We start from the raw sequence: 56,482 nt of genomic DNA, 5'->3' as shown, positions 1-56,482 counted from the left end.
CCAGGCGAACACCAGAATGGACAGGATGAGGAGCGTCGGGATCGCTTGTAGCAGCCGACGCACGAGAAAACGGAGCACGAGTAGTCCTTTGTGTACAGCCCGGGAACGAGGCCAAGGGCAGGCGCGGTAGCACCTGCCCTTGGCCTGGCTGCTCAGTGGAGCACGTCAGCCGATCGTGACGTTGTCGAAGCGTTCGTCGGTGAGCGGGCTGGCCACCACGCCCTTGATCTTCGGGCCGACCACGATCGCCGGCGTCGGGTAGGCGATCGGGATGGCTGGCAGGTATTCCATGATCTTCTTGTTGGCTTCCTGGTACGCCTTGGTGTGCGCGGCGCCGGCCGGCGCCGCGTCCGCGTCCGCGAGCGCCTTGAAGATGCCCTGGTTGTTCTGGTCGGTCAGGCCGAATTCCGGCTTCGGGCGGCCGAAGAAGGTGCCGACGAAGTTGCCCGCGTCGTTGTAGTCACCGGTCCAGCCGAGCAGGTGGATGTCCTGCTTGCCGTTCTGCTGCACGTCGTCCTTGTACCCGCCGTTCCACGACTCGGCGACCGGCTGCACGTTGATGCCGATGGCCTTCAGGTCCTCGGAGATCGCGGTGTAGGTGTCGGCCGGGTTCGGCATGTAGGGCCGGGTGACCTCGGTCGGGTAGTAGAACTTGAGGGTCATGCCCTCGGCGCCGGCTTCCTTCAGGAGCTGCTTGGCGCGCTCCTTGTCGTACGGGTACTTGGTGACGTCGTCGGTGTACCCGTTGATCGCCTTCGGCACGAACTCGGTCGCGACCTCGGAACCCTCGGCCAGCTTGGAGCGCACGAACTGCTCGCGGTTGATGCCGTAGGCCAGCGCCTGGCGGACCTTGGGGTTCTGCAGCTTCGCGCCGTTGGGGCCTGCCTGGTTGATGCCGAGGTAGAGCACGTTGAACGACGGGCGGATCAGCACCTGCTCGCCGTCGTTGCGCAGCAGGCCGTAGTCGGCGGGGGCCGGGAAGTCGTAGCCGTTGATGTCGCCGGCCTTGAGCGCCTGCTTGCGGGCGTTCTCGTCCGGGATCACCTTGAACACGAGCTTGTCCAGCTTGGCAGGCTGCGGCATCGTGCTGGTCTCGTTGCGCACCAAGGTGATCTGGCCGTTGCCCTGGTCCCAGCTCTCGAACTTGAACGGGCCGGTGCCGGTCGGGTGCTTGTAGCCGTACTCCGGATACGTGATCGACGTGCCGGAGCCGGTGACCTTGTCCGCGTTGTACTTCTGCAGCGCGGTGGGGCTCTGGATCGCGAACGACGGCAGGGTGAACGCGGCCGGGAAGGCGCCCTTCGCGCGGGTCAGGTTCAGGACCGCGGTGTGGTCGTCCTTCGCCTCGCAGCTCTGGTAGACCGGCTGGCCCTTGGTCGTGCCCTCGTTGTTCTTGAAGCCCTCGAAGACGTCGCCGTAGTAGATCATCTGGCTCTGGGCGGTGGCGCCCTTCATGTTGTACCAGCGATCGAAGTTGAAGCAGACGGCCTTCGCGTCGAACGCGGTGCCGTCGCTGAACTTCACGCCCTGCTTGAGGTCGAACGTCCAGGTCTTGCCGTCGTTGCTCGGCGTCCACTTCGTGGCGAGCGACGGGGCCAGGTCCGCGGTGCCCGGCTTGTTCTGGATCAGCGTGTCCAGCATCTGCCGGGTGATCCGGAACGTCTCGCCCTCGTCGTTGAAGATCGGGTCGAACATCTTCGGGTTGCCGGTGTTGCCGAAGACCATGGTGCCCCCGGACCCACCGCCTCCGGACTCGTCGCGCTTCGATTCCGCGCACGCGGACAGCGAGACTGCGAGCGCGCCCGCGAGCCCGATCAGAGCTGCCCGGCGTGTTCGGGTCAGCCGCAATTGCTGCATCTGGCACCCCTTGGGAATGTTCGGTGTCTCGAAAGCACCGTCGGCGGTCAGTTCGGGAAGACCAATGCGATCGGTGTGTTCGGTGACACTAGCGGGAACTCGGCCCCCGCTTAAGCACGTGAGGTTACGATCGCGCTACGTAAGGCCCAAATTGAGCGCAACGTGTCGGCAATTGTGTGCACAGCGTAGCGAAAACTGCCGGTTTGGTACGTTGAGTGGCGGTTTGCTCACCCGGTTGGCCTAGCGGTCCGGGTTGTCCGTTCCGGGTGCCGTGGATGTTCCGGAATCTCTCCGGCGGGCCTGGAGAGTTGCCCGCGAAGGCCGCCGAATCGGCCCGAATGCACTCGTGTCCGCCGTGCTCGCGCATTCCGCGCAATAGCCATTTCGCCTGCCGCAAACCGATGTCGAGCCGGGATTCCGGTTGTTCAGACCAGCTGGTCGGCGGCCTCCCGGGTGCCGTCGACGGCGAACCAGCCGCGCTCGAACAACTGCCAGCGGCGCAGTTCGGCCCGCGCGGGCTCGCCGTCCCGGGCGACTGCCCTGGACAACCGTTCAGCCTCGGTGCCGCCCTCGACCCAGCAGAGCCACGACAACCGGGACCGCACCGCGCGGCGTCCGCTCGACACGCCTTCCAGCACCAGCACCTCGGGAACCTCGACGCGCACCAGCTCGCCGGGCCGCGGAGTGCCGGAGGTCCAGTCCATCCGCCGGTACTCGCCGGGCAGGCCCTGTGCGAGCGGCGTCAGCACTCCGTCTTCCAGCTGCGGCCACCACGCGACGGGATCGTCCCAGGTGGCGAAGGCGTCCGTGCTGACCAACGCGGCACGCGAACCGAGAGCCTCGACCGTCTCGGCGGCGAGAGTGGACTTCCCGGCTCCGGACGGACCGTCGACGGCGAGCATCCGAACACCGCCGAGCCGGGGCGGGGCAGCGCGGAGATCAGGGAACGCGTGCCGGCCTCGCTTCGGGCAGGCCGTCCACGGTGTCCGGCGCGGTCGTGCGCTTCTCCAGTTCGGCGATGCGTGCTTCGAGCTCGCGCTGGGTGTCTTCCAGCTCGCAGCGCAGCAAAGCGGTCTCCTCGACTGAGGTCCGCACCTCTTCCTCCAGGTGCCCGACCTCGGTCGAAAGCTGCAGCGAAACCATCGCGAGGACCACTCCGGACAGGAAGAAGACGAAGTTCGACGGGGTCTCCACGCCCGTCAGGTGCGCCACGAAGTTCGCCACCGCGGGCACCACGGCGAGGATCACGACCCCGATGGCCACCACGAGCCAGATGCCAGCGTACTTCTCGCGCAGTTTGCGCCGCCGCATCATCTCGATGACGACGAACAGCACGAGACACGCGATGACGATGCTCAGCACCCGCCAGCCTGCCACGGAGGGCCTCCTTACACGGCGTCGGAAGAATCGACGGAGGGACGGCGACGGACCAGGGCCAGCAGCAGCGCCAGCCCCGCGCGGCCCAGGTACACGGCGGATTTCACCGGCGAATGGCTCGGCGTGCCGCCCGCCCGCTCCCGCATCAGGACCGGGGTTTCCGCGATCGCGAGCTTCGCCCGGATCGCCAGCATGAGCGCCTCGACCGTGTCACCGAGGTATTCGGCCGGGTAGCCGGCGGCGAACAGCCGGATCGCGCGCGGTCCCATCGCCTTGAACCCGGACGTGACGTCGGTGAGCCTGGTCCCGGCCAGCTTGCTGAACACCAGCGACAGCACGGCCATCGCGTACCTGCGCGGACCGACGGCCCGGTACGAACCCTTGCCCGCGAACCGGGAGCCGATCGCGAGGTCGGCTCCCTCGTCGAGCAGCCGCAGCAGCGCGCCGACCTCGGCCGGATCGTGCTGTCCGTCGGCGTCGACCTGGACCACGGTGTCGTACCCGCGCGAGACGGCGTAACGGAATCCGGTGCGCATCGCGCCGCCGACGCCGAGGTTCACCGACAGCCGGACCACCCTGGCTCCCGCCTCTCGGGCGAGTTCGGCGGTGCGGTCGAGCGAACCGTCGTCGACGACCAGCACGTCCATGCCGGGCAGCGACCGTTTGATCTGGGCGAGCACCGACGAGACGCTGTCCTGCTCGTTGAAGGCCGGGATCACGATGAGCACGCGGCGGGTGTGCACGAGCGTGCCGGACAAGTCAGCCATGAGCGCTCACTCCCCGTGCGAAGTGCTCAGCGCGGGTGCCACCGCGACGCCGGACTGTCCCGCGATCTCGTAAATCGTCGCGTCGGAATTGCGGAAGACGACGTGGAACATCGGGCCCTCGGCGATCCGGGCGACGCCCGCCGACTGGATCGCGGTAGCGGTGGCCAGCCCCTTGCCCTGGATGACATAGCGCACGCGCAGGTCCGTGAGGTCCCTGCGGACCCGCGGCGACGTGCCGACCTGGTCGACCTGGTCGCTGAGGTACGCGGCCGTCGTGCCCGGACCGGCTCCGTAGAAGTTCCACTCGACCGGCGTCACGCCGGACAGCGCGTACATCCACGCGGAACCGTCGGCCTTGTTGTTCATCACGCGTTCGCCGGGCACCGTGTGCTGCGAGAGCCAGGCGTACGCGGCTTCCTCCGCTTTAGACACGGTGGGCCCGTCCTGGTACCTGGCCGCCAGCCGCACCGCGTTGCGGCCGACGTAACCGCCCCCGCTCAGCCCGCCGAGCACCACAACCAGCAGCAGCACGGCGACGCCGGTGAGCGCGACCGGCTTGAGCTTCACCCGCGGCTGCGTTTTGCGGACCAGCCAGGCGACGAAGGTGTGCGCGAACTCGCCGAACGCCACCGCGCCGGCGAGCGGAACGAGCGCGGCGATCCGCCAGTGGTCGTTGTAGAAGACGCTCGTGACCGACCGCACGAGGTTCGATTCGAGCGACACGGAAACCATGAACAGGCCGCCGAACACGACGTACGCGCCGACCAGCCACAGCATCCGCCGGTGCCGCACCATCAGCACGATGCCGATGAACGCGGGCACGCCGACCCACCACTGCGGGAACTCCGACATCGGAGAGAACGTCAGCGTTTCGCCGAGGCCGCCGGCGAGTGTCGCCTCCGTCGGCCAGTGCGCGCTCGTCACGCCGCTCGCGTTGTACAGCGACGGCAGCACGAGCGGCACGCCGAGCGCGATCGCCAGGCCGGTGGTCGCGATCAGCGTGGGAGCGCTGCGCCGCCAATCGATCTGCTCGTAGCGCAGCAGCACCGCGAGCAGGATGAGCAGGAAGTACGCGCCGAGCACGAACACGAGGCTGGTGTGCAGGCCGCACAGTCCGGCGACACCGACCCCGAGCGCCACCGGGCCCGTCGCGCCGTCCGGCTTCAGCAGGTACCGCGCGAGCACCAGCATCGCCGGGATCAGCGCGACACCCGCGACGTACGGCCACAGCGGACCGCGCCACAGCGAGTCGTACGGGAACGCGCTGAACCAGGTGGTGACCGCGGCGGCCGCGGCGGTGCCCAGCGCGGGCATCCCCCACACCCGGCACAGCGCCGCGACGCCGACCGGCACGGTGAAAACCACTGCCAGCGCGGCCAGGTTCAGCGTGGGCATCATGGTCAGCCCGCCCTTGCCGAAGACCAGCGAGAGCAGTGCGTGGTAGGTGTCCGGGTAGAAGTAGTTCGTCTGGTGGGGCAGGTTCGCGATCGTGCCCACGGTGGACGGCCGGGCGTCGCCGTGTTCGGCGATCCAGCGGATCAGGTTGCCGTGGAACGGCGCGTCCCAGCCCTGCTGGACCGTGTTGATCCCGTTGGTGCCGCGCAGAAACGCGACCGCGCCCACGACGAGGCCCGCGGCGACGCCCGCCGCCATCACGACGTGGTCGCGCAGCGGGAGCTTCGGAAGTTCTTCGACCGTCCAGTCCGGATGACGGCGCGCGCGCAGCCGTCGCGCGGCGAACGCCAGCCCGAAGGCGACGATCGCGAGCACGAGCGTCCAGAGCGCGACCGCGAGCATCGTCCAGCGGATGCCGAGACCGCCGAGCACCGGGACGCCGAGCGCGACAACTCCGAAAGTGAGCAGCGGCGCGGTGGCGGCGAGCGTCCACCCGCGCAGCCGGACGGCGGCCCCGAAGACGAGCCCGGGCACCCAGAACGCGAGCAGCACCAGAAGAACGTTCATCGATTTCGCGGTCCAACCGTGAGCACCATTTTGCCTTCGCCGCACACCGATGCCGGAGGCTGCGAAGTCACACTACTGCGGCGCTATTCCGCCGTTTCATCGGAGTGGTTCGTTGCCATGATCGACGAATTGACGAGAACGAATGCGAGCACAACCGCGAGGCCGGTCATTGGCGCGGCGGCGAGTGCGATCACGGCACGGAAAACGGTGTCCCCGGGTACCGCCAGCAGCAGCACCGAAGCCGTGGCCGCGACCACTGTCCACGTGATCAACACGCGCCTGGCCTGGGCGCGCGCGACGAGCACGGCGGTGAGCAACTGCATTGGCACCAGCAGCACCGAGGACCAGGCGAGCCCGGCGACCGCCCAGCCATCGACCTGGTAGCCGGCGCCGTAGACGAAACCCACCGCCCACGGGCCGATCAGCAGGCCGACCAGCGCGCCGAGCGCGGCCAGCGCGAGCGAGGCGAACGTGCCGAGCAGCAGCACGCGACGCAACCGGTGCCAGCCGGCCTCGCTCGTGGAAAGCCGCACGACGAACGGCACCGCAAGCGATTGCACCGGCCCTACCAGCGTCAATGGCAACCGCGCGATGACCAGCGCGGCGAAGACCGCACCGAGCCGGCCGCGGTCGCCGCCCGGTGCGAGCAGGCCGACGAGCGCGGGATATCCGGTGATAACGCTGGCGGTGAGCGCGGCACCGAGCAGCAGCATCAGCATCCGGCGGATAGTCACTGGCCAGCCGTCGCCCTCGGCGCGGACGTCGAGCAGCCGCCAGCCTTGGCGGACGAACAGCAGCCAGGCGAACGAACCCGCCGCGACTGCCAGCGCCAACGGGACCAGCCGGTAGGCCGTCGCGAGGACCAGCAGGCCCAGGACCAGCGCGCGAACCGCCGGTTCGGCGACCACCAGCCAGGCGAAATGCTTCACCTGGTGCTGCCCGATCAGCAGCCCGCGAATGCCGAACTGGCAGGCGAACGCGACGCCGCCGGCCAGCACGACGAGGGCGAGTTCCCCGTAGCCGGGGAAAAGCCGGTCGCGGACCGGCGGGACGAGCAGCGCGAGCCCGAACGCGGCGGCCACCGCGGCGGCGGTGGCGACGGCCCGGAGCGCACCCCGGCCGGCGAGCCCGCCGGTGAGCGCGGCCACCGCGGACTGCCGGGAAAGCTCCTGCTCAAGCGGGGAAAGCGCGCTGCCGAGGCCCATCAGCAGGCCCCAGAAGGTGACGAACGTGGCGTACTGGTCCGGCGGCAGAAGCCGCGCGCAAGCGACGGTGAGGACGTAGCCGAGGACGATCGACGCGAGCAGCGAACCGCCGAGTTTCCCCGCGGTGCGGTGGGTGTCGCGGACGACTCCGCCTGCCGTCTCTTCGGTCACGCTCATCGACGCCGCAGCCGTGCGCGTAATGCCAGGTAGAGCCCCCGGAACACCCCCGAGCCGAAGCCGGCCGCGAAGACCGGCAGCAGGGTGCTGACCGCGCGCGCCTCGGCGTTGGTGGCCCCGCACTTCTTCACCACGGCGGCCGCCGCGACGCTTCCGGTCACCCCGAGCGCGGCCGTTGTCTTCGGCATTTTCACCGCAAGTCCGGCCCCAATCACGCCTACAGCGAGCGAGCAAAATAACGCGTTTCTCGCTGGACCGGGTGAATTTAGGTAGGAATCCACATAGGTCGTCCCCCGAAAGAATGACTGAGCGTAGAACTTTCTGAAGGAATCACGCCCGTGGTAGATCGCGGAGAACTGCGGGGCCAGAAAAATCCGCGCGCGTTCGGCGATCCAGCGCAGCATCCGGGTGTCGTCGCTGGCGAGCCGGACGTCGTCGAACAGCGACTCGAACGCGGCCGCCGCGCCCTCCAGCAGGTCGCGGCGGGCGCAGAAGAACGTGGTGCCCTTGGGGTAGACGTCGAACTCCTCGATGCCGAACGACGTCAGCTTCGGGTCCGCGAAGTACCGCCGCCAGCCGACGGCGACGAGGCCCGCCATGAACCCGGCGTAGGGATTGTGCTCGGAGGCGACGTGGATGTGGCCGTTCCAGACCGCGCGCTCCGGGTGTTCGACGAGCTGCTCCCGCAGGAAGGCGAGGCTGCCCGCGTCGACGATGACCCGGCTGTCCAGCAGCAGCAGCCAGTCGCCGGAGGCCTTCGCCATGCCAGCTCGGCGGGCCTCGAACCGGCCGCCGTTGGGCTGGGTCAGCACCGTGATGCCGTGTTCCTCGCGCAGCCGGGCCAGCTTCCCGGGCGTGCCGTCCGTGCTCCCGTCGTCCACGACGAGCACCTCGACCGGCCACCGGGCCGCCTCGGCGGAGGCGATCAGCGCGCCCACGCTGCGGTCGATCCAGTCCTGTTCGTTGTGGACCGGGATCACGACGCTGAGCGACGGAAGGAGCGGGTGAGCACTCACGCGGCGAGGCTACCCTGCACTTGACCGGCGGGAATGCGCAGTATCCTTGCCGCCGTCGCTAACCCTCTGTTGATTGGGCATCCACGGTGATCTCCTTCGTCGCAGGCACCACCGCGGAACTGATCAAGATCGCGCCGGTCTTCCACCGCGTCGCCGAGCGCGGAACGGCCCCGAAGCTCTGGTTCACCGCGCAGCACGTGGACGAGGTCGCCGACGTCCTGTCCGATCTGCGGCTGCCCGAACCGAATCTGTGGTTCGTGCCTCGCGCGCGGGCACGCGACCTCGAATCCCCGGCGCAGGTGCCGGGTTGGGCCGCGCAGGTCATTCGCACCGCGTGGAGCCGCCGCGCCGAACTCCGCGCCCAGTTGACCGAGGACGGCCGTCCCCCCCTCGTGCTGGTGCACGGCGACACGTTCACCACGCCGTACGGGGCGTTGATCGGCAAGAAGATCCTGAAGGCCCGCGTCGGGCACATCGAGGCGGGCACGCGGTCGGGCAGCATCCTGTCGCCGCTGCCGGAGGAACTGAACCGCAAGATCGCCGGGAAGTTCGTGGACATCCACTTCTCGCCGAGCGAGCGCGAGGTGCACAACCTGCGGGGCGCCCGCGGCGTCGTGGTGAACACCGAGGCGAACACGGCGATCGACTCGATGCGTCAGGTCGTCGACCAGCCGCTGGACGTGCCGGGTCTGCCGGAGAAGTTCGGCCTGGCGACGCTGCACCGGTTCGAACTGGTGTCGCGGGCGGACAAGTACCGTGAGGCACTGGAAATCCTGCGCGCGCAGAGCCGCGAGATGCCGGTCCTGTACCTGGCGGGTGCGCCGGAGCGGGAGAAGATCCGCGCACTGGGCTTGGACGAGCTGTTCGACGACAAGTTCATCGCGCAGCCGAAGATGCGGTACCTGAAGTTCCTGCCGCTAGTCGCGCGAGCCGAGTACGTGGTCACAGACTCCGGTGGGTTGCAGGAGGAATGCGGTTACCTCGGCGTCCCGTGCGCGGTCCACCGGGCCCGCACCGAACGACACGTGGGCATCGGCGAGAACGTCGTCCTGACCGAGATGCGCGGAGACCGGCTGCGGGAATTCCTGTCCACGTACCGAAATCGCCGCGGACAGTCCTGGACGGACAAGTACCATCCGTCGGACATCGTGGTGAACTCGTTGGCACAGCTGGGTTATTGCTGATCCTCGAGCAGCTGGATCTCGCGGGCGTAGAAATTCTGTGTCAGCTCAGCCATCTTCTCGAAGAACTGCAGCCCGCCAGCGACCAGTGCCGACAGCAGGTCCGCTTCCCCAGCCACCGAGGTCCGGCGGAAATCGCTGCCGCTGACGGTGATCCGAACCAGCCCTCGCGACACCCGGTCCAGCGCTAGCTCCAGCGACTGGTCTGGGAAGAGTGACCGCGCGCAGCCAGTTTTCCGGTACTCCGCGACGAGGTGCGCGACAGCAGACCACAGTCCTTCGATCTCCGAAGCCAGGTTCTCGTCGAGAATCACCACCCCGGACACGGTGAGCATGATCGCGCCGGCCAGGTCCTCGCCGTACCGCGTGTGCGGCCGCTCGGTGCAATCCACGAGGTCCACGAACTCCGTCGTCGACCAGAGCCGGGTACGGACGGGATCCACCCAGGTCATCGTGCCTCCCCCAGTGCAAAAAAGGACGCGGCGCCAAGGCCGCGTCCTTCCCTGTCAACAGCTCAGAGCGCGCGCCGCCCGGACAACGCGCGGCCCAAAGTCAGTTCGTCCGCGAACTCGAGGTCCCCGCCCATCGGCAGCCCCGACGCCAGCCGCGTCACCGAGAGGCCCGGGAAATCGCGCAGCATCCGCACCAGGTACGTGGCCGTCGCCTCGCCCTCGGTGTTCGGGTCGGTCGCGATGATGATCTCCCGGACGTCCGCCTCGCCGATGCGCTTCAGCAGTTCTCGCATCCGCAACTGCTCCGGGCCGATGCCCGACAGCGGGTCCAGCGCGCCGCCGAGGACGTGGTAGCGGCCCTTGAACTCGCGGGTCCGCTCGACCGCCAGCACGTCCTTCGGCTCCTCGACCACGCAGATCACCGTGAGGTCGCGGCGTTCGTCGCGGCAGATCCGGCACGTTTCCTGTTCCGAGACGTTGCCGCAGATCTCGCAGAACTGCACGCCTTCCTTGACCTTGCCCAGCACGTCCTGCAGCCGCGCGATGTCCGCGGGGTCGGCGGCCAGCAGGTGGAACGCGATGCGCTGGGCACTCTTCGGACCGACGCCGGGCAACCGCCCCAGTTCGTCGATCAGGTCCTGGACGACACCTTCGTACAAGTGTCAGCCGCCGAAGCCGAGGCTGCCGAGGTCCGGCATGCCGCCGCCGAGGCCGCCCGCCAGCGGGCCCAGCTTCTGCTCGGTGAGCTTCTGCGCGCTCGCCGACGCGTCGCGCACCGCGGCGACCACCAGGTCGGCCAGGGTTTCGACGTCGTCCGGGTCGACCACCTTCGGGTCGATGACGAGGCCCTTCAGCTGGCTGTCGCCGGACACCGTCGCGGTGACCAGACCGCCGCCCGCGGTGCCGGTGACCTCGGTGTTGGCGAGTTCCTCCTGGGCCTCCACCAGCTTCTGCTGCATCTGCTGGGCCTGCTGCATGATCTGCGACAGGTCGAAGCCGCCGCCGCCGGGTTGCACCATGATCGCACTCGGTCCTTCCGCGTTTGGGTGTTCCTCCCCAGCCTAGCCGCGAGTCCGGCGCGTCCGTCCCCGCGGCACGCGTGTGCTGTGGCACCGTGGTCGCGTGCGAGCGAAGACACTCCCGCTGCTGACCGGCCTGCTGCTGCTCACGGCGTGTTCCGGCGGCGGCGGGACGCCTCCGTCTCCGGCCGCCGCGCCGACGTCGTCCCCGGGATCCGCGACGCCGAGCCCGTCGTCTTCCAGCCCGCCACCGGCGCCGTCCTCGTCTTCCAGCCCGCCCTCGACGTCCGCGGTGCCGCCGGTCGGCTCGGGCAAGGTCGTGGTCCTCGATCCCGGACACAACGGCGGCAACGCCTCGCACCCCGGCGAGATCAACCGGAAGGTGCCCGCCGGGCGCGGGCAGACGAAGCCGTGCAACACCACCGGCACCTCGACCAACGCCGGGTACCCGGAGCACGCCTTCACCTTCGCGGTCGCGCAGCAGGTCGGGAATGCGTTGGCGGCCAAGGGAATCAAGGTCGTCTACACGCGACAGAGCGACTCCGGCGTCGGCCCGTGCGTCGACGAGCGCGCGCGGATCGGCAACGACGCGAACGCCGACGCGGTGGTCTCGATCCACGCCGACGGCTCCACTTCGCCGACCGCGCACGGCTTCCACGTCGCGTACTCGGCACCGCCGTTGAACGCGGCGCAGGGCGAACCTTCGCTGAAGCTGGCGCGCACGATGCGCGACGGAATCCGCGACGACGGCTTTCCCACCTCCACTTACATCGGCTCTGCGGGCCTCTCGCCACGGAATGATCTGGGCGGGCTGAACCTGTCGACCCGGCCCGCCGTGCTTGTCGAATGCGGCAACATGCGCAACGCCGACGAGGCCGGTCAGATGTCGTCCGCGGCGGGCCGGGCGCACTACGCGCAGGCCATCGCGAAGGCGATCGAGGCGTACCTGGCCGGTGCCTGACGCAGAGAGCCGAAAGGGCTACTGAGCGGACAGAACACCGGACACCGTCTTCTTTCTTGATCGGTCCCGACTTACCGTCGCTGGGGACCTTTCGAGGAGGCGTCGGTGGCAACTTCACTCCGAGGACGACTGGTACGGCTGTTCGCCGTGGCAGCCATGGCGGGCACTCTCGTGTCGACGGGAGTCGCCGAGGCCGCTCCACAGTCGGTGACCGCCGGGCCAGCGCGGTTCGAAGTCCTGTCGCCGACGCTCATCCGCACCGAATACGCGGGTGACGCCAAGTTCGTCGACGCGGGCACGTTCAACGCGATCGGCCGCGGCAGTTTCTCCAAAACCCCTTACACCGCAACGAAACGCGACGGCTGGCTGACCATCCGGACCAGCGCCGTCCAGCTGCGCTACAAGCTCGACTCGGGCGCGTTCTCCGACGACAACCTCACCGTCCAGCTGCGAACCGGCGGCCAGGACGTCACCGCGCGGCCGTGGGCGGGCAAGCTGACGCCGGTCTGCGCTTTCGGCACCCTCTGCGAGGCCGAACATCTGCAGCTCAACGGGCCAGGCACGGCTACCGACCACCGCGGCTACACCGGCGACGGTTTCGCGGCGGGCTTCATCAACCCCGGCGACAGCCTGGCCTTCCGCGCCACCGCTGCCGGTGATCACCAGCTGGATCTGCGCTACGCCAACGGAACCGGCGGCGACGGACAGCACACCGCCCGCACACTCAGCGTCCTCGTGGACGGTGCGAACGCGCGGACCATCACCCTTCCGGCGACCGCGGACTGGGACACCTGGGCCTTCGCGACCGTGCCGATCACGCTGCCCGCAGGACAGCACCAGGTGACCGTCAAGCGCGGCACCGGCGACTCGGGCAACGTCAACGTCGACAGCCTCGCCCTGGTCAACACCGGTGCCGAGTACCCGCAACCCGTGCCGCCCGCGCCGACACCGTGTGCGTTCGGCGTCCTCTGCGAGGCCGAGCAAGGCGCGCTGTCCGGCGGCGCACACCCGGCCAGCGACCACGACGGACACTCCGGCAAGGCCTTCCTCGCTGGCATGGAGCGATCCGGCGCTTCGGACGCGCTGACGATCACCGGCGTCCCCGCCGACGGTGCCTACGATCTGCAGCTGCGCTACGCCGACGCGACCGCCGTTTCCGGCCAAACCCAGCCAACCTCGTTGACGCTCCAAGCCGACGGCACCGCCACTAACCTGAGCTTGGCGTCGACCAGCAGCTGGAATTCCTGGCGCACCAAGGCAATCCCGGTACAGCTCAAGGCTGGCACCAACACCGTCACACTGTCCTGTCCGGACTCGAACTGCCACGTCAACCTCGACACCGTCGCCGTCACCGCCGCGCATTCGGTGTTGCTCGCCCCGCACGCGCCGCTCGGCGGATACCGACGCGGACTCGACGGCGTCGACGGAACCGCGGTCACCGCGCCAGGAATCCTTTACCAGGACGGCTGGTCGCTGCTGGACGACACCGCATCGGCGCTGTACAACCCGCGCACCAAAGTCGTCACCCAGCGACCCAATAGCGAGAACTACCAGGACGGTTACGTCTTCGCTTACGGCCAGGACTACGGCCAAGCGCTCCAGGAACTGGCCCAGCTGACCGGACCGTCGCTGCTGCTGCCCCACTGGGCTTACGGCGTCTGGTATTCCGAGTACTACGACCGCACCGCCGCTGACTTCGAGCAGACGATCGTGCCGAAATTCCGCGAGCAGCAGGTGCCGCTCGACATGCTCGTCGTCGACACCGACTTCAAATCGCCGGACCGGTGGAACGGCTGGGAAATCGACCCGACCCGCTTCCCCGACCCGAAGGCGTTCTTCCAGTGGGCGCACGACCAGGGCCTGCACACGTCGCTGAACATCCATCCGAGCATCCGCGGCGACGACCCGCAGTTCCCGGCCGCGCAGGCGACCGCGAAGGGCAAACTTCAGCCCAGCTGCGGAAAAGACTGCTACGTCTTCGATTTCGGCGACCCCGACCAGCTGCGGGCCTACTTCGACCTGCACCGGCCGATGGAACAGCAGGGCAACGACGTCTGGTGGCTCGATTGGTGTTGCGACGCCTCGAAATCCAGCCTCGCCGGCGTCACCCCGGACGCGTGGATCAACCAGCAGTACGCACAGCACGGCGGCTTCGCGTTCTCCCGCGCGTACGGCTCGCTGCAAGCCGGCGGATACAGCTCGCCGACCGCCGTGCCGACCGGTCCGTGGGCGGACAAGCGCACCACGCTGCACTTCACCGGCGACACCATTTCCGACTGGGCAACGCTGGCCTTCGAGGTCGGCTACACCCCCGGTGAATCCGCGGCGACCGGACTGGCTTCGGTGAGCCACGACATCGGCGGCCACACCGGCGGGTTGCAGCAGCCGGGCACGGAGCCGGGCAGCACCAAGCTGCCGGACGACCTGTACGCGCGCTGGGTGCAACTCGGCACGTTCCAGCCGATCGACCGGCTGCACTCCAACCACAGCGACCGGCTGCCCTGGCAGTACGGAGCCGCCGCGGACGCGTCAGCGACGAAATTCCTGAACCTGCGCGAAAATCTCGTGCCGTACACCTACTCGCTCGCGCAGCAGGCCACCGCGACCGGAATGCCGATCGTGCGACCGCTGTACCTGCAATATCCGGACCAGCAGGAGGCGTACGCGCAGGCAGGCGGGGAATACCTGTACGGCCCGGACGTCCTCGTGGCTCCGGCGACCAGCCCGGGTGCCACCGCGACCACGAGCGTCTGGTTCCCGCCGGGCAGCGACTGGACGGACTACTTCACCGGCAAGACCTACCGCGGCGGCACCAGCGCGCAGATCACGACGGGCTGGGACACGATGCCGGTGTTCATGCGCTCGGGCGGAATCATGGTCACCCGCAGCGGAAATGTCGCCGGGGACGCGCACGATCCGCTGACCGCCGCGACCGTCACGGTGGCTGGCGGCCACAACGGCGCGTTCACTCTCCAGGAGGAGCGGTCCTCGACTGCCTTGCGCTACACCGAAAATGCCCACTCGGCAATGCTCGCGATCGGTGCCTCGCAGCGCGCTTGGACGGTCCGGTTCACCAATACCGCCAAGCCGGCCGCGGTGTACGTGGACGGTCGGCGCAACGGAGGCTGGGCCTGGGATGCCGCGACCCGGACCGTGACCGTGCAGACGCCGCCGACGTCGCACCCGGTCACGGTGCGGCTGGTCTTGTGAGGCGGGCCTTGTGAGTGGCGATGCCGGTTCTAACCGGACTCGCCACTCACAAGGGCGTCAGTCCAGCGGACGCGCGCCGAGGTGATCCGAGAGCAGCTTCCGTGCGATCTGCTCCGGATCCTCCTCCGCGGGCGGCGGCGGAGGAGGCGGGACCGGGCTGGAGTCCTCGGAGTAGATGTCGTCGTCCTCGTCCGTGGGCTCGGGCGGGAGCGGGATGTCCGGTTCGCTCGTGGTGACGCGCGGACGGCTCGGCGCTTCCGCCGCGGGCTTCGGCGGGGCAGGCGGCGCTGCCGAGGGGGCTTGCGCGGCCGCGGACGGACGCGTGAACGACCGTTCCGGAGCCGGTGCCGCCGGTTGCTGCCGGGGGGCCTGCCGCGCCGGAGCGGCGGCCGGGGCCGCGCCGTGCACGCAGCGGACCTGCCATTCGCCGCCGAGCACCTCGCTCAGCCCGGCCGCGATCTTGCTCGCGTTGCCCTGGTCGCTCAGCCGCCGGGCGAGCGGTTCGGACTTGTGTGTCAGCGTGACCGCCGTACCGTCGACCTCGGCGACCGTCGCCTGCGTGAGCATGGCTTCGAGCGCGCGGCCGCCGGTGAACTTACGCAGCGACGCCAGCAGTTGCGGCCACTTCTCGCGCACCTTGGCCGCGTCGATCCCGCCCGCGGCCGGGGCCTCCTCAGCAGGCGGAGCGGTCGGGGCCTCCGGTGCGGGTGCAGCCGCGGCAGGCGGTTCGACGGGAGCCGGACGGCTGACCTCCGGACGCGCCGGACGCGCCGGTTCTTCGGCCGCCGGACGAGCCTCCGCCGCCGGACGTTCGGCGGGAGCTTCCTGTGCCGGACGCTGCGAAGGCCGCTGGAACCGAGCCGGTGCCTCCGCCGGAGCAGCCGCAGCCGCCGGAGCGGGCGCGGGACCGGCATTGGGCGCGGAAACAGCAGGGGCGGCGGCGGGAGCACCAGCGGGCCGCCGCTCGAGCCGTTCGATCCGCGCCAGCAAGGCTTTCTCCGCCTCGGTGACCGATGGCAGCAGCATCCGCGCACAGAGCAGTTCGAGCACGAGCCGCGGCGACGTCGCGCCGCGCATCTCGAGCAGTCCACTGTGGACGATGTCGGCGTAGCGGGACAGCGTGGCCGGGCCGAGCTTCTCCGCCTGCTCGGTCATCCGCTTCAGCTCGTCGTCCGGCGCGGCGACCAGGCCGCGTTCGCCCGCTTCCGGGACCGCGCGCATCAGCAGCAGGTCGCGCAGGCGGTCGAGCAGGTCGGTGGCGAAGCGGCGCGGGTCGTGTCCGGCGTCGGCGAGTTTTTCGACGGTGCCGAACACTTCGGCCGGGTTGTCGTTCGCGAGCCCGTCGATCACCGCGTCGATCAGCGCGGTGTCCGTGACGCCCAGCAGCGCCACCGCCCGCGGGTACGTGACGCCTTCCGGACCGGCCCCGGCGAGCAGCTGGTCGAGCACCGACTGCGTGTCGCGAGCCGAACCGCCGCCGGCGCGGATCACCAGCGGGTACACCGCCGGTTCGACCGTCGCGCCCTCGGCGGCGACGTTGCGTTCCAGCAGCTCCCGCATCGAGCTCGGCGGGATCAGCCGGAACGGGTAGTGGTGCGTGCGCGAGCGGATGGTGGTGAGCACCTTGTCCGGCTCGGTGGTGGCGAAGATGAAGATCAGGTGCTCAGGCGGTTCTTCGACGATCTTCAGCAGGGCGTTGAAGCCCTGCGTGGTGACCATGTGCGCCTCGTCGATGATGAACACGCGATAGCGCGATTCGGCGGGCGCGTAGAACGCCTTGTCCCGCAGTTCGCGGGCGTCGTCCACGCCGCCGTGGCTGGCCGCGTCGAGTTCGGTGACGTCGACGCTGCCAGGGCCTTCCGGCGCGAGCGCGCGGCACGAGTTGCACTCGCCGCACGGATCCGGGGTCGGGCCTTTGGCGCAGTTGAGCGAGCGCGCCATGATCCGCGCACTCGACGTCTTGCCGCAGCCGCGCGGCCCGGAGAACAGGTACGCGTGGTTGATGCGCCCGGCGGCGAGCGCCGTGCGCAGCGGTTCGGTCACATGCTCCTGGCCGACGACCTCGGCGAAGGTCGCCGGACGGTACTTCCGGTACAGCGCGAGAGCCACGAGCCCGAGACTACAGTGAGCACGGTGAGCCCCTCCCGTTCCGGTCGCGGCCGTGCGCCGAGCGGCCCGCAGCCGGGCACTTATCCGGTGCGGTTCGGGACCGCCGAGCTGCTGCGCGACGCCGATCGGCCCAACGCCTGGATGCTTTCGGTGGGCGGGGTGGCGCAGTCCTACGTCGATCTGGACGACCCGACGAACCTCGAGTTCGACTACGTGCGCCGGCTCGGCGATCTGGTCGACTTCCTTCCGCCCGGCCCGCTCGACGCGCTGCACGTCGGCGGCGCGGGCTGCTCCCTGCCGCGCTACGTCGCCGCGACGCGACCGGGTTCGCGGCAGCTGGTCTTCGACGCCGACGAGCCGCTGATCGACCTGGTCCGCGAACAGCTCGACCTGCGCAGCGTCCCGAAGCTGCGGGTACGGATCGAGGACGGCCGCACGGGCGTGCGCAGCAGGCACGACGCGACGGCGGACCTGATCGTGCTCGACGCCTTCGAGCGCGCGACGCTGGCAAGCGGCTTGGCGACGGTCGAGTTCGTCACCGAGGTGGCCCGCGTGCTGCGACCGGGAGCCACGATGCTGGCGAACATCTCCGACGGCCCCGGCCTGCCGTTCGCCCGCCGGTTCCTCGCGACGCTGGCGGAGGTGTTTCCGCACGTCGTCCTGCTGGCCGAGCCCAGCGTGCTGCGCGGCCGCCGGTTCGGGAATCTCGTGCTGGCCGCCTCGCGGCTCGACCTGCCGACCGCGGAGCTGACCCGGCGCGCGGCGTCCTCGCCGTATCCGGCGCGGGTGGTGCACGGCGATGAGCTGCGGCAGCTGCGGGGGAAGGCCGCGCCGGTCTTCGACGCGGAGGCGCTGCCTTCGCCGACGCCGCCGGATGACGTACTAGGCCTGTTTTAAGGCATAAAAAAAGCGGGTTCCCCCCGTACCCGCCAGAGCCCGCTTATCCTTGCTGCCTTCCGGCCCTGGGGAAGTTCACAGGGTGGACGCCACGGGGGGTCCCCGCAGACGACTATAGCGGACTCGGTTGCCGTGTCTCCGACCCCCGCACCACGGCGGCCTCGACGAGGTCGAGCACCTCTCGCACGGACGCCGGGTCGCGGGCGTCGAACGGATGCACCGGAATGCCGTCGCGCACGGTCAACGCCCAGCGCACGTCGTGCAGCGGACGCGTGAGCAGGCCGTCGAAGCAGTTCACCCCGACCACGAACGGCAGCCGCAGCCCTTCGACCGCGTCGAGCACCGGGTAGGCGTCCGCGATCCGCCGCGGGTCGACCACCACGAGCGCCGCGTCCGCACCCCGCACGAGGTCGGGCCAGCGGAACCAGAACCGGGCCTGTCCCGGCGCACCGAACAGGTAGCGGCGCCGCTCGCCCTCGCCGAGTCTGCCGAAGTCGAGCGCCGCGGTGGTGTCGCCGGCGTCGGTGCGCACCGGCGCGATCTCCGAAACGGCGTGCACCGCCGTCGTTTTCCCGGCTCCGGCCGGGCCAAGCACGAGGATCTTCACGGGTCAGGCGAACGCGGTGTTCTTCAACTCCTCGACCAGCGCGGGGGTAAGGACTTCGGACGCGCGGTTGGCGAACATCGCCATCTCGTAGGCGATCGTGCCGAGGCTGGCCTGCTTGTTGGCCAGCACGCCGAGCGAGCAGCCGATGCTGATGGTGCAGACCACGAGGTAGCCGCGTTCCAGCTCGACCACGACCTTGTCCGGATCGCCGAGCGGATGGCTTTCGGACACGCTCTGTGCCAGCGCGAGCATCGCCGAGCAGGTCGCCGCGAGCCGGTCGGCGTCCGCGCGGTCGAGGTCCTGCGACGCGGCGATCAGCAGCCCGTCCGCGGACACCGCGAGCGCGGCGATCGCGCCCGCGGTGTGCAGCGCGAAGCGGTTGACCAGCCAGTTGAAGTTCTGCGCGGCGGCGGGAACGGTCATGATCCTCCTTGATCGGCCTGCTGGGCGGTGACTTGCTGTGCTTTGGCGACGCCGTCGGAAAACGAGTCGAAGGTGGCCCGCTCGGCGGCCGGATCGCGCAATTCGCGGCGCGGCAACGGGGTGCGGACGATCTGCGGCAGCTTGAGCCCGGGGGCCAGCTGCGCGCCGGGGACGCGGCGGAAGACGCCGTCGCGGGACTCCGGCTGCACCACGGTGAACTGGTGCGTCGGAGACGGGTCCGCGGTGTCCGGAACGTCCTCTGTGGACTCTTCCCGCTCGTCGGGAAGTTCCAGCGTTCCGGCGCGGGAAGCGAATTCCGGCTCCGCTTCCGGCCATTTCGGAGCCTCGTCCTGCGCCGGCTCGTCGGCTTCCGGCTCCGGCGGGTCGGTGAACCACCGGAACCCGGCCGGAGTCGGCGTGGACAACGCGGCGATCGCGGGCGCGGGCAGCAGCACCGGACGCGGGTCCGGCACCTGCCCCGGCTCGAAAAGCCCAGGCCCACGCCGGAAATCGACGTCGCGGGTGAACAGCGCCTGCGGTACCGAGACCTTCGCCGTCACGCCACCGTCCGGAGTGGACTCCAGTTCGACGCGCAGCGAATGCCGCTGCGCGAGCCGTCCGACCACGGCCAAGCCGAGCTGCTGCCCGGACGCCTCGTCGACCGGTTCGGCGAGGCGGCGGTTCTCCTGCGCCAACCGGTCCGCGGACAGCCCGACGCCGTGATCGGCGATGCGCACCAGCAGGTCGCCCGACGACTGGAACTCCGTCGAAATCTCCACCAGCGACTCCGGCGGGGAGAACGCGGCGGCGTTTTCCAGCAGTTCGGCGAACAGCAGCACCAGGTCGATCCCCAGCGACGGCGCGAGCAGCGCCTCCGCCGGTTCGCCGAGCCGGATCCGGGATTCGTCGTCGATTTCCGCGGCGGCCGAACGCAACGCGGTGGCCAGTTCGATCGGACCGCCGACCCGGGTTTCGTCGCGATTTCCCGTCACCACAAGCAGATCGTCCGCGGTGCGCCGCAGCCGGAGGGCCGCGTGCCCCACGCGGTGCAGCCCGGCGAGCAGCACCGGATCGTCGGCGCCGCGCGTCAACTCCTCGATCGCGGTGCGCTGCCCGGCGACCAGATTCTGCGTGCGCTTGGCGGCTCCGACCAGCAGCTGCACCCCGGCGCGACGCGTGTTCGCCTGTTCGGTCACCGCTTCCACCGCGGTGCCGCGGAGCCGGTTGAACGCCTCGGCCAGCTCGGCCAGTTCGCCGCCGGTGTCCGCCTCGAGCGCGGGCAGCAACGGTTGCGGCGGACTCGATCCCGGTTCGGCGGCCTGAACCAATTCAGGCGCGGCGAGGTCGGCGGTCGAGCGGGCTTGCCTGCTCAGCCGCCGCAGCGGCCGGGCAATGGAGCGCGCGGCCAGCACGGACAACGCGGCAACCAGTCCGAAAAGGACAATCGCGGCGCCGCCGACGATGAAGGCCGTCCGGGTCGCGCTGGACGCTTTCGCGGAGGCCGCGCCGGCAATCGCGTCGGCGATCCGGGTCTCCATCGCGTCGCGCTGATCGGCGAGCTGAGTACCGGCAGTGACCACATCGGACACAAACTGCCGGTCCTGCCGCGGTGCCGCGGCCAGCCGGTCAAGCTGCTGGGCCGTCGCTCCGGCCTCGACCGCGTCGACCTGTGCCGCGTCCTGCTTCCCCGCCAGCCGGGCGAACTGTTCTCCGTAAACGGCAGCGCGCTGACCTGCGCGATCGGCTCCGGCGGACGCGATCAGCGCGCTCGCCCGGGCCGCTCGCTGTTCGTCCGCGCGCAGCAGGGCGTCGAGCGTCCTTGCCCCGGAGCTGTCCGAAGTGGCCAGTCCCAGTGCGTCGATCAGCCCGACGGACATGGAATCGTAGCCAGAAGCGACATCAGCTACGGAAATCTGCCGATTGAGCGCCTTCTGCCGCAGTTTCGCCAGTTCACCACCGGGGCTAACCAGGCTGTCCGCGACGCCGTGCGCAGCGCTGTCGACCGTCTGCTGCTGCCGGACGAGCGCTGAGTTGGTGGCCGACGAGTCAGCGACAAAAGCGGCCGTGAGCAGGCTTTCCCGCTGCAACTGCCCGACCAGGCCGCCGACCCGCTGCCCTCGGGCGGCGGTGTCCGAAGCGGTCGCGGCCGTCGACGCGGCGGTGACCTGGGCAACCACGAGCGGAACCGCCGCTGCCAAGACCAGGACCAGCGGAGCCACGACCAGCACGGTCACTCGCGCCTGCACGGTGCGGATCCCGAGGCGGTCAAGCAGCCGCGCAGCGGATTCCCGCGACCGGGGCGAGCCGTCGCGCATCCACGTCACCTTCCGTTCCCGAGGAGTCCCGACGAGACCGAGGCGTGGAGTGCACCGAACGGGGACACCCGCAGGACGCTACTACTCTCAGTAGTACTCGTCGCGGTACGCACATGGTCGGACACCCCACGTCTGCGCAGAGCTTAGCGAGATCGGCAAGGGATGGACAATGCCCTCTTCCACCGTGTCGCGCCCTGACACGCTGGGGTTTTCCCGGCGAGCGGCACGCGAGCGAGCAGGACCGGGAGGAGAATGGCCGATATGCGCACCGCACCTGTCGCCGCCGACGTCGCCGCTGCCCATCTCCGCCTTCGACCACACGTCCGGTGGACACCGCTGTTACGCACCGAAATCGACGGCCGTCCCCTCGTGCTCAAGCTGGAGCAGCTCCAGCGGTCCGGTTCGTTCAAACTCCGCGGCGCGGTGAACGCCCTGCTCAACGGGACTAAGCCGAAGCGCGTGGTCACGGCGTCGGGCGGCAATCACGGCCTTGGCGTCGCCACCGCCGCGCAGGCGCTGGGCATTCCCGCTGTCGTCTACGTGCCGGAGTCCGTGCCCGAAGCGAAGGCCGCCGGCATCGAAGCGGCCGGCGCGAAGCTCATCCGGCACGGCGCGGCGTACAGCGAGGCCGCCGCAGCCGCGCTGGCCGTCGCAGAAGAACCCGGCACCCGCTACCTGCACGCGTACGACGACGCCGACGTCATCGCCGGGCAAGGAACCGCGACCGCGGAGATCGTGGCCGACGCACCGGACGTCGATGCCATTGCCGTCGCGGTGGGCGGCGGCGGGCTGGCGTCCGGTGCGACGCTGGCCGCGGACGGCCGTCAGGTGTTCGCGGTGGAGCCGGAGCATTGCCAGGCACTGCACGCTGCCCTCGCCGCGGGCAAGCCGGTGGACGTCACCATCGACTCGGTCGCCGCCTCCGCGCTCGGCGCGACCCGCGTCGGCGAGCTGGCGTTCGGCATCCTCAACTCGCCGGGCGTCACGTCCGTACTGGTGTCCGACGCCGAGCTCCTCGCCGCGCGCGACCTGCTGTGGCGTGACTTCCGGCTCGTCGTCGAACCGGCCGCCGCGGCCCCGCTGGCCGCCTGGCTGGCCGGTCGCGTCCCGGCCGAGCTGCCGTGTTTTGTGTTGTGCGGAGCCAATACCTCGGTCACTTTTGCGTGAGGTCGTAAACCTTCGCGCCGCCGACCGTGGTGGGGTGGAAGTGCTGCTCGACCCAGGCGGTGATCCTCCCGGACGTGCCGCGGCTGCCACCTGGGCCGCCGCGGCCGTTGCGCGCTCCGACGACGAAGTAGTGGATCTCGCCGCTCGCCACGTACTGCTGGAATTGTGCGAGGGTCGGAGCGGGGTCGCCACCGCTGAACCCGCCGACGGCGAGCACCGGTTTGCCGCTGCCCAACGCGAGCCCGGCGGCCTGCATCGCACCGGTTTCCGCGGCGGCCCACTTCGTCGTCGTGGACTCCAGCAGCCGATTCAATTCCACATTGGACTGTTGCGGTCCGCCGAAACCGATGCGGCCCTTGTGCTGCGGTCCGGATGCCGGACTTCCCCCGGTATGCGCCGTCGACGCGGTAGCCACCGTGAATGAGGCCATCCCCAGCAGGGCAGCCACGAGTGCCAGCACCGCGACTGCCCGGCGCGCAGTCCCGATCAGCAACGCGAAAACGCCAAGGACGCCCAGCACCAACACGGAGTACCGCACCCATGGCTGCCAGCTCGGAGTCCGGTGCAGGAGAACGAAACTCCACGCGACCGTCACCGCCAGCATCACCGCGAGCACCGCCCGCGGCGCGAGATAAGCACGGCCACGCCACAGTTCAGTAGCGGAAATCGCCACGGTGGCAGCGATTCCCGGAGCGAGCGCGACCGTGTAGTACGGGTGGATGATCCCGCTCATATAGCTGAAGACGAGGACGCTGAGCACCGTCCAGGCGCCCCACAGCAGCAGCGCCGCCCGAGTCCGGTCAGTCCGCGGCGCACGCCGGGTGAACCACAACCCGGCCACGAGCCCGATCAACGCGGCTGGCAGCAGCCAGGACGCTTCGCCGCCGAATTGCTCGGTGAACAAGCGAGTCAGGCCCGTCTGACCGCCGAAACCGTGTCCGGAACCGGAAAACTCCGGCATCTTCGGCCGGGCGTCCCCGCCGTGCGACTGTCCGAAAATCCGGCCGAGCCCGTTGTACCCGAAGGCCAATTCCAGCACGCTGTTGTTCGTCGACCCGCTGATGTACGGCCGATCCGCGACCGGCGACAACGCCACCGCGAGCACCCACCAACCCGCGGAAACCACCACCGCACCGGCAGCGGCGAGCAATTGCCACATCCGCCGTCCCAAGGAAGTCGGCGCGGCAACCGCGTAGGCGAGCACGAAGGCAGGCAACACGAGGAATGCCTGCAACATCTTGTCGAGGAACCCGAAACCGATCGCGACCCCCGACAACAGCAGCCATTTCGTGCTCGCCGTTTCCAGCGCCCGCACCAGGAAATACCCGCCCGCGACGAGCAGCAGCACCAGGAACGCGTCCGGGTTGTTGAACCGGAACATCAACGCGGCGACCGGGGTGAGCGCGAGCAACGCCCCGGCCAGCAATCCGGCGACCGGACCGGAAAGCCGCCGCACCGCCAGGTACAGCAGGCCGACCGAGCCCACGCCGGCGAGCGCGTCCGGCACCAGCATGCTCCAGCTGGAGAAGCCGAAGATCCGCCCGGACAATCCCATCACCCACAGGGAAAGCGGCGGTTTGTCGACGGTGACCACATTGCCCGGGTCGAGCGAACCGAAGAACCACGCTTTCCAGTCCCACGTGCCCGCTTGCACGGCCATCGCGTAGAAGTCGTTGCCCCAGCCGGAAATCGCGACATTCGTGAGATACAACGCGGCGGTGCCCAGCAGCAGCACCGCGACGGCGGGGCGCACCCAGCGCGGCGCGACGGCAGTCGTCATGCCCGTCATTCTCACGGGCCGGGCTGTGCGCGGGCTGTGAATCGCTCGCTAAGGAGTGTTGGCACCGTCACGCAATTGCGGGAACGAGGCCACGAATTCGGTCCGCCCCGGACCGCTGTTCACCATCACGCGTCCGGAATGCGCGGCCACGACCGCGGCGACAATCGCCAGCCCCAGCCCAGTGCTTCCGGCGGCACGCGAACGCGAATTGTCGCCGCGCGCGAACCGCTCGAACACCTCGGGCAGGATTTCCGGCGGAATTCCCGGCCCATCGTCCACAACGGACAAAGTGACCCATCCGTCCCTAGTGGACAGTGCAGTGGTCACCGTGGTGCCAGCGGGCGTGTGCGTGCGGGCGTTGCCGAGAAGGTTCAGCACGACCTGGTGCAGTTGCCCGGAATCGCCGAGCACCGCGATCGGTTCGCCGGGAAGTTCCAGCAGCCACTTGTGTTCCGGACCGGCGACGTGCGAATCGGCGACCGCGTCCGCGACCAGCCGGGACAAATCGACCGGCTCGTGCACGACCGGACGCCCGGAATCGAGCCGGGCGAGCAGCAGCAAATCCTCCACCAGCGTCGTCATCCGCGCCGATTCGGATTCCACCCGGCTCATCGCGAACGCGATGTCCGGCGGCACCTGTTCGCTGCCGCGTCTAGTCAGTTCGGCATATCCGCGAATCGCGGCGAGCGGCGTGCGCAATTCGTGGCTCGCGTCCGCGACGAACTGCCGTACCCGGCTTTCGCTGGCATGGCGGGCGGCGAGCGCTTCGGCGATGTGGCCGAGCATCCGGTTGATCGCCGAACCGACCTTGCCGACCTCGGTGCGCGGGTCAGTGTCCACTTCGGGCACTCGCTCGGACAACGCGACCTCGCCGCGGTCCAGCGGCAGTTCGGACACCCGGGAAGCGGTGGCGGCGAGCCGGTCCAGCGGAGCCATGGTGCGCCGGATCGTGACCGCACCGGCGAACCCGGCGACGAGAATCCCGCCGAGCGCGACGCCGCCGAAGATGAATCCCAGCCGCCACAACGTTTCCGAGACCCGGCTCATCGGCAGCCCGATCACGGTGAACTCGCCGCGCGGCGAATACGTCGCGACCACGCGGTATTTCTTGAGACTCCCGGGAAGTTCGACCGTGCGGCTCTGGCCGTTCGGCGCGAGCACGAGCAGGACCCGGTCCTGCTCCGGGGTCAGCGGAACGAGGCCGAACGGGCCGATCACCTGCCCGTTGACCTTGCCGTCGTGGACGACCAGGCTGAGCGTCCCCTCGGGCTGGCCGAGCACGCGCAGCGGATCCGGCGGCAGCTTGCCGGAACCGTTGATCGGCGGTCGCGGAACGCCGTGCCGGAACCCGCGGTCGCTCGCCGCCGACAGCTGCCCGTCGAGCTGTCCGACGAGAAAGCTGTTCAACGCGAACTCGGTGACTACGCCGACGACCAGGCAGACCAGCGCGAGCAGCGCCGCCAGCTGAACGATCAGCCTGCGGCGCAACGACCACGGACGGCGGCGCTCAGCCCGCGGCGGGTTTGAGGACATACCCGGCGCCGCGCATGGTGTGGATCATCGGTTCCCGATCGGCGTCGATTTTCTTGCGGAGGTAGGAAATGTACAGCTCGACGATATTCGCCTGGCCGCCGAAATCGTAGCTCCACACGCGGTCGAGGATCTGCGCCTTCGACAGCACCCGGCGCGGATTGCGCATCAGGTAGCGGAGCAATTCGAACTCGGTCGCGGTGAGTGGCACCAGATCGCCGCCCCGGTGCACCTCGCGACTGTCCTCGTCCAGGGTCAGATCGCCGACCACCAGCTGCGAGCCGGTCGATCCGGAAACCCCGCCCGCCCGGCGCAGCAGCGCGCGCAACCGCAGCGCCACTTCTTCCAGGCTGAACGGTTTGGTCACGTAATCGTCGCCGCCCGCGGTGAGCCCGGCGATCCGGTCCTCGACCGCGTCCTTGGCGGTAAGGAACAGAACCGGCAGATACGGTGTTTCGGCGCGCATCCGGCGCAGCACCTCGAGGCCGTCGAAATCGGGCAGCATCACGTCGAGCACCACGGCGTCCGGCCGGAAATCGCGGCCGACGCGCACCGCCTCGGCGCCGGTGCCCGCGCTGCGCACCTCCCAGCCCTCCATCCGCAGGGCCATGGACACGAGCTCGGCCAGCGTCGACTCGTCGTCGACGACCAGCACGCGGACCGGGCTGCCGTCCGCGCGGCGCAGTTCGGCCTTGCCCCGGCCGGCAGACGCGGCGTTCACACTGCTCATGGTGCCATCTTCGGGCCCCGTCTTCAGGTCGGCCTGTGCGCCGGCTGTGTGTTTCCTGTGCGCCGTTCCCCCGCCTGGGTGCACAGGTGTCCCCCACGTCCGGCACAGCTTCCGCACAGCGGCCGCCCCGACGCTCGGAAAGGACAAGCGCGAACGTTCCGGAGGAGACCATGACGACCGATCCAGCAGAGGGCGCGACCTGGGGAGAGCAGCCCGCCCCCGCATCCGGCGGCAGCGGCCAGGGCAAGGCGTGGTCCGGCCGGAAAACCGCGATCGCGGCGGGAGTCGCGGTGGTGATCGCGGTCGGTGGTGGACTGGCGATCTGGGCGGGGACCAGTGGCAATAACGCGGCCGCGCAGCAAGGGCCGGGCGGGTTCGGTGGGCCAGGCGGGCCTGGTGGGTTTGCCGGTCGCGGGGGGATGGGCGGGATGGCTGCGCTGCGGGATGCGTTGCATGGCGATTTCGTGGTGGCGGATTCGGCTGGTGGGTATGTGACTGAGCGGCTGCAGACCGGGACGATTACCGAGCTCAGTGCTACTTCGGTGACTTTGACTAGCAAGGACGGTTATAAGCAGAGCTATACGTTGGATTCTTCTACGGAGAAGAGCGGGTCGCCTAAGTCTGGGGACAATGTGACTGTGGTGGCGAAGGTGCAGGGGGCTACGGCTACTGCTACTTCGTTGGGGGAGGCTCAGCAGTTTGGGGGGCAGCCTCGTCGGCGGGGGTAGGCCGGGTGGAAGCGGTGGTTGCGTGGGGCACCCCGAAGTTTGATTGTGCTGACGGTTCGGGGGTGCTTGTCAAGGCGGGAAAGATGCCTTGACAAGCACCCCCGAACCGCAGATGAGCTTCGTATCGGGGTTGGGGGAGGGCTGGGTGCCTCGCTCGTTGGGTGCATCGGTGCGGTTTTTGGGGTGGGCGCCCCTCGACCGTTGGGAGCACCGGCTGCGGTTGGGGTGGGGGCTTGCGCCCCAATGCCACATTCGGTGCGTTGGATGCACCCAATGTGGCGTTCGGTGCGTCAGATGCACCCAATGCCACATTGGGGGCACATCCGGGGCCGGGGCTGGGCCGGGCTGGGCGGGTCGCGAGGGGGAACCTTGAGACACTCCTCAAGAGGGTCCGTCTAGCTAGGAGATAGTCGTGAAGCGGTGGATCACGCTGGCGTGCGGTGTGGTGCTGGTGCTTGTCGGCGCGGTGTGGGTGCTGCAGGGCGTCGGGGTGCTGACCGGCAGTTTCATGACCGGCCAGAAGCTCTGGTTCCTGATCGGACTGGTCGCGTTCCTGGTCGGCGTGGTTCTCGTCGCGGCCACCACCTTCCGGAAACGCGTGCGCTGATCACCGGGTGAAGATCTCGAACACCGGGTAACCGGGGGCGATCTCCAGCAGCTTCTCCTCCGGTGCCTTCGCGTCCACGCCCTCGAAGAACGTGCCGACCTCGAATGCCCAGCGCTTGAGGTACGAGCGCAGGATGGCGGGCTTTTCCTCGTCGGGCAGCTCGCGGTAGGTGAACGTCTCGGTGCGGCGGCCGACGGCCAGCTGGCCCTCGCCCGCGGCGCGCAGGTTCCGCACCCACTGGGTTTCGCCGCGTGCGGCCACCAGGTACTGCTTGCCCTCGAACGGCAGCAGGTTCACCGGCACCTCGCGCAGTTCGCCCGACTTGCGGCCGCGGACGCCCAGCACCCGGCTGCCCCACACGCTGAGGCCGCGCTTGGTGAGCCAGCGGACGCAGCCGTTGAACGCCGCGGTCGCCTTGCCCGGTTCGAGGTAGCGGGTGCTGGCCATGGGGTCCTCCTCGGCTTGCGAGAGCGGTGCTCTCTGTTGTGAACAGTGAACACCCGCGGACCGTCTCGCGTCAAGAGCAGTGCTCTCGGTTTTGCGCAGCGCTCTCGTTCGAGGCACACTGATCGCATGACTGCCGCACCCCGGACCGCCCGCGAGCGGGTTCGTGCCGAGCTGACCCGTGAGATCAAGGACGAGGCCCGCCGTCAGCTGGCCGACGTCGGCGCGCACGGGCTTTCCCTGCGTGCGGTCTCCCGTGAGCTGGGGATGGTCTCGTCGGCGCTGTACCGGTACTTCCCGAGCCGCGATCAGCTGCTCACCGCGCTGATCGTCGACGCGTACAACGCCGTCGGCGAGGCCGCCGAACAGGCCGACCCGCACACCGGCGACCCGCGCGAACGCTGGCGGGCCATCTGGCGCGCGACCCGCGACTGGGCCCGCGCGAACCCGCACGAATACGCGCTCATCTACGGGTCGCCGATCCCCGGTTACCAGGCTCCGCAGGACACCGTCGGCCCCGCCGGACGCGTGGCCTTCGCGCTGGTCGCGGTGCTGCGCGACGCACATCCGCACGAGCCGGCGGTCACCGCGCCGATGTCGGAGGAGCTGCGCGCGCAGGCCGACCAGCTCAGCCGGACCCTGGACCTCGACGCGCCGGCCGAGGTCGTCATGCGCGCCATCGCCGCCTGGACCCAGCTGTTCGGCGCGCTCAATTTCGAGCTGTTCGGCCAGTACGTCGGCAGCGTCGACCCGGCGGACGCGTACTTCGAACACCTCGTCGGGCAGATGGCGGACTTCGTCGGTCTGTAGTCCGGGGTAAGTTCGCCGTGGCGCCAAAGCGAAAGGCAGGTTCGACGTGACGGGATGGGCCGGACGGGTCGGCAGGATCCGCGTGATCGGCACCGGGGTGATGGGACGCGGCATCGTCCAGCTCGCCGCGACCGGCGGGGTCACCGTGGAACTCGCGGACGTGCAGCCGGAAGCGGTCGCCGCGGCGATCGACCACGTCGGCGCGATGGTCGACCGGCTGGTCGCCAAGGAGAAGCTGAGCGAGGAGAAGGGCCGCGCGGCGAAGGAACGCCTCGTCCTGGTCGACGGCCCGCTCGCCCCCGCCGACGGGGTGGACCTGGTGATCGAAGCCGTCCGCGAAGACCTCGACACGAAGCAGACGCTCTTCGCCGGGCTCGAGAAGATCTGCGGCCCCGAAACGATCTTCGCGACCAACACCAGCTCGCTGTCGGTCACCCAAATCGCCGCCGGGCTCGCTGACCCCACGCGGATGATCGGTCTGCACTTCTTCAACCCGGTCCCGCTCATGCGCCTGGTCGAGGTCATCCCCGGCGCGCGCACCGCCGGCTGGCTGCCCGGTGAAGCCCTCGAACTCGTCCGCGGCTGGGGCCACGAGCCGGTGCTGGCGAAGGACGCCCCCGGCTTCCTCGTCAACCACGCGGGCCGCGGCCTGAACACCGAGGCGCTGCAGATTCTTTCCGAATCCCTCGCCGCTCCCGCCGAGATCGACCGCATCGCCCGCGACGTCCTCGGCCTCAAACTCGGCCCGTTCGAACTGCTGGACCTCACCGGTTTGGACGTCTCGCACGCGGTCCTGGAAAGCATCTGGAGCGGCTTCCACTCCGAACCGCGCCTGCGCCCGTCGTGGCTCACCCGCCCGCGCGTCGCCGCCGGGCTCTTCGGCCGCAAAACCGGCGAAGGCTTCTACCGCTATGTCGACGGAAAACAAGAGGTCCCGCCGGAGCCGGCCGCTCCGCCCGCCCCGACCATGCCGGTCTACGCCGCCGACGAACGCCTCGGCCGTCTCCTGTCCGCAGCAGGCGTCGACGTCGTCCCCGACGCCTACCCCGACACGGTTCTCCTGGTGACCCTGCGCGGAGAGTCCACTGTGGACGCTGCGCGGCAACTCGAACTGCCCGCCGCGCGCGTCGTCGGAATCGACGCCCTCGGCTACGAATCGCGCTTCACCATGTCTGTCCACCCTGGACTGGACCCGCACTACGGCCGCGCCGCCTGGGGCGCCCTGGCCGCCACCGGAACCCCGGTGACGGTCGTCCGCGACGGTGCCGCCCCCATCGCGCAACGCCTCCTGGCCTCGATCATCAACACGGCTTGCTACATCGCCGACCAGGGTCTCGCGGCCCCCGCCGACATCGACACCGCGGTGCGCCTTGGCCTGGGCTACCCCCGCGGCCCCCTGGCATGGGGCGATCTGGTCGGCCCGGAAAAGGTCCTGCGCATCCTGAACGGCCTCCTGCGCGGCACCGGGGATCCCCGCTACCGCCCGAGCAGTTGGCTGACCGAACGGGTGGCGCTGGGCCTGCCACTCGCTTCCACCGGCACCCGTCCGGCTGATCTGGCCTGAGTTTTTGTCGGTGGTGCGCAGTAGCTTTTCGGCATGACTGCCACCATCGATCTCACCCTGGACTGCACCAACGCACAACTCCTCGCGGGTTTCTCGAAAACGGCACTCGGCTATGTCGACGAACCTCCGCCGCCACAAGGGGACCAGGCCCCGGCTGGCGGTCCTGGATCAAAGCCGAGGCTGAACGCCTGGTGTCGGCGGGCGGGAGATTCTGGCGGAATTCGAGGGGCACCATGTGGCGATGACGGATCCGGAGGGGAGCGAGTTCTGCGTCACGGCGGCCTCGGCTTAGGTTGTCGAGCTGCTGCGGATTAGGTTGTGCGGCAAAGAAACCTGCCGCAACGGGTCTTTCACATGCCACTATGCCGTCGCAGAATCCCTTCGCCGCCGCGGAAACCGTCTCCGGAAAACCATCAAGACCTGTGCTCAGGAGCCGCCCCGATCCAACGGCGGTAAGCGGCTTCATCGACGTTGCTCCCGCAGACGATCGTGACCACGTGCCGTCCAGCGAAGCGGTCGCGGTTTTCGAGGATCGCGGCCACGCCGAGCGCGGCTGAGGGTTCGACGACGAGTCCGGCGCGCTCGAACAGCATCCGCATGCCGGCGATGATCGACGCCTCCTGAACCAGGACGGCGTCGTCGGCGACAAGAAGGAGGTCATTCAGCACCGCTGGGATAGGAAAGCGGCCCGCGACGCCGTCGGCGATGGTGTCGGTCGAGTCGGTTGAGACGACGCGCTGCTGGTGCCAGGAGCGCGTCATCGCCGGTGCGCCCAGTGGCTGGACGCAGATCACCTCGACTTCGGGCGCGCGCTCCTTGAGCACGTGCCCCACGCCGGTGGCCAGTGCCCCGCCGCCCAAAGCGATCAGTACGGCATCGAATGCGGGCAGGGTGTCCACCAGTTCCAGGCCGATGGTTGCCGCGCCTTCGCAGGTCTCGAGGTCCAGGCTGTCTTCGACCAGCCGGATGCCGTCGTGCCGTGCGATGGCCGCTGCTCGTTCGCGTGCCGTCTCGATGTCGCCGTCCACCAGTTCCAGCCGGGCGTCCAGCGCACGGATGCGCTCGAGCTTGGCGGCCGGTGCGAAGCGGGAGGCCACCACGGTCACGTCGAGTCCTCGGCCGCGGCCGGACCAGGCGAGGGCTTGGCCGAGGTTTCCCGCGCTCGCGCACACGACAGCGGAAGCATCGTTGTCGGCGAGTGCGCTGGCGACGACTTCGGTGCCGCGCGCCTTGAAGCTGCGGACTGGGTTCGCCGTTTCGAGCTTGATGCTCACCGCGCAGCCGAGGTCGCGTTCCAGCGCTTCGCAACGGAACAGCGGAGAGTCGAGGAAAGCAGGATCGATCCGCCGGCGAGCGGCCCGGATCCGAGCAGTGTCGAGGCGCGTCATCGGCTGGCTCCTGCGTACTGGTCCAACGCGGTGAGGACGGTGAGCGCGTCCCGAAGTGCTGCGACGTCGTGAGTCCGGATGAAATCGACGCTGTGGCTGGCGGCATAAAGCTCCGCGGCGAGGCTGGCCGGACCGATCTCCGACAGCTCGCGTCCGGTGATCGCGCGCAGGAACGACTTCCGGGACGGCGAGACCATGATCGGGACACCGAATCTGGTCCGGATCGCGCGGAGTGCCGCCAGGACAGCCAGCGACGGTTCCGGCGTGGCACCGAGAAAGTATCCGAGCCCGGGATCGATGATCAGCCGTTCGCGGTCGATGCCAGCCGCTTCGAGCGCGGTCAGCCGCTGGTCGAAGAACTGCTCCAGCGCCGTCAGCACCGCTTGCGGGTCGGTGCGTACTTTGGTAGCGGGACCCCGCCGCTGCACCGAGTGCATGACGACGAGGCGGCATCCGGTACCGGCCAGCTCCGCATAGCGTTCAGGGTCCGGAAATCCCTGGATGTCGTTGAGAAACGCGGCACCGCGAGAAGCGGCGAACAGGTGGGTCCGCGGCTGGAACGAGTCGACCGACACCGGGACGCCGTCGGCGACCAGGTGGTCCAGGACCACGTCCAGCCGCCGGATTTCCTCGTCGGCGGTCACCGGCTCGGCGCCCGGATGACTGGCCGCTGGACCGAGTTCGACGACGTCCGCGCCCGCCGCCAGCAATCGGCGGGCATGCGCGAGCGCGTTCGCCGGGGCTAGGAATCTGCCGCCGTCGGAGAACGAGTCCGCGCTGACGTTCACGATTCCCACCAGCCGCGGCCGGTGCCAGGATGCTTCCGAAAAAGCCAGAGCTTGAACCATCGCCGTGTCTCCCGGATCTCGATCCCACAAGAGCCCAGGCGTACGGCACGACGTCACGTGGACGAGGTCGCTCCCCGATGGTGATCCATCTTCACACGCCAGTCACGACCTGCGGACACAGTAACAAGAAACTCCGGTGCGGAGCTACCGCCGGCGAGGACACCGACGGCAGCTCCGAGCCGACTCACCACCGGTAATTCGTGGTTACTCCATACCGGTAAATCACATAACCGCCCTGGAAATCGCTTCGAGCGCCGCCGCTGATCGGATGCTCATCCGAGGTAGGCAACCCCAAATATCCCCACTCCCAGCCCAGCGCGGCCCACCGCTTGCGAATCTCCCCTTGCACCATGTGCGCCCCGGTACGCGGGCTCCAGTAGATCGACCCGCCGCCGTTGAAGTGGTTGTAGCGCGCGATCCCGTTAGGCGTACCGGTTTCATCGGTAGTCGGATAACCGAGCCCTCGCTCCCAGCCGAGAGCAGCCCACTTGTCCCGGATAGCGCCGCCGATCTGGTGCGCACCAGTGGACGGCGTCCAGTAGATCGACCCGCCCACCGTGAAGTGGTTGTACCGCCCGACCCGGTCCGGCGTCGCAGACTCATCCGTAGTCGGGTAACCAAGACCGCGCTCCCAACCCAGCGAAGCCCACTTGTCCCGAATCGCCCCGCCAATCTGGTGCGCACCAGTAGACGGCGTCCAGTAGATCGACCCACCCACCGTGAAGTGGTTGTACCGCCCCACTCCGTCCGGCGTCGCGGACTCATCCGTAGTCGGGTAGCCAAGCCCCCGCTCCCAGCCCAACGAAGCCCACTTGTCCCGAATCGCCCCGCCGATCTGATGCGCGCCACCGGTAGGCGTCCAATAAATCGAGCCACTGGTGAAGTGGTTGTACCGCCCGACCCCGTCGGGAGTCCCGGACTCGTCGGTGGTCGGATACCCCACCCCGCGTTCCCAGCCGAGAGCGGCCCACTTGACCAGAATCTGCCCCTGGACCGAATGCGCCCCGGTAGACGGGGTCCAGAAAATAGCCGCGGCCTGGCTTCCCGGCGTGCCGATCAAATGGTTGTACCGGCCCACCCCGTCCGCGGTCCGGGTCTCGTCGGTCGTCGGCGGTCCGTACACCTGATGCCCGCCGATCGCGAGATAGCGGGCCAGGATCTCCCCACCGATCTCATGCACCCCGGTAGCCGCGGACCAGTACAACCGCCCATTCGCATACGGCCGATACCGCACCGGCCCGTCAACGACCTCGGGACCCGTTGGCGCGCCGATCGAGCTCCGCAACTCCGGCTCAGCCGCATACCGCTGATCGATCGCCGTCAGGTAGTTGGCGGTCAGTGTCATATCACCAGCGCCGACAGTGATCGACCACGAAGAGGCAGCCGGACCGCCCTGCCAACCGGTGAACTTGGAAACCCCATCGGTGCCAACCAACGCAGCAGTCACGTCAAAGGTCGCACCCTCAGTGACCATCGCACTGCTGACGCCACCCTCGCTCGGGATGCTCAACGCGGCCGGCTGCGTGCCCACCAACGTCAACCGATGCTGGCGCGGGTAAGCGACATACGTCTTGCTCGCCTGCACCCCGGCGCTGTCCGTGACTGTCGCGGTGAATTCCATCCGAGAATCCGTGTGATCGGTAAACGGAACCGTCAACGTCGGCCCCGTCGCACCGTCATTGGGATGCACGTGGCAGGCGCCGAGATCCGGACAGTGCCGAATCAACGACGTCCACGTGACGGGAAGCTCGCCATCCTCCGCGTCAGTCGCCTTGGCGGACAACGAAACCTGCTCACCCACCGCAAAAGTCTTGTCCGGCGCGGACAAATTCAGCACCGGCGAATGATTGCCCGGGGCGACAGTGATCTTCGCGGTCCCGACGCCGCCGAGCGGATCCGAAACCGTCAACGTCGCGGTGAACGAAGCGCCGTCCCCGTACTGATGGCTGGCCTGGACCCCGGTGCCGGTGCTGCCGTCGCCGAAGTCCCAAGAGTAGGTGAGCGGATCGCCGTCAGCGTCAGTCGAATCGTTGGCGGCAAAGGAAACCGTGCGGGTATCCGGATCCGTCGAGGAAGTAGCCTTCGCCACCGGCGGAGCGTTGTTCGTCGAGTAGCTCAACCGCCGCAGTACGCCGGAGTTGAGGTCTGTGAAGACGATGTCCCCGTTGGGCGCAGCGGAAATCCGGGTGACCCCGCCGACATTCTGGAACGGCGCGGGACTCGTGGGCGCCTGGGTGAGCTTGCCCTGCGCGTCGTACCGCAGCGTCCAGATCTTCTGCCCCGCGTAGTCCCCGAAGAAGTACGCACCCTGGTAAGCGGCCGGATAAGTCGTGCCGCCATACACAATCCCGCCGGTGACACTGTTGCCCTGCGCCGGACCGGTCCCGTGCTGGTAGTCCCACAACGGCGGCGTGTTCACCGCCACGGCACAACGCGCGTCAGCCGAATAGCCCGGCGTCGGGTGGTTCCCCTCGTAGCAAGGCCAGGCGAGATTCGCGCCCGGCTGCACCACGTCCACCTCTTCCCACGTGTACCAGCCGACATCGCCGACCACCGGCAGCCCGCTCTTCGGGTCGAGACTGAACCGGAACGGGTTGCGGAATCCGCTCGCGAACACCTTGCTGCGAGCGGAATCCGGCGCGGCCGCGTTGTAGTACGGATTGCTCGGTACGCCCTTGCCGTCCGCGGTGAGGTGCAGGATCTTGCCGAACGGCGAATCGAGGTCTTGCGCGACGAAGGCGACCGGGTTGGTCTTGCCCGCGTCGCCGTTGTCTCCGACGGAGTACCAGAGCGTGCCGTCCGGCGCGGGGTAAACCGTGTCGAGGCCGTGGATGTAGTACGGACTGCCGGGCAGGTCGAAAATCACCTTCTCGCCGGTCAGCCCGGACGGATGTCCCGCGCCGTCGAGCTGCACGGTGAACTTCGCGGCGCGCATCGTGTACTGGCCGTTGCCGAGCGAGACCGAGCGGTTCAGGTAAACCTGGTGCGAGCTGGCGTAGTCCGGCGCGAGCGCGATGCTCGTGAGGCCCATGTCGCCCTGCGTCTCGACCGGGAAGGTCGCGATCCGCTTCGGCGCGCCGCTGCCCGCGGCCGGGACCCAGTTGACGACGCCGGACTTGCCGAGCGCCAGCACGCTGTCATCAGGCAGCCAGGCGAAGTCGGTGAACTCGTACTGCCCGAGCCCGGTGGGCAGGTCCCGCAAAACGAACCCCGGCGGCAGCGCCGGGGTATCGGCTGCTGCCGCCGGGGCGACGGCGGTGACCGCGGTGGGGACAGCGACGACCGCTAATGCGGCCACCACCAGGGAACGGAGCTTGCGCCAGGCCATTCGGGACCCCTTTCTCAGCGACCGGTAATCGCTCAGAAGGGGGACGAAGTTGCCTCTATCGGGTGATATTTATTCGACCGTGACGCGGTCGGTCAGGGCACGACCTGGACCACGTCGCCAATGTGCAGGGTGTTGAAGAACCGCAGCGACGACGTCGCCGACAGGTGGATGCAGCCGTGCGAGTACACCTTCAGGCTGCCGGTGTGGAACGCGTCGCCCGGGTAGAAGAAGACCGAGTTCGGCATCGGCGCGTTGTCGAACTGCTTGCTCAGGTGCAGCTTTTCCTTCGACAGCACGTGGAACGTGCCGGTCGGGGTCGCGTGCCCCTTGCGTCCGGGCAGCATCGAGACGGGGCCGTAGATCACCTTGCCGTCCTGCAGCAGCCAGGCGCGGTGCGCGGAAATGTCCACGCAGGCGCTGGTGCCCGAAGCGGCGGCGGCCGCGGCGCACGGGACGTCGGCGGTGCTCGGCTCTGGGTCGGCCTTCGGCTTGGGAGCGGGCTTCGGCGTCGGCTTCGCACTGGTGCTCGCCGGGCTGCTGCTGGTCGCCGGGGCAGAACTGCTGGTCGGCGCACTGGAGGACGAGACGGGCACGCTCGCCGCCGCGGGCACCGCGCCGCCGCCGGCAGCCGATCCGGCCGTGCTGCCGGAGCACGCCACGAGCCCGAAAGCCGCGGCCAGCGCCGCCATCCCCACCAGAACCCTCTTCACGATCCGGTACCCCCGCGTTCGGTCGGGTCGCATTCGGCAGGACCCGTATCACCCGAATAGACGACCATCACCCCTTCGTGGTTGCTCGGCAATGGTCACGATCCGGCTTCTCCACCCCGGGGTTGAGCCGCGGATCCACCTGGCCCCAGCCCGTACGCCGACGAAACCCGCATCGATTCCGGCGAGGCTGGAAGCATGAACCTCGGCCCGCTCACCATCGTTCTCTACGCCGCGATCGCAGCACTCGTCCTGTACCGGGTCGTCTACCGGCAGTGGCGCGGCACGCTTCTCAGCCACAAGCGTCTGCTGACGCTGCCGTTCATCCTGACCGCGATCGGCGTGTTCTCCGCCGCCACCGCGTTGCAAAGCGCGACCGCGACGGAGTACGCGCTGCTGGCTGGCGACGTCGTGGTCCTCGGACTGCTCGGCGTCCTGCGAAGCTCCACTTCGGTCCTCAGTGCGCGCGAAGGCACGACGTTCGTGAAGGGCACTCCGCTCACTCTGGTGCTGTGGTTCGCCACCATCGGCGTACGCGTTGCCTTCTCGTTCATCGGAGCCGCGCTCGGCGTCAGCAACACTGTGACGTCCTCGACGATCATGCTCACGATCGGCGTCAGCATCGGCGTACAGAACGCCTTCACCTACTACCGCATTCAGAAGCGCGGTCTGCCGCTCTCGGAGCAGACGCCGACAAGCATCAGCGCTCGCCGCTAAGCCCCACCATGCGCGCGTACATCCGCGAAGGACTCAACACCGTCACCGGATGCAGGAATCCCGGCAACGGCGGCAAGTCCCGCGCGAAAGGCACAAGATGCGCGTACAGCACCTCCGCCCCAGACGGCCGCACCGAAGGATCCTTCGCGAGCGTCGCAGCGAGAAGCGTATTCAACTCCCGAGGCACACCGGGCACGACCGGCGCTGGTTCCTTCACCTGCTTGTCGAAGACCGCGTACGCCGTCGGCCCGGTGAAGACCGGACGGCCGGTGAGCATCTCGTGCAGTACGCAGCCGAGCGCGTACAGGTCGCTTCGCGGCTCCGCGTGCCCACGCTGGATCTGCTCCGGGGCCATGTACGACGGCGTCCCCAACAGCTGCCCCGCGCGTGTGAAGCGAGCAGTGTCGGCTTCGCGCAACACAGCGAGCCCGAAGTCCATCACCTTCACACTGCCGTCCGGGCAGAGCATCAGGTTGGCCGGCTTGAGGTCACGGTGACAGACCGCGCGAGCGTGCGCCGCCGCCAGGACCGCGGCCGCTTGCGCCGCGATCGCCGCCGCCCAGGACACCGGCAGCGGACCGTGTTCGGCGAGCAGATCGTCCAGCGTCACGCCTTCGACGAACTGCATGACCTGGAACAACCGGTCGTCATGAGCGCCGAAGTCGTAGAGCGTGGGCGCGCCGGGATGGTCGAGCGTCGCGAGGATCCGCGCTTCGCGGGCGAAGCGTTCCTCCAGCTCTTCGTCGCCGCCAGGAAGCCGAAGCAGCTTGATCGCGACCTGCCTGCCGAGCCGCCGGTCGAGCCCGCGGTGCACTGAACCCATGCCGCCCCGCCCGAGCGGCAGATCGTCGACCTCGTAGCGGTCCGCGATCAGCATGGGCCCCCTCACAGCGCTCACCCGCCACCGGGCTTCAGCCGTCCTTCGGCGAGTGCGGCAAAGCCTAGCCGCACCAGGTCGCGGCCGATTTCCGCGGTTTGCCGCAGTGCCCGGTCGAAGTCCGCGAGCGCGCGGAAAGCGACGCCGTACGCACGCTGCGTTTCGAGCGGATGCCGCGGCACCTTCAGCCGCCGCGCGTCGATCCGGGTCGACGCGCTATGCACCGGGAAGTCCGCGGCACGCAGGCATCCGGCGAGGAACTGCGCGTCGAGCCGCTCCGGATCCACGCGATAACGGGAAAGCGCGGGCCCGAGCCGCACCGGCGCTCCACTGTGGACGATCACCGCGCCGGTGACCGACGCGACCACGTCGCCCTCGTGAGCGAGCACCGCCGCCGGATCCGGCGCGGCGTGCCCGGTCGGCGGGCCGCCGATGAGGACGTCGTCGGTGGTCAGCACGGGTTCGTCGCCGTCAGCGGTACGCGGCGGCGCGTGCGTGATCCGCAGGGCGCCCGCCTTCACCAGCTCGCCGACGGTCGTGTGCGCCGTTTCGCTGGACGCCGGTTCCAGCTTGGGCAACTCGATCCCGATCTGCCCGAAAACCCGTTGCGCGGCAATGAAAGCCTCCCCCGAATCACTCTCACCGGGACGGCCGGACGGACTCAGGTCGACGTCGTCGTCGAGCACGTCGATGATGCGTTCGCCGGTGTCTGGATCGGCCAGGAAGTCCTGCCACACCTGCTCGACGTCGTCCGCGGTGGTGTCGGCGATCAGCACCGTCGCCGGCGCGCGCTGCTCCGGCTCCGGGCGCGTGAGCAGCCAGAGATCGGTGCCCGGCGCGAGCGTGCACACCGCGCGCAACGCGCCCGCCCGAAGCAGGTTGGCCCGGATGCGTTTCCCGCTCCGCCGCCCGGCCGCCGCTCCCGGCATCAGCACCGCGACCGCGCCACCGGGTTTGACGTGCGCGAGGCAATGCTGCACCCACGCCAGCTCCGACTCGCCCCGCGGCGGCAACCCGTACTCCCAGCGCGCGTCGCCGACGAGTTCCTCATGCCCCCAGCCGCGCTCGTTGAACGGCGGATCGCACAGCACGACGTCAGCCAGCCGGTCCGCGAAAGCGTCCGCGCGCAACGGGTCCGAGGCGTGCACCTCGGCGTCCGCGCCGTGCAGCCGCAGCCGGATGCCCGCGATCCGCGCGGTGTCCGGGTCGACGTCCTGCCCTCGCGCCCGGGTCGCCGCGGCGGCCAGCAACAGCGATCCGAACCCGCACGCCGGGTCGAGCACCGTGGCCCCCTTCGCGCCGGTCAGCCGCACCATCAGGTCGGCGTACGCGGTCGGCGTCGTGGAGAGCCGGCGGGCGTGCGCTTCGAAGAAACGGTCGCAGAGCTGCTCGAACGTCTCCGCCGCGCCTTCGCTCGCGGCGAGCTGCGAGATCAACGCCAGCAACCCCGGATCGTCCGGCCCCTCAGCGTCGTCCGCGAGGTACTCGCCGACCGCCGCCAACCGCGCGCCCAGGTCGAGGTCGTCGCCGAGCGCACGCAGCCGTTGCCAAGCTTCGTCGATCGGCGCCAGCTCGAACGGACGACCGCGCCCGCGCAGCCACGCCTGCACCTCCGGAAGCGAAAACAACGGGCTGGACGCCGTGCCGCCCACCGGTTTGGGAAAATCGTCATGGCGCCGCCGCCAGTTGCTCACCGCCGCCCGGCGCACGCCCGCCAGGCGCGCGATGTCGGCCGCACTCACCGCCGCGTCGTCTGCCATGGGGAGCACGATAGCCGACGACAGCGGTTTCCATCGTTTTGCTTGTTAACTCAGTCAACCAATGGTTTTATGGGGGCATGGCCACCGAGCAGACCCGGTTCATCCTGCGCTACTCCGCAGGCTCGGACCAAGGGCGACGACGCACCAACAACGAGGACTCCGTCTACGCCAGCGGGCGGATGCTCGTGGTGGCCGACGGGATCGGCGGCCAGCCGCACGGCGAGGTGGCCAGCTCGACCGCGGTCAGCGTGCTGGCCTCGCTGGACGCGGAGCTGCGCACGCTCGACCTCACCGCGCACAACCTGTCGAACCTGCTCTCCGACGGCGTCCGCCGGGTCGCCGAGCAGCTCGCGCAGGTGGCCGAGGAAACCCCCGCGACGCACGGCATGGGCACCACGCTGACCACGCTGCTGTTCGACGGCACCCACTTCGCCGCGGCGCACGTCGGCGACTCCCGCGGCTACCTCCTGCGCGACGGCGAACTGCAGCGCATCACACGCGACCACACCCTGGCACAGGCCCTGGTCGAAGACGGCACCATCAGCGCCGCCGACGCCGACCACCACCCGCGCGGCTCGATGCTGATGAAGGCGCTCCTGAGCACCGGCTCGGCCGAACCGGACGTCTGGGAGTTCACTCCGCAAGCAGGCGACCGCTACCTCCTCTGCTCCGACGGCCTCACCGCGGGCGCCAGCGAACCGGCCATCCAGGACGTCCTCTCCGCCGGCACGCCCGAGGAAATCGTCCCCCGCCTCATCGCACTGGCCAACGAGGGCGGCGGCCCGGACAACATCACCATCGTGGTCGCCGACGTCGTCCCGGCCTGAGTCCGTCGCCGCAGGTCGGACCACCTGCGGAAGGCCGGAGGGCCATCCGGTATTCTTCCCCACGGAGGATTGGCCGAGCGGCCTAAGGCGCACGCTTGGAAAGCGTGTTGGGTTCACGCCCTCGCAGGTTCGAATCCTGTATCCTCCGCTGCAACACCACGAAGGTCCCGTCCGCAGTGCGGACGGGACCTTCGTCGTTCAGCGGGTGCGAGCGATCACCAAAGCCGCGCCGGCGGTCAGCGCCGCGCACACCGCCGCCGCCACTCGGGTTTCCGTGCTGAAGGCCGCGAAAGCCGCCTCGCGCAGTGCGTCGCCCGGCGGGAGCTTTGCCGCGGACTCCAAGGTTTTCCCGGAATCGGACGGCATCGCCGCGCGGTAGACGGCCGCGCCGATGCTGCCCAGCAGGGCGATTCCCATCGCGCCGCCGAACTCCGCTGACGTCTCCGCCATCGCCGACGCCATCCCGGCTCGCTCCGGGGGCGCAGCGGACAGGATCACGTCCGTCACCACCGCCGCGACTCCGGCGATGCCGAGCGACACCACCGTGAGCGCCGCGATGAAGTACCCGATTCCGGGCGGCGGCAGCGTCAGCAGAACGAACCCCGCCGCGGCGACGAGCAGGCCGATCGTCATCACCCGCGGTTTGCCGATCCGGCCGGCCAAGGTGGCGGCCGCCCCGATCCCGACCGGCATCACGGCGAAGGTCGGCAGCGACCACAGCGCCGACTCCAGCGGGCTCATGCCCCGCACGACCTGGAGGTACTGCCAGGTGAACAGGTTGAACCCAACGAGCGCGAACGTCGCCAGCAGGTCGATCAGCAACGGCACCGCGAACGCACGCGACCGCACCAGCGCGAGATCGATCAGCGGACGCGCAGCGGTGCGCTGGCGGCGTACGAAAGCCACGCCTACGGCGAGACCGGCGACGCAGCTCGCGATCGACAGCCAGTCGAAGCCGTGCGCGGCGATTTGCTTGACGCCGTAGACGATTCCGAGCACGGAGACGATCGACAGCACCGCGCCGAGCAGGTCGAACCGGCCCGTCGCGGGGGCGCGGTGTTCCGGCAGCAACAGCGGACCGAGCGTCAGCAGGAGAACCATCACCGGCACGTTGATCAGGAACACCGAACCCCAGTGGAAGTGCTGGAGCAGCAGGCCGCCGATGATCGGCCCCAGCACGGCGCCGCCCGCGAACCCTGCCGTCCACAGTCCGACGGCGGTCGCGCGCTGCCGGGCGTCGTGGAACATGCCGCGGATCAACGCGAGTGTGGACGGCGCGAGCGTCGCACCGGCGATGCCGAGCAGCATCCGGGCGACGATGAGCGTGGTCGGCGTGGCGGCGAAGGCGGCGAGGATCGACGCGCCGCCGAACGCTGCCGCTCCGGCGAGCAGCAACCGGCGACGGCCGATCCGGTCGCCGAGGGTGCCCATCGTGATGAGCAGGCCGGCCAGCAGGAAGCCGTACGAGTCCATGATCCAGAGCAGCTGCGAACCGCTCGGCTCCAGATCGGCGGTCAGCGACGGCATGGCCACGAACATCACTGACATGCCCATCGACGCCAGCACGCACGGCAGCAGCAGGACGGCCAGTCCGGCCCATTCCCGTGGACCGGCTTTCGCGGGGGAGGTTTCTTCGAGCATGCGTACAAAGTACGCATGCTCGAAGCCGCGCTTCAAAGTCTTTTATCCAGCACCTTTACCGCGCAGCTGACCGACGGGCTAGACTTTCCGCACGCTCGGTCGACGTGTGACGAAAAGAGGTGTCTCGAGTGAAGTGCGGGTCCTGCGGAAAGCCGCTCGCCGCTCCGGACCGGGGCCGTCCGCGGCAGTACTGCTCAAGGGCCTGCCAGGCGAAGGCGTACCGGGCGCGCAAGGCGGAGTCCGAGGAAGACCGCGGCCACCTGACCGTCGACCGGATCGTCCGAGCGGGGATCGCGGTCGCGGACGCCGAGGGGCTCGAAGCGTTGTCGATGCGCCGGGTGGCCGCCGAACTCGGCGCCGGAACCATGGCGCTTTACCGACATGTCGCGTCCAAAGACGACCTGGTGGCGTTGATGGTCGAGGCGGCGCTCACCGAGGTCCCGCTGCCGGAAACCCCGCCGCGCGACTGGCGCGACGGGCTCGAGCGCGCCGCCTTTCTCGACTGGGACCTCTACCACCGGCACCCGTGGATCCTGGCGAAAGTGCTGGTGACGACCCGAACCCACGACAGCCCCGCCCTTTCCGCGGGCAGCGAGCACGCGTTCGCCTCCTTCGACGGTCTCGATCTCGACCCCGCCGACGCGTTCCGGTACATGTTCCTGTTCGCCTCGTATGTGCAAGGCGTGGCGCTCACCTACGTCAGCGACGTTGAGGCCGAACGCCGCGGCGCACCGGCGCACAACCCGAGCTTCGCCGACTACCCGCGGCTCGGCAGCGCGATGCGGTCGATGGCCGAGCCGTGGGACCTGGACGAACTGTTCGCGTCCGGGCTTTCCGGTGTCCTGGACGGGATCGCGGCCGATCTGACGCGCCAGGGAATCCGCTGACGGCGCGCCGTCCCACCCCTCGGACGCTGGCAGACTTCGTTCATGGACCACAGCGCCGCGCAAGAGTTCGCCGACCACTGGGCAAAGGCTTGGAACGCCCACGATCTCGACGCCCTGATGACCCACTTCGCCGACGACGTGACCTTCCGGTCCCCGGTCGCGGTCCAGGTGATCGGCGGCGACGGCGTGATCCGCGGCAAAGCGGCGCTGCGCGCGTACTGGGCCGAAGGGCTCCGCCGGATTCCCGATCTCCGCTTCGAGGTCGTCGGCGTCTACGTCGGGCTCGGCGCGCTCGTCATCAACTACCGCAACCAGAAGGGCGGACTGGTCAACGAGGTCCTGGTCTTCGACGGTCCGCTCGTCGTCGAGGGCTACGGCACTTACCTCGGCGACGACCCGAATCCGGCGGGCGCTCGCTGAACCGGGCGGCGGGCCGTCGCTGTCCGCAACCGCGGCAGGGGCTGGGATCGGCCGAACGGTCCTACCCGCTAGGCTTCGCCGCAGACTTCATCGCAGCCGTCCGGAGAGGTTTCCCGGTGTCACGAATACCGTTTTGACCTGGGCGTTGGCCGGCGCACCCATCCCGATAACCCGCAGGTCAGAAGGCTGAAACGCGGGTTTCGGGCCCCGCGTGCGCACCCGATGAGCCGACGCCCGACAGGCCCCGGACTGCCGACCGCGTCCGGGGCTTTGTCGATTCTCCCGTTCCCACTTACTTACCGAAGACACCTGATCACGCTAAGTTTGTATGTGGTCGTTTCAGCCCACGACGCACCGAGGAGCCCGCCCCCATGGCCGGAGTGGAAGAGATCCGCGCTGGTATCGCGCTCGCGAACGAGAAGGCGTCCGCGAGCATCGCCGCGCTGCAGCAGGCAGCGCAGGCACTCGAAGAAGCACAGCTGTCGCTGTCCCAAGCCACCCAGGGCAGCAGCCAGCACGAGGTGAACCAGGCGCACGGCCTGCTCGCCGAAGCGCTGCAAGGGATCACCGGCATGCAGAGCACCATCCAGGCCGGCATCTCGTCGGCCGACTCCTACTCGGCGCGGCTTTAACGCCGATGTCGGGGCTCGCCGAAATCCACCAGTTGCTCACCGCCGCGCGAGCGGGGGTCGGCGACGGACGGGCGCATGCCGAGCGGGCGCAAGCTCTGCTCGGCGACGCCCGGCGCGCACTCGTCGACGCGCAAGCCAAGGCAGATCCGTGGCTGCCGCAGCAGTTGGCGCAGGCCGACGAGGCACTCGAGCACCTCCTCACCCGTTTAGCCGCCGCCGACGAATTAGTGGGCGGCTACCAGTCACGCCTGTAGGGATGAGATGGCCAGCAAGTCAGCCGAGCAACGCAACCGTGTGCAAACCGCCCTCGACCGGGTCCGGCACCAGATCGGGCTCGTGCTCGGGGCCGCGGCGGGCGCGCGCGAAATGGCCGAGGCCGAGGTGGCGCGGCTGACGCTGGAACAGGAGATCGTCCGGGTCGGCATGGACCACGCCGATCCGGCGCAGCAGACGGAGTGGGCCCGGCATCCGGCGGCGCACGAGGTGTTCGCCGCGCTCGGCGGCACCCGCGCCGCCTTCTACACCGACTGGAGCGCCGGTCCCGGCGAACTGCGCGACCTCGTCGCCGCGCACGCGCCGGGCCCGGCCGGGCGGCCGCCGAGCGAATGGCTCGGCCGTGTCGGCACGAATCCCGGCGTCACCGCGCCCGGGCTGTGGCGGGTCGGTTCGGCCACCGCGGCCGGACGCGACATCTCGCGCACGTTCGACGTCGCCGTGCCGCTGCTGGACGAATCGCACCTGGCCATCACGTCCGCGCCGAAAACGCGGCCGGTGGTGGACGGGATCGTGCAGGGCCTGCTGATGCGCGTGCTGTCGGCGTTCGAGCCCGGCGCGGTGAAAATCCACCTGTGGGACGTCGGGCAGCTCACCGCGATCCTGCCGGACCTGTACCCGCTCAGCCGCACCAGCGCGCTGTCGCTGTACGACCCGACACGGCTGGAGGATCTGCTCGACGAGCTCGCCGGGCACATCCGCCGGATCCACGCCACCGGCATGCAGGCGGGCCACACCTCGTTGCGGGAGCTGCGAAAAGCCACCAACCAGCGGTTAGAGCCGTACCGGATCGCGGTGCTGTACGGCAACGGCGAAACCCTCGACGCGGAACGCGCGCGCGACCTCAAACGCGTGGCCAGCGGCGCGCTCGCGGCGGGGATCTGCCTGATCCTGGTCGACGTGCCCACCGCGGTGAGCGCGTCGATCGAAACGCTCAGCCTGCTGGACGAACGCCGCGCCGTCAGCAGCATGACCGGCAGCGACCTGGTCGTGGACCTGGATCCGCCGATGCCGTCCGGGCAGGTCATCCGCGCGGCGAACCGGATCGCCGAAGCACTGATCTCGAAACAGGGCGGCCCGCGGTCGTTCGCCGATCTGATGCCCGCCGAGATCGGCCAGGAAAGCTCCGCGCGGGAACTGCGCGCGCCGATCGGGTTCCACGAGGGTGAAGCCGTCGAAGTCGTGATCGGCGACGCGAGCCCGCACGCGCTCATCGGCGGGCCGAGCGGTTCCGGGAAAACGAACTTCCTGTACGCGTTGCTGGGCAGTCTCGCCGCGCGCTACACGCCGGACGAGCTGGCGTTGTACCTGCTGGACTTCAAGGAAGGCGTCTCGTTCGCCGGTCTCGCGCCCGGTCGTAAGGACTCCAGTTGGCTGCCGCACGCGAAACTGGTGGGCGTCAACGTCAACACCGACCGCGAATTCGGGTTGGCGCTGCTGCGTTTCCTCGCCGACGAACTGCGCCGCCGTTCCGCCGCGGCCAAGGAACACGAGGTCACGAACCTGGCCGACCTGCGAGAACAGGATCCGGGCGGACACTGGCCGCGGATCGTCGCGGTGATCGACGAATTCCAGTACCTCTTCGCCGGACGCGACCAGGTCACCGCGCAGGCCACGCAATTGCTCGAAGACATCGCCCGGCGCGGGCGTTCGCAAGGCATCCACTTGGTGCTGGCTAGCCAAGACGTCGCCGGGATCGAAGCGTTCTGGGGCAAACCCGCGGTCTTCGAGCAGTGCACACTGCGTATCGCGATGCCGAAGGCGCGCCGGGTTCTCGCGGAAACGAACAACGCGGCCGTATCCGCACCCAAGTGGCACGCGGTGATCAACCACGATTCCGGTGTCGCACACGGAAACCAGCTCGCACACGTGCCGGATGCGAGCAGTCGCAACGTTTTCGTGAACCTGCAGCAAAAGCTGTGGGAACTCTACGCCGGCCGCTTCACCCGGCCACGCCTGTTCGACGGTGCGCATTCGCCGGTGCTGGAACAGTTCCCGGCTTATATGGAACTCAAGCCGAGCCCCCAGCCGCGAGCCATCCTCGGCCAGTCGATCGACGTCACCGAAGCCGCGTGCGGTGTCGAACTCCCCCGGGTACCCGGCCGGAACATCGCCGTACTCGGCGGCGCGACCGCGGAGGCGTTGTCCATTATGGACTCCGCCGCTCGCTCGCTTTCCCGGCAAATGGAACTCGGGCAGGTCGAGTTTCTGTTGCATTGCCCCATCGTGGCGAGTTCCCCGGCAGTGTTGGACTTGAAGAGCCGACTGGAAGCCGAGGGGCACATCGCGACGCTCACCGAAGATCTTTCCACCGAGCTGGAATCGATCGTCGAATCGCTTTCCACCACGACGCCGCGCATCCTGCTGCTGTACGGCGTGGACGCCGCGTTGCCTTCGTTGGAGGCAAAGGCCGTCGGACAGTTGAAGAGCGGCCTCGACCATCTGCGCACGTTGCTGAAAAACGGCCCCGCGCATGGCGTACACACCATCGGCTGGTGGCGCAGCACCGCGCGCCTCAAGGACACTCTCGGCTTCGGCGGCACGGACGACATCGGCACCTGGGCCGCACTGGACGTTCAAGGGAATGACCTGTCACCGTTCGCCGCGGGTCAGGTCGTGCATTGGTCGCCGCGACCGGGCCGGGCGTTGTTCTTCGACCGCACCACGCACGGGGCACCGGAAGTCATCATCCCGTTCCAGCGCCCAGAAACCGAGCCGACCGCGGGAGGCACGCCGTGACCGAGGGAACCACCAGCCCCGCAATGCGGTACAAGGAAATCGTAGGCCTGGCCCGCGGTTCAGCGGACAGCCTGCGCGCGTGGGAACTGGCGCGAGCGGACGAAATCGAACGCCAACTGGCAGACGCGCACGCGGCGGTGGCTGCCGCGCAGGATCGGGAGGAGAAAACCCGAGAGCGCGCCAACCGGTGGTGGAAGATGGCGCTGCACAACGTTTCGCGGCTGAGTTTTGTAGAGGCGCTGGATGACCCGCAGCCGGTGACCACTGCTCGGCCGCAGTATTTGGACCGGTATTTGGAAGAGGTCAAGCCGAGTTATCAGGAACTGGTACAGGCGGTGCTGGGGCTTGGCTGGCGGGCTAAACGCTGACCGACGCCACTCGCGGGGGGGTTGGTGCCCTTGGCTGACGGAAGGCCGGAGATGTTCAGCTTCGACTGAAACCCAATCGGCCAGTCCGTTCTCCGAGTCAGGGTCGGGACGGCTCGGCTAGCTTCAAACGGCGCGGGAGGCGCGCCACTCACGGTCCGGATCACCAGGTCGACCCCGAAGTCAGGAGGTCGGCTTGGGACCGCGTGCAGCCGCCCAGAAGGTGTCGCACGCTTAGCCAATTCACTCTTTCGTCTTCTTCTGTCTGCATTTGCAGACACTTCTAATCGATGTAGCTATCGCCCGGAATCACGCCTGGGGCCGCCGAGCTCACGGAGACCTACGCAGGGAGAGGCGTACATCGTGACGACCACAGCGGCAGGCATCGCGGCAATCGTTGCCGGGTGCGCCGCACTGACAGGAAGCATCGCCCAGCCGCTCTTCAAGTGGCTGACGGTGAAGACCTTCGCGGCAAAAGCGCTGCCCCAGGATCTTCCCAAGATCGCCGAAGCTCTCCATCCACCCAGCCGAAAAAGCCGTGAGGGGAACCCCGAGAGAAGCCAAGTCCCTCAAAGTTCCCCTCACCGCCAACTACCTACGCCGTCCGGTGGAACCACCGGTCGAGCTGGTCCAGCACATCATTCGCGAAATCCGCGAACGGATTCCCCGCCGAAGGCCGGAACCGCACCACCTGCGGGTCATGATCGCTAGCCTGGTCAGCGAACTCCGCATTCACATGCACCACGTCATAATCCACCCCACGCGGTGCCGCCGACGCCAGAATATGGTCCAGCACCTGCGACTGACCCTCGTACACGTAGCTGTACCGCTCAGCCGGCGGCAGCGTCGAGATCAGGTCCTTCAACAACCCACCCGACGTCAGCTTCGCCAGCGCGGGCGAGAACTGGTAGTCGTTCAGGTCGCCGGCCACCACGACATTCGCCCGCGGGTCCGCGTTCAGCAACTGCGAGACGAATCCCTGCAGCACGGTCGCCTGCTTCTGCCGCTGCACCTCGGAACTGCGCGTCGGCGGCTGGTAGCGGCCGTGCGTCGGCTGGTCGCCGCCCTTCGAGTTGAAGTGGTTGGCCAGCATGAAAACCGTGCGGCCGCGGAATACGAACTCGCCCGCCAGCGGCTTGCGGCTGTCCTCCCACGCCTCGTTGCCCGGGTCGACCCGGCCCGGCGACTGGGTCAGGTGCGCCTTGCCGTGGTCGGAAACCACGCCCACCGAAGACGTCGGGCTGCCACCCGGACGATCCACAAAGGACACCCGCGAGGGGTTGAAGAGGAAGCCGACGCGGATGTTGCCGCCCGGTTGTCCGCCGTCCTCGTCGTTCACCGGGTCGATCTGCCGCCACTGGTACTGCGGGCCGCCGGCGGCGACGATCGCGTCGGTGAACTTCTTCAGCGTCGCGTCGGCGTCGACGGTTCCGTCATTGGTCGCGCCGCTGTTGTCCTGGATTTCCTCCAGGGTAACGATATCCGGCGTCGCGAGGTTATCGACGATGCCGTGCGCGAGCTGCGCGTATTTAGTGTCCGAATCGGACGGCGCGAGGTTCTCGACGTTGTACGTCGCCACCGAAAGCTCGCCCGGACGCTGCTTGCGCGTGGTTTCCTTCTGCAGCTTGTTGTCCTTGGCCGCACCCAGCTTCGACGCGAACAGCGTGTACCCGCCGAAGTTGCTGTACTCCACCGGGCCGGAGGTGACGCCGGTGAGCACGTCGCCGGTGTTGACCTTCGGCGTCGCCTGCTGCGAGGACGGAATGATCGACTGAATCTTCAGCACACCGGTGTTGATCTTGTCGTAGCCGAGGTAAACCGTGCCGCCGCGCGGAGTCGGGTTCTGCTGCGGTTTCGTGGTCACGTAAAGCTCGCCGTACTTGTTGCTCGGGCCGACCACCCGCGCGTCGGAAACCTGGACGATCTCGCTTTCGTGCGATTCCCAGAAGTCCAGCGCGTACTTCGACGGTTCGAGCGGCAACGGCTCGATGTTGCCGCCCGCGTTGGGAGCCAGCACATCCGGCACCTGGTCCGGCGTCAGCACGGTCGGGGCGGGCAGCGGGTTGCCCGAGGAGCCGACCGTCCACTGTGCACTCGTCAGCTCGGTGAGCGACTGGTAGTTCGAGGTCGCGGGCGCGTCCGGGTAGTACTCCTTGACCTTGCCCTGCGCGGTGACCGCGTCGCCGACCGCCACCGCCGGGGTCGTCGATCCGGTGAACACGAACAGGCCCTCGCTGGTGCGCGGGTCGCTGTCGGGATGCGGGTCGGTGATCCAGAACCCGCGCGCCGAGCCGAAGCTCCGCACCGCGGTGACAATGCCGGTGACGTCCTCGACCTGCTTGTCCTTGAACGGCGAAATCCGCGTCGTTCCCTGGATGTCGTGGATCTTCGCCGGAACACCCGGTTCGCCCGGCTGCGTGCCGGTGGTCTCGCCCTTGGTGTTGGTAGGCGTCGGGTCGCCGACGGCGAAGTCCGTGCTGTTGTCGTCGGTGTCGGCGAGCGTCGCGGCACGCGCGACCGAGGTCGTGTTCGACGCCGCGGCGGCCGGGTTTCCTTCGCGGACAACGGCATCGCCGAAGCCGACGAGGTCCTTGACGCGGCTGTCCGCCAAGCAATCCGCGGCGGTCTTGCAGGTCAGCGGCGCGCTGTCGGACACGAGCGCGACCGTCCCCGCGGTCGCGGACATCGCGATGCCCCCGGTCGCGTCGGGCGTCGGCAGCGCGACCGTGCCGCCGTTCCCCTTCCCCTCCGCGACGAGGTAGCGGCCCTTCGGCGCGACGGACCCGGCGAGCGGCGTGACCTGCCACTTGCTCGACGCGCTCGCCGAAGCGGGCAGGTACTGGACGCTGTACCCGTCGAGCGCGACCGGCGCGCCGCCGTGGTTGGCCAGCTCGATGAAGTCGTTGGTCAGCGTGGCGCCGGAATTGCCGCCACCGCCGTAGACCTCGGCGATCAGGGCGTCCGCGCTTGGCGCTGCCGAAGCGGGCGCGGCCAGTCCGCCCAGCGCGAGAGCAGCTGCGGAGACGGCAACCGCGCCTCTGGTCAGTCTTGCCCCACCGGCGCTGCGGCCCCCGGCGGGACGACGGGATATGGTCACCCTGAGTCCCCTCTGCATGTCAACGGTCGAGGCATCGTCCCCCGAACAAGCGAAGCAGAGGAAGACGAAAGGGCAACGATTCGTAACGAGCTGGAGGGATTTCCTCCTTTGGACGGGTTGACGCAATGATCACGCTCGTACTCGGCGGCGACGTCAACCTGCAGGGCCGCGCGAAGCCGGAAACGGCGTTCGACCCGTTGACCTCGCTGCTCACCGGCGCCGACGTGCGGTTCGTGAATCTCGAAGGACCGCTGTCCGGCTCGACCGGCATGGACATCCCGCACAAACCCAACTGGCGGCACTCGCCGCCGGAGATGGTCGCCGCGCTGACCGCCGCCGAGATCGACGTCGTGTCCGTAGCCAACAACGTCACCTACCCGCCGGCCGCGGCGATGGCGAGCCTCGCCGTGCTGGACCGCGCCGGAATCGCGCATTGCGGCGCGGGCGCGAACCTCGCCGAAGCGCACGCGCCGGCGGTCCTCGAACGACCCGGCGGCCGGATCGCGTTCCTCGCCTACACGTCGCTGTGCTGGCCCGTCGGGCAGGAAGCGACCGAGGACTCGCCGGGCGTCGCCGCGGCGGGCGCTTACACGTCGTACCAACCGGATCCGCGCGTCCTGGACGTCCCCGGCCGTCCGCCGATCGTGCACACCACGCCGGTCCGCCGCGACCTGGAGCTGCTGCTCGCCGACATCCGCCGCGCCCGCGCCGAGGCAGACCACGTCGTGGTGTCGATGCATTGGGGCCTCCCCGGCGACGAGCTGGCCGAATACCAGGTGACCTACGCGCACGCGATCATCGACGCCGGCGCCGACCTGGTCGTCGGACACGGACCGCACACCGTGCAGCCGGTCGAGGTGTATCGCGGCCGCCCGATCCTCTACAGCCTTGGCAACCTCGTCTTCGACTGGCCCGCCATGCGCGACCGGCACCGGGACGGCCTGCTCGCCGGCTGCGTCGTCGGCGAGCAGATGCGGGTCGAATTAGTGCCGATCCGCCGCGACGAAGACAACGAATGCGTACCGTTGACGGGAGACGACGCCGACGCGGCACTGCAGCGGTTCGTGGAGCTGTCCGCTCGCCGCGGCACCAAGGTGACGGTCAGTGATGGCTTCGCGACAGTCGAAGGACTTCGCGGCTAGACCGCTGGTCCCGCCGTCACCCGGACGGCGCATCTGCCTTAAATGCAGCTCAAGCCCGGGGTCGACTGGTACCGGGCGGGAGTACCTTACCGATGAGCGCGGAAACTGTGGCCCAGACCACTTTCGGGCCGCCCCGCCGCTCACGGGTAGCACCTCGCGGGGGAGGCGACACGGTCACGTGGGGGTTGACCGTCGTCGAGTGCGCAGGTGTCACCACCCGGGAAAACAGCCGCGGGCGCGGGACTTTCCGCTTCGCCCGCGACCGCGGCTCCACGGATTTGCCCCGGGGAAGCCTCGCGAGTGGCGAGGCGCCGCCTTGACCGTGCGGGGGAGCGCGGGAGGGGGAGGAAGGCGGCCCGCCTCGCCACTCGCGAGCATTAACCGCTGACGAGGGCCGTCGCGACCCCGTCGACCGCCCGCGCGCAACTCTCGCCGTGGGTGAGCGGCAGGTAGTGGCCCGCCCCCGGCACGATCTGCAGCGCCCCGTCCTGGCACGCAGCCAAAAACCGCCGCTCGCCGAGGCGGAAGTGGTCGTGGCGGCCGTTCAGCAGCAGTACCCGCCCCGGGTACCGGGCGAGGTCGGCGAGCGGGTCCATTCCGGCGGCCGCCTCCATCACGTCCGGGATGACTTCAGAGGCGATTCCCGCGGCGATGACCGGCTCGGCGACTTCCGCGGGGAGCACCCGGCGGAGGAGCCATGCGCTGAAGGAAGCGCCGTCGTCCGCGGCAGTCGCCAGCCCACGGCGCGCGAACCGGAATCCGCCGCGCAGCACCGAACTCGGCGGGAGCGAACATCCGGCTCCCACCAGGGAAACGACCCGCTCCGGATGCCGGGCCGCGGTCGCGATCGAGACGTAGCCGCCGAGCGAATGGCCCACCAGAACCGCGCGGCCGCCGACCTCGTCGATGGCTTCGGCGACCGCGTCGACCGCGCCGTCGAGAGTGAACTTCTCCCCGCGCCGCGTGCCGTGCCCAGGCAGGTCCGGCGCGGCGACTCGACCGCGGGCCAGGCGTTTCTGCTGCTGCCAGCACGCCCCGGACAACCGGATGCCGTGCACGAAAACCACCGGGAGCACGTCGCTCATGTCTCCGCCTTCCACCCAGGAATGCAACGGACCGTTGCATGGCACCGGTCTACCAAATGCAACGCACCGTTGCAAACCTGGCTAGGATCGAGTCATGGACTGGACCGCCACCCGCCCGCGCAAGGCGGACGCCATCTTCTCCGCGACCCTCGCGCTGCTGGCCGAACGCGGTTACGACGCACTGACGATCGAAGCGGTCGCCGCGCGGGCCGGGGTGCACAAGACGACGATCTACCGCACGTGGGCGACCAAGGACGAGGTCCTCGCCGACGCGCTCGTGCAGGCCCCGGAACTCGCCTTCGCGATTCCCGACACCGGTTCCCTGCGCGGCGATCTCCTCGAACTGGCGAAGCAGATCCACCGCCTGCTGTCCGATCCGGCAAACCGGCGCGTGATCACGGCCGTTGTCTCCGCGCTGCCGGACCGGCCCGCCACCGCCGAGGCCGCCGGACGGTTCTTCGCCGACCGCCTCGGCCGCGAGCAGGCCGTCTTCGACCGGGCTCACGACCGAGGCGAACTCGCCGACGCCGCGGATTCGGAGATGATCATGGATCTGCTGGGCGGAAACCTCTGGTTCCACACCCTGATCCGGGCGAAATCCGCCAACGCCGCCTATCTCGAGCGACTTGTCGACACCGTGCTCACCGGGGTGTCGTGAGCGGTCAGTACGGCCGGTCCCCGACGATCGCGACGCGCTCGGCGATCCGGACGTGCGGGTGGTAGTCGTTGACCGCGTAGTGCTGGGTCGCGCGGTTGTCCCAGAACGCCACCGAATCCGGCTGCCAGCGGAACCGCACCTGGAACTCCGGCGTGTGCGCCTGGAGGAACAGATACCGCAGCAGCCGGTCGCTTTCGGCGCGGTCGAGGCCGGTGATGTGCGTGGTGAACGCCTGGTTCACGAACAACGTCCGCCGTCCGGTCTCCGGATGGGTCCGCACCACCGGGTGCTCGACCGGCGGGTACGCGTCCTGCCACTGGGCCAGCAGGTCCGGGTCGGTGAACCGGTCGAAACCGGGGACGAAATCGTGCACCGCGGTGAGGCCGTCGATCCGCTCGCGGACGTCGGCGGGCAGGTTGTCGTAGGCGGCGGCCATGTCGGCCCACATCGTGTCGCCGCCGATCGGCGGGACCTCGACCAGCCGCAACACCGAACCGAGCGCCGGATTCGGCCGCCAGGTCACGTCGGTGTGCCAGATGTTTTCGTACCCGGGCATCCCGGCGGTGCGAGTGAACCGCACGACCTCGTCGGAATCTCCCCGCGCGATGAACGGGTTGGTCTCCAGTTCTCCCCAGTTCGCGGCGAACACGCGCTGCTGCTGCGACGTGATCCGCTGGTCGCGGAAGAACAGCACCTTCCACTCCAGCAACGCGCGGTTCAGCTCGGCACGCAACCGCGGCGACACGGGTGCGCCGAGGTCCACTCCGGAGATTTCCGCGCCGATCACCCGTCCGAGCGGACGCAGGGTGAAAAGCTCGTAGGGACGTTCTTCGACGCCGTCCGGAAGGCGGCGCAACACGCGCGGCCCTTCGAGGATCCCGTCGTCCGGGGTGACGGACGAGCGCAGGCGGGCAGGCAGGTCTACAGACATGGGGGTACTCCCGGAAGAATAGGTGAATTCGGCTACAGCAGCGGAAAATCGCCTACGCGGGAGGAGAGCCGAGACGACCGCGACGCCTCAGGAGAGCGGCCACGCCCTCGCCGTCCGACCGCGCCGGGGCACGGCCGGCTAGCGGCACTACCCGGTTCTCTGGCATGACTCCAATTCTGGCCGGGTTCGGTTGCGTGGGTCAAGGATCTCCACGATGTGGAATCGTCGCACGCCCGGCCGAGTGACCCGGGCGGCCTCGATGGGGTTAGATCTCTGGAGAGGGTGACGGGCCGCGGTTCGCGCTCTCCCGGAAGCGGAGGTCCCGATGGCAGGTTCGACGAGCGAGCGGCTCAACGCCGCCGCGGACGCGCTCGATCGAGCGGCTGCCGACGCGGACCGTGCCGCGGGCCGGTTCGCCGAAGCCCGTCTCGAATCGACGCCGTGGGGCATTTCCGCGCCCGCGCGGGAAATCGCCGCCCGGTGGGAGGCCGCGCTCGCCGCGCGGGACGTCGACGCGCGCATGCTCGGCGACGCGACGTCCGACCTCGCCGGCCAGCTGCGGATGGCCGCCCGCGGCCACCACCACCGCCCGACGATCGCGACGGCGCTGCTGAGTTGATGCCGTTCCTCCACCCGGCGCTGGAAAACGCGGCCGCCGGGCTGGCTTCCTTGAGTGCCGCGGCCGCCGCGATCGGCGCACCGGACCCGGTCGCCGCGCTGCGCCAGATCGACTGTTCCCCGCAGACGATCCGCGAATCCGCGCGCACGCTGTCGGGCGGGCGCGACGTGCTGGTGATGGCCCGGCTGGAGTTCGAACGCGGGGCGCACAGCGCGGAACGCAAATGGGGCGGCGAACCGGCCGCGCAGTTCCGGGGCAGCGCCGACGAACTGGACGCGCACTACCGGCAGGCCGCCGAGGCTGCCGCGCGGACAGCGTCGGTCGGCCTGGATCTGGCGGATTTGCTTGACCGGCTGGCAGATCAGACGGCGGCGCGAGTCATGCTGATCGCCGAAGGAGTGACCCCAGCGGCCGTCGCGCTGCTGGCGGGCGACCGATCCGCGGAGCCAGCGGTGCGGGAGGCGTGCGGGACCATCGCGGAAGCGGTCGCGCGCGGCGTCGCAACCATAGGAGAGGCAACGACTTTCCTCGACGCGTTCGGCACACCGGTGTTGCAGGAAGAGCATTAACGGGTCGCGGTCACGAATCCGCCGCGCGTGTGGTGCAGCGGCTCGCGTCCATATTGGACGGAAAGTTCCGCGACCGT

The 56,482-nt window shown here is 69.1% G+C and carries 51 protein-coding genes, 1 tRNA gene, 1 other RNA gene and 1 riboswitch (2 of these 54 running past the window's edge); of the genes, 22 read left to right on the top strand and 31 right to left on the bottom strand.

Features of this window, described 5'->3' with window-relative positions; all coding sequences use genetic code 11:
* From DMP23_RS36400 to DMP23_RS36365, 8 genes are all read right to left on the bottom strand, one after another.
* Positions 1–78, bottom strand: the beginning of a protein-coding gene (locus DMP23_RS36400) for an ABC transporter permease subunit (protein WP_037808486.1). The gene continues 924 nt to the left of window position 1, outside the view; the window shows 78 of its 1,002 coding nt (coding positions 1–78); it begins with the start codon at positions 76–78; its stop codon lies off the left edge, out of view.
* 87 nt (positions 79–165) lie between these two features.
* Positions 166–1,857, bottom strand: a complete 1,692-nt coding sequence (locus tag DMP23_RS36395) for an ABC transporter substrate-binding protein (protein ID WP_337823752.1) — start codon at positions 1,855–1,857, stop codon at positions 166–168.
* Positions 1,858–2,282: 425 nt separating this feature from the next.
* On the bottom strand, positions 2,283–2,759 hold the full coding sequence (locus tag DMP23_RS36390) for a uridine kinase family protein (protein WP_205669818.1): 477 nt from the start codon (positions 2,757–2,759) through the stop codon (positions 2,283–2,285).
* 37 nt (positions 2,760–2,796) lie between these two features.
* Positions 2,797–3,234 carry a DUF2304 domain-containing protein gene (locus DMP23_RS36385; RefSeq protein WP_037808489.1) on the bottom strand — a complete coding sequence of 146 codons (438 nt, stop codon included), beginning with the start codon at positions 3,232–3,234 and terminating at the stop codon, positions 2,797–2,799.
* 11 nt (positions 3,235–3,245) lie between these two features.
* Positions 3,246–4,001: a glycosyltransferase family 2 protein gene (locus DMP23_RS36380; RefSeq protein ID WP_337823751.1), complete on the bottom strand. Its 756-nt coding sequence runs from the start codon at positions 3,999–4,001 to the stop codon at positions 3,246–3,248.
* Positions 4,002–4,007: 6 nt separating this feature from the next.
* Positions 4,008–5,963, bottom strand: a complete 1,956-nt coding sequence (locus DMP23_RS36375) for a DUF6541 family protein (RefSeq protein WP_337823750.1) — start codon at positions 5,961–5,963, stop codon at positions 4,008–4,010.
* An 83-nt stretch (positions 5,964–6,046) separates the two neighbouring features.
* A complete protein-coding gene (locus DMP23_RS36370) occupies positions 6,047–7,345 on the bottom strand; it encodes a hypothetical protein (RefSeq protein ID WP_337823749.1) in 1,299 nt (432 codons plus the stop codon).
* Positions 7,342–8,361 carry a glycosyltransferase family 2 protein gene (locus DMP23_RS36365; RefSeq protein WP_337823748.1) on the bottom strand — a complete coding sequence of 340 codons (1,020 nt, stop codon included), beginning with the start codon at positions 8,359–8,361 and terminating at the stop codon, positions 7,342–7,344. Before DMP23_RS36365 ends, DMP23_RS36370 begins: the two co-directional genes overlap by 4 nt.
* 86 nt (positions 8,362–8,447) lie before the next feature.
* Between DMP23_RS36365 and DMP23_RS36360 the strand changes: the two genes are divergently transcribed.
* Positions 8,448–9,545, top strand: a complete 1,098-nt coding sequence (locus tag DMP23_RS36360; RefSeq protein WP_337823747.1) for a UDP-N-acetylglucosamine 2-epimerase — start codon at positions 8,448–8,450, stop codon at positions 9,543–9,545.
* Here DMP23_RS36360 and DMP23_RS36355 read toward each other — a convergent pair.
* The 3 genes from DMP23_RS36355 to DMP23_RS36345 all read right to left on the bottom strand — a co-directional run bounded on the left by DMP23_RS36355 (position 9,536) and on the right by DMP23_RS36345 (position 11,013).
* Positions 9,536–9,994, bottom strand: coding sequence for a hypothetical protein (locus DMP23_RS36355; RefSeq protein WP_337823746.1), 459 nt, complete (start codon positions 9,992–9,994; stop codon positions 9,536–9,538). The genes DMP23_RS36360 and DMP23_RS36355 overlap by 10 nt on opposite strands.
* Before the next feature lie 62 nt (positions 9,995–10,056).
* The gene (recR, locus tag DMP23_RS36350) at positions 10,057–10,653 is read right to left on the bottom strand and encodes a recombination mediator RecR (protein ID WP_037808499.1); all 597 of its coding nucleotides are present in this window, start codon (positions 10,651–10,653) and stop codon (positions 10,057–10,059) included.
* A gap of 3 nt (positions 10,654–10,656) precedes the next feature.
* Complete coding sequence (locus DMP23_RS36345) at positions 10,657–11,013, bottom strand: YbaB/EbfC family nucleoid-associated protein (protein ID WP_037808500.1); 357 nt, start codon at positions 11,011–11,013, stop codon at positions 10,657–10,659.
* A 103-nt stretch (positions 11,014–11,116) separates the two neighbouring features.
* Between DMP23_RS36345 and DMP23_RS36340 the strand changes: the two genes are divergently transcribed.
* Both DMP23_RS36340 and DMP23_RS36335 read left to right on the top strand, forming a co-directional pair.
* A complete protein-coding gene (locus DMP23_RS36340; protein WP_443111311.1) occupies positions 11,117–11,974 on the top strand; it encodes an N-acetylmuramoyl-L-alanine amidase in 858 nt (285 codons plus the stop codon).
* Between the two features lie 105 nt (positions 11,975–12,079).
* Positions 12,080–15,184 carry a TIM-barrel domain-containing protein gene (locus DMP23_RS36335; RefSeq protein WP_337823745.1) on the top strand — a complete coding sequence of 1,035 codons (3,105 nt, stop codon included), beginning with the start codon at positions 12,080–12,082 and terminating at the stop codon, positions 15,182–15,184.
* A gap of 57 nt (positions 15,185–15,241) precedes the next feature.
* Here the strand turns inward: DMP23_RS36335 and DMP23_RS36330 are convergent, their stop codons facing one another.
* Entirely contained in the window at positions 15,242–17,293 is a 2,052-nt protein-coding gene (locus tag DMP23_RS36330; protein WP_337823744.1) for a DNA polymerase III subunit gamma and tau, read from the bottom strand.
* Between the two features lie 24 nt (positions 17,294–17,317).
* Between DMP23_RS36330 and DMP23_RS36325 the strand changes: the two genes are divergently transcribed.
* The gene (locus DMP23_RS36325) at positions 17,318–18,190 is read left to right on the top strand and encodes a spermidine synthase (protein ID WP_443111310.1); all 873 of its coding nucleotides are present in this window, start codon (positions 17,318–17,320) and stop codon (positions 18,188–18,190) included.
* A 7-nt stretch (positions 18,191–18,197) separates the two neighbouring features.
* On the opposite strand, the gene ffs is transcribed toward DMP23_RS36325, so the two are convergent.
* The 4 genes from ffs to DMP23_RS36305 form a co-directional block, all read right to left on the bottom strand.
* An RNA gene (gene ffs / locus DMP23_RS36320) (signal recognition particle sRNA small type) lies at positions 18,198–18,297 on the bottom strand.
* A gap of 5 nt (positions 18,298–18,302) precedes the next feature.
* Complete coding sequence (locus tag DMP23_RS36315) at positions 18,303–18,797, bottom strand: GTP-binding protein (RefSeq protein ID WP_337823743.1); 495 nt, start codon at positions 18,795–18,797, stop codon at positions 18,303–18,305.
* 3 nt (positions 18,798–18,800) lie between these two features.
* The gene (locus DMP23_RS36310; protein ID WP_009084595.1) at positions 18,801–19,220 is read right to left on the bottom strand and encodes a roadblock/LC7 domain-containing protein; all 420 of its coding nucleotides are present in this window, start codon (positions 19,218–19,220) and stop codon (positions 18,801–18,803) included.
* Entirely contained in the window at positions 19,217–21,535 is a 2,319-nt protein-coding gene (locus tag DMP23_RS36305) for an ATP-binding protein (RefSeq protein ID WP_337823742.1), read from the bottom strand. Before DMP23_RS36305 ends, DMP23_RS36310 begins: the two co-directional genes overlap by 4 nt.
* Positions 21,536–21,796: 261 nt before the next feature.
* On the opposite strand from DMP23_RS36305, the gene DMP23_RS36300 reads away from it, so the two are divergent.
* Positions 21,797–22,702 (top strand): serine/threonine dehydratase, encoded by a 906-nt coding sequence (locus tag DMP23_RS36300; protein WP_337823741.1) that lies wholly within the window; start codon positions 21,797–21,799, stop codon positions 22,700–22,702.
* Here the strand turns inward: DMP23_RS36300 and DMP23_RS36295 are convergent.
* The 3 genes from DMP23_RS36295 to DMP23_RS36285 are packed head-to-tail and all read right to left on the bottom strand — an operon-like array spanning position 22,689 to position 26,742.
* On the bottom strand, positions 22,689–24,482 hold the full coding sequence (locus tag DMP23_RS36295) for a glycosyltransferase family 39 protein (RefSeq protein ID WP_337823740.1): 1,794 nt from the start codon (positions 24,480–24,482) through the stop codon (positions 22,689–22,691). The two genes, DMP23_RS36300 and DMP23_RS36295, sit on opposite strands and share 14 nt — an antisense overlap.
* Before the next feature lie 48 nt (positions 24,483–24,530).
* A complete protein-coding gene (locus tag DMP23_RS36290; RefSeq protein WP_337823739.1) occupies positions 24,531–26,015 on the bottom strand; it encodes a sensor histidine kinase in 1,485 nt (494 codons plus the stop codon).
* Positions 25,990–26,742, bottom strand: coding sequence for a response regulator transcription factor (locus DMP23_RS36285; protein WP_043834561.1), 753 nt, complete (start codon positions 26,740–26,742; stop codon positions 25,990–25,992). The genes DMP23_RS36290 and DMP23_RS36285 overlap by 26 nt, the downstream gene beginning before the upstream one ends.
* A 170-nt stretch (positions 26,743–26,912) precedes the next feature.
* Between DMP23_RS36285 and DMP23_RS36280 the strand changes: the two genes are divergently transcribed.
* Together DMP23_RS36280 and DMP23_RS36275 are read left to right on the top strand one after the other, a co-directional pair.
* Positions 26,913–27,470, top strand: coding sequence for a hypothetical protein (locus tag DMP23_RS36280; RefSeq protein WP_275295288.1), 558 nt, complete (start codon positions 26,913–26,915; stop codon positions 27,468–27,470).
* Positions 27,471–27,882: 412 nt separating this feature from the next.
* Complete coding sequence (locus DMP23_RS36275) at positions 27,883–28,077, top strand: hypothetical protein (protein ID WP_037809354.1); 195 nt, start codon at positions 27,883–27,885, stop codon at positions 28,075–28,077.
* Here the strand turns inward: DMP23_RS36275 and DMP23_RS36270 are convergent, their stop codons facing one another.
* On the bottom strand, positions 28,078–28,524 hold the full coding sequence (locus DMP23_RS36270) for a nitroreductase family deazaflavin-dependent oxidoreductase (RefSeq protein WP_337823738.1): 447 nt from the start codon (positions 28,522–28,524) through the stop codon (positions 28,078–28,080). It abuts the gene before it with no gap.
* 126 nt (positions 28,525–28,650) lie between these two features.
* Here DMP23_RS36270 and DMP23_RS36265 point away from each other — a divergent pair, with 126 nt between their 5' ends.
* Together DMP23_RS36265 and DMP23_RS36260 are read left to right on the top strand one after the other, a co-directional pair.
* Positions 28,651–29,331, top strand: coding sequence for a TetR/AcrR family transcriptional regulator (locus DMP23_RS36265; protein WP_337823737.1), 681 nt, complete (start codon positions 28,651–28,653; stop codon positions 29,329–29,331).
* A 46-nt stretch (positions 29,332–29,377) separates the two neighbouring features.
* Positions 29,378–30,895, top strand: coding sequence for a 3-hydroxyacyl-CoA dehydrogenase (locus DMP23_RS36260; RefSeq protein ID WP_337823736.1), 1,518 nt, complete (start codon positions 29,378–29,380; stop codon positions 30,893–30,895).
* Positions 30,896–31,308: 413 nt separating this feature from the next.
* Here DMP23_RS36260 and DMP23_RS36255 read toward each other — a convergent pair whose 3' ends face one another.
* From DMP23_RS36255 to DMP23_RS36240, 4 genes are all read right to left on the bottom strand, one after another.
* A complete protein-coding gene (locus DMP23_RS36255) occupies positions 31,309–32,283 on the bottom strand; it encodes a threonine ammonia-lyase (protein ID WP_337823735.1) in 975 nt (324 codons plus the stop codon).
* Positions 32,280–33,131, bottom strand: a complete 852-nt coding sequence (folP, locus tag DMP23_RS36250; protein ID WP_337823734.1) for a dihydropteroate synthase — start codon at positions 33,129–33,131, stop codon at positions 32,280–32,282. The genes DMP23_RS36255 and folP overlap by 4 nt, the downstream gene beginning before the upstream one ends.
* Positions 33,132–33,156: 25 nt before the next feature.
* Positions 33,157–33,247, bottom strand: a riboswitch (ZMP/ZTP riboswitch).
* Between the two features lie 68 nt (positions 33,248–33,315).
* On the bottom strand, positions 33,316–36,459 hold the full coding sequence (locus DMP23_RS36245) for a PQQ-dependent sugar dehydrogenase (protein WP_337823733.1): 3,144 nt from the start codon (positions 36,457–36,459) through the stop codon (positions 33,316–33,318).
* Between the two features lie 92 nt (positions 36,460–36,551).
* The gene (locus DMP23_RS36240) at positions 36,552–37,169 is read right to left on the bottom strand and encodes a L,D-transpeptidase (RefSeq protein WP_337823732.1); all 618 of its coding nucleotides are present in this window, start codon (positions 37,167–37,169) and stop codon (positions 36,552–36,554) included.
* A 195-nt stretch (positions 37,170–37,364) separates the two neighbouring features.
* On the opposite strand from DMP23_RS36240, the gene DMP23_RS36235 reads away from it, so the two are divergent.
* The gene (locus DMP23_RS36235) at positions 37,365–37,883 is read left to right on the top strand and encodes a hypothetical protein (RefSeq protein WP_337823731.1); all 519 of its coding nucleotides are present in this window, start codon (positions 37,365–37,367) and stop codon (positions 37,881–37,883) included.
* On the opposite strand, the gene DMP23_RS36230 is transcribed toward DMP23_RS36235, so the two are convergent.
* The gene (locus DMP23_RS36230; protein ID WP_337823730.1) at positions 37,867–38,760 is read right to left on the bottom strand and encodes a serine/threonine-protein kinase; all 894 of its coding nucleotides are present in this window, start codon (positions 38,758–38,760) and stop codon (positions 37,867–37,869) included. The genes DMP23_RS36235 and DMP23_RS36230 overlap by 17 nt on opposite strands.
* A gap of 17 nt (positions 38,761–38,777) precedes the next feature.
* Positions 38,778–40,520 carry an HsdM family class I SAM-dependent methyltransferase gene (locus DMP23_RS36225; protein WP_337823729.1) on the bottom strand — a complete coding sequence of 581 codons (1,743 nt, stop codon included), beginning with the start codon at positions 40,518–40,520 and terminating at the stop codon, positions 38,778–38,780.
* Positions 40,521–40,597: 77 nt separating this feature from the next.
* Here DMP23_RS36225 and DMP23_RS36220 point away from each other — a divergent pair, with 77 nt between their 5' ends.
* Together DMP23_RS36220 and DMP23_RS36215 are read left to right on the top strand one after the other, a co-directional pair.
* A complete protein-coding gene (locus tag DMP23_RS36220; RefSeq protein WP_337823728.1) occupies positions 40,598–41,347 on the top strand; it encodes a PP2C family protein-serine/threonine phosphatase in 750 nt (249 codons plus the stop codon).
* 63 nt (positions 41,348–41,410) lie between these two features.
* Positions 41,411–41,495: transfer RNA gene (locus DMP23_RS36215), tRNA-Ser, on the top strand.
* A 50-nt stretch (positions 41,496–41,545) separates the two neighbouring features.
* Here DMP23_RS36215 and DMP23_RS36210 read toward each other — a convergent pair.
* Positions 41,546–42,988 carry an MFS transporter gene (locus DMP23_RS36210; protein ID WP_337823727.1) on the bottom strand — a complete coding sequence of 481 codons (1,443 nt, stop codon included), beginning with the start codon at positions 42,986–42,988 and terminating at the stop codon, positions 41,546–41,548.
* A gap of 128 nt (positions 42,989–43,116) precedes the next feature.
* Here DMP23_RS36210 and DMP23_RS36205 point away from each other — a divergent pair, with 128 nt between their 5' ends.
* The 6 genes from DMP23_RS36205 (at position 43,117) to DMP23_RS36180 (ending at position 48,307) form a co-directional block, all read left to right on the top strand.
* Positions 43,117–43,875 carry a TetR/AcrR family transcriptional regulator gene (locus DMP23_RS36205; RefSeq protein ID WP_205669819.1) on the top strand — a complete coding sequence of 253 codons (759 nt, stop codon included), beginning with the start codon at positions 43,117–43,119 and terminating at the stop codon, positions 43,873–43,875.
* Positions 43,876–43,917: 42 nt separating this feature from the next.
* Positions 43,918–44,295: a YybH family protein gene (locus DMP23_RS36200; RefSeq protein ID WP_337823726.1), complete on the top strand. Its 378-nt coding sequence runs from the start codon at positions 43,918–43,920 to the stop codon at positions 44,293–44,295.
* A 371-nt stretch (positions 44,296–44,666) separates the two neighbouring features.
* Positions 44,667–44,927, top strand: coding sequence for a hypothetical protein (locus tag DMP23_RS36195; RefSeq protein ID WP_009084635.1), 261 nt, complete (start codon positions 44,667–44,669; stop codon positions 44,925–44,927).
* A 5-nt stretch (positions 44,928–44,932) separates the two neighbouring features.
* On the top strand, positions 44,933–45,181 hold the full coding sequence (locus DMP23_RS36190) for a hypothetical protein (protein WP_043834588.1): 249 nt from the start codon (positions 44,933–44,935) through the stop codon (positions 45,179–45,181).
* A 7-nt stretch (positions 45,182–45,188) separates the two neighbouring features.
* Positions 45,189–47,939 carry an FtsK/SpoIIIE domain-containing protein gene (locus DMP23_RS36185; RefSeq protein WP_337823725.1) on the top strand — a complete coding sequence of 917 codons (2,751 nt, stop codon included), beginning with the start codon at positions 45,189–45,191 and terminating at the stop codon, positions 47,937–47,939.
* Positions 47,936–48,307 (top strand): hypothetical protein, encoded by a 372-nt coding sequence (locus DMP23_RS36180; protein ID WP_037808549.1) that lies wholly within the window; start codon positions 47,936–47,938, stop codon positions 48,305–48,307. The genes DMP23_RS36185 and DMP23_RS36180 overlap by 4 nt, the downstream gene beginning before the upstream one ends.
* A gap of 592 nt (positions 48,308–48,899) precedes the next feature.
* On the opposite strand, the gene DMP23_RS36175 is transcribed toward DMP23_RS36180, so the two are convergent.
* Complete coding sequence (locus DMP23_RS36175) at positions 48,900–51,401, bottom strand: endonuclease/exonuclease/phosphatase family protein (protein ID WP_337823724.1); 2,502 nt, start codon at positions 51,399–51,401, stop codon at positions 48,900–48,902.
* Between the two features lie 125 nt (positions 51,402–51,526).
* Between DMP23_RS36175 and DMP23_RS36170 the strand changes: the two genes are divergently transcribed.
* Positions 51,527–52,543, top strand: a complete 1,017-nt coding sequence (locus DMP23_RS36170; protein ID WP_337823723.1) for a CapA family protein — start codon at positions 51,527–51,529, stop codon at positions 52,541–52,543.
* Between the two features lie 377 nt (positions 52,544–52,920).
* On the opposite strand, the gene DMP23_RS36165 is transcribed toward DMP23_RS36170, so the two are convergent.
* On the bottom strand, positions 52,921–53,628 hold the full coding sequence (locus tag DMP23_RS36165) for an alpha/beta fold hydrolase (RefSeq protein ID WP_337823722.1): 708 nt from the start codon (positions 53,626–53,628) through the stop codon (positions 52,921–52,923).
* A gap of 94 nt (positions 53,629–53,722) precedes the next feature.
* Between DMP23_RS36165 and DMP23_RS36160 the strand changes: the two genes are divergently transcribed.
* Positions 53,723–54,286: a TetR/AcrR family transcriptional regulator gene (locus tag DMP23_RS36160; RefSeq protein WP_337823721.1), complete on the top strand. Its 564-nt coding sequence runs from the start codon at positions 53,723–53,725 to the stop codon at positions 54,284–54,286.
* 4 nt (positions 54,287–54,290) lie between these two features.
* Here the strand turns inward: DMP23_RS36160 and DMP23_RS36155 are convergent, their stop codons facing one another.
* Entirely contained in the window at positions 54,291–55,217 is a 927-nt protein-coding gene (locus DMP23_RS36155; RefSeq protein ID WP_337823720.1) for a TauD/TfdA dioxygenase family protein, read from the bottom strand.
* A gap of 325 nt (positions 55,218–55,542) precedes the next feature.
* On the opposite strand from DMP23_RS36155, the gene DMP23_RS36150 reads away from it, so the two are divergent.
* The gene (locus tag DMP23_RS36150; protein ID WP_037808560.1) at positions 55,543–55,836 is read left to right on the top strand and encodes a hypothetical protein; all 294 of its coding nucleotides are present in this window, start codon (positions 55,543–55,545) and stop codon (positions 55,834–55,836) included.
* Positions 55,836–56,405 carry a hypothetical protein gene (locus DMP23_RS36145; protein WP_337823719.1) on the top strand — a complete coding sequence of 190 codons (570 nt, stop codon included), beginning with the start codon at positions 55,836–55,838 and terminating at the stop codon, positions 56,403–56,405. Before DMP23_RS36150 ends, DMP23_RS36145 begins: the two co-directional genes overlap by 1 nt.
* On the opposite strand, the gene DMP23_RS36140 is transcribed toward DMP23_RS36145, so the two are convergent.
* Positions 56,402–56,482 carry the final stretch of an SAM-dependent methyltransferase gene (locus tag DMP23_RS36140; protein WP_337823718.1) on the bottom strand. The gene runs 714 nt beyond the window's last position, so the window shows 81 of its 795 coding nt (coding positions 715–795); the start codon falls outside the window, past its right edge — the gene reads right to left on this strand; its stop codon occupies positions 56,402–56,404. The genes DMP23_RS36145 and DMP23_RS36140 overlap by 4 nt on opposite strands.

The sequence above is a fragment of the Amycolatopsis sp. A1MSW2902 genome, assembly GCF_017312175.1.
GTDB classification, from domain to species: Bacteria; Actinomycetota; Actinomycetes; order Mycobacteriales; family Pseudonocardiaceae; genus Amycolatopsis; species Amycolatopsis nivea.
Note: the sequence above shows the minus strand (reverse complement) of the source record. Positions and strands in the feature narration are given on the sequence as shown.

Excerpts from the sequence above, each read along its gene's own strand:
- DMP23_RS36395 (WP_337823752.1), bottom strand. The coding sequence starts at position 1,857 with ATGCAGCAATTGCGGCTGACCCGAACACGCCGGGCAGCTCTGATCGGG.
- DMP23_RS36390 (WP_205669818.1), bottom strand. The coding sequence starts at position 2,759 with ATGCTCGCCGTCGACGGTCCGTCCGGAGCCGGGAAGTCCACTCTCGCC.
- DMP23_RS36380 (WP_337823751.1), bottom strand. The coding sequence starts at position 4,001 with ATGGCTGACTTGTCCGGCACGCTCGTGCACACCCGCCGCGTGCTCATC.
- DMP23_RS36375 (WP_337823750.1), bottom strand. The coding sequence starts at position 5,963 with ATGAACGTTCTTCTGGTGCTGCTCGCGTTCTGGGTGCCCGGGCTCGTC.
- DMP23_RS36370 (WP_337823749.1), bottom strand. The coding sequence starts at position 7,345 with ATGAGCGTGACCGAAGAGACGGCAGGCGGAGTCGTCCGCGACACCCAC.
- DMP23_RS36355 (WP_337823746.1), bottom strand. The coding sequence starts at position 9,994 with ATGACCTGGGTGGATCCCGTCCGTACCCGGCTCTGGTCGACGACGGAG.
- DMP23_RS36345 (WP_037808500.1), bottom strand. The coding sequence starts at position 11,013 with ATGGTGCAACCCGGCGGCGGCGGCTTCGACCTGTCGCAGATCATGCAG.
- DMP23_RS36310 (WP_009084595.1), bottom strand. The coding sequence starts at position 19,220 with ATGACCGTTCCCGCCGCCGCGCAGAACTTCAACTGGCTGGTCAACCGC.
- DMP23_RS36305 (WP_337823742.1), bottom strand. The coding sequence starts at position 21,535 with ATGCGCGACGGCTCGCCCCGGTCGCGGGAATCCGCTGCGCGGCTGCTT.
- DMP23_RS36300 (WP_337823741.1), top strand. The coding sequence starts at position 21,797 with ATGCGCACCGCACCTGTCGCCGCCGACGTCGCCGCTGCCCATCTCCGC.
- DMP23_RS36295 (WP_337823740.1), bottom strand. The coding sequence starts at position 24,482 with ATGACGACTGCCGTCGCGCCGCGCTGGGTGCGCCCCGCCGTCGCGGTG.
- DMP23_RS36290 (WP_337823739.1), bottom strand. The coding sequence starts at position 26,015 with ATGTCCTCAAACCCGCCGCGGGCTGAGCGCCGCCGTCCGTGGTCGTTG.
- DMP23_RS36285 (WP_043834561.1), bottom strand. The coding sequence starts at position 26,742 with ATGAGCAGTGTGAACGCCGCGTCTGCCGGCCGGGGCAAGGCCGAACTG.
- DMP23_RS36280 (WP_275295288.1), top strand. The coding sequence starts at position 26,913 with ATGACGACCGATCCAGCAGAGGGCGCGACCTGGGGAGAGCAGCCCGCC.
- DMP23_RS36270 (WP_337823738.1), bottom strand. The coding sequence starts at position 28,524 with ATGGCCAGCACCCGCTACCTCGAACCGGGCAAGGCGACCGCGGCGTTC.
- DMP23_RS36265 (WP_337823737.1), top strand. The coding sequence starts at position 28,651 with ATGACTGCCGCACCCCGGACCGCCCGCGAGCGGGTTCGTGCCGAGCTG.
- DMP23_RS36255 (WP_337823735.1), bottom strand. The coding sequence starts at position 32,283 with ATGACGCGCCTCGACACTGCTCGGATCCGGGCCGCTCGCCGGCGGATC.
- folP (WP_337823734.1), bottom strand. The coding sequence starts at position 33,131 with ATGGTTCAAGCTCTGGCTTTTTCGGAAGCATCCTGGCACCGGCCGCGG.
- DMP23_RS36245 (WP_337823733.1), bottom strand. The coding sequence starts at position 36,459 with ATGGCCTGGCGCAAGCTCCGTTCCCTGGTGGTGGCCGCATTAGCGGTC.
- DMP23_RS36235 (WP_337823731.1), top strand. The coding sequence starts at position 37,365 with ATGAACCTCGGCCCGCTCACCATCGTTCTCTACGCCGCGATCGCAGCA.
- DMP23_RS36230 (WP_337823730.1), bottom strand. The coding sequence starts at position 38,760 with ATGCTGATCGCGGACCGCTACGAGGTCGACGATCTGCCGCTCGGGCGG.
- DMP23_RS36225 (WP_337823729.1), bottom strand. The coding sequence starts at position 40,520 with ATGGCAGACGACGCGGCGGTGAGTGCGGCCGACATCGCGCGCCTGGCG.
- DMP23_RS36220 (WP_337823728.1), top strand. The coding sequence starts at position 40,598 with ATGGCCACCGAGCAGACCCGGTTCATCCTGCGCTACTCCGCAGGCTCG.
- DMP23_RS36210 (WP_337823727.1), bottom strand. The coding sequence starts at position 42,988 with ATGCTCGAAGAAACCTCCCCCGCGAAAGCCGGTCCACGGGAATGGGCC.
- DMP23_RS36200 (WP_337823726.1), top strand. The coding sequence starts at position 43,918 with ATGGACCACAGCGCCGCGCAAGAGTTCGCCGACCACTGGGCAAAGGCT.
- DMP23_RS36195 (WP_009084635.1), top strand. The coding sequence starts at position 44,667 with ATGGCCGGAGTGGAAGAGATCCGCGCTGGTATCGCGCTCGCGAACGAG.
- DMP23_RS36190 (WP_043834588.1), top strand. The coding sequence starts at position 44,933 with ATGTCGGGGCTCGCCGAAATCCACCAGTTGCTCACCGCCGCGCGAGCG.
- DMP23_RS36185 (WP_337823725.1), top strand. The coding sequence starts at position 45,189 with ATGGCCAGCAAGTCAGCCGAGCAACGCAACCGTGTGCAAACCGCCCTC.
- DMP23_RS36170 (WP_337823723.1), top strand. The coding sequence starts at position 51,527 with ATGATCACGCTCGTACTCGGCGGCGACGTCAACCTGCAGGGCCGCGCG.
- DMP23_RS36165 (WP_337823722.1), bottom strand. The coding sequence starts at position 53,628 with ATGAGCGACGTGCTCCCGGTGGTTTTCGTGCACGGCATCCGGTTGTCC.
- DMP23_RS36160 (WP_337823721.1), top strand. The coding sequence starts at position 53,723 with ATGGACTGGACCGCCACCCGCCCGCGCAAGGCGGACGCCATCTTCTCC.
- DMP23_RS36155 (WP_337823720.1), bottom strand. The coding sequence starts at position 55,217 with ATGTCTGTAGACCTGCCTGCCCGCCTGCGCTCGTCCGTCACCCCGGAC.
- DMP23_RS36150 (WP_037808560.1), top strand. The coding sequence starts at position 55,543 with ATGGCAGGTTCGACGAGCGAGCGGCTCAACGCCGCCGCGGACGCGCTC.
- DMP23_RS36145 (WP_337823719.1), top strand. The coding sequence starts at position 55,836 with ATGCCGTTCCTCCACCCGGCGCTGGAAAACGCGGCCGCCGGGCTGGCT.